At 56.3% G+C, this 56,648-nt stretch carries 58 protein-coding genes (1 of these 58 running past the window's edge); 33 read left to right on the top strand and 25 right to left on the bottom strand.

From position 1 onward, the window contains the following. Positions 1–281 (top strand): hypothetical protein (locus D9K61_RS08265; RefSeq protein ID WP_216825773.1); only part of this gene is annotated, 281 nt, incomplete at its 5' end. A 119-nt stretch (positions 282–400) separates the two neighbouring features. On the opposite strand, the gene D9K61_RS08270 is transcribed toward D9K61_RS08265, so the two are convergent. The 3 genes from D9K61_RS08270 to D9K61_RS08280 all read right to left on the bottom strand — a co-directional run bounded on the left by D9K61_RS08270 (position 401) and on the right by D9K61_RS08280 (position 6,138). Continuing rightward, the gene (locus D9K61_RS08270; RefSeq protein ID WP_162946810.1) at positions 401–937 is read right to left on the bottom strand and encodes a hypothetical protein; all 537 of its coding nucleotides are present in this window, start codon (positions 935–937) and stop codon (positions 401–403) included. A 174-nt stretch (positions 938–1,111) separates the two neighbouring features. Continuing rightward, positions 1,112–4,909 (bottom strand): efflux RND transporter permease subunit, encoded by a 3,798-nt coding sequence (locus D9K61_RS08275; protein WP_120632783.1) that lies wholly within the window; start codon positions 4,907–4,909, stop codon positions 1,112–1,114. Then, entirely contained in the window at positions 4,906–6,138 is a 1,233-nt protein-coding gene (locus D9K61_RS08280) for an efflux RND transporter periplasmic adaptor subunit (protein ID WP_120632784.1), read from the bottom strand. The genes D9K61_RS08275 and D9K61_RS08280 overlap by 4 nt, the downstream gene beginning before the upstream one ends. A gap of 225 nt (positions 6,139–6,363) precedes the next feature. Between D9K61_RS08280 and D9K61_RS08285 the strand changes: the two genes are divergently transcribed. The 5 genes from D9K61_RS08285 to D9K61_RS08305 all read left to right on the top strand — a co-directional run bounded on the left by D9K61_RS08285 (position 6,364) and on the right by D9K61_RS08305 (position 11,777). Beyond that, positions 6,364–7,035, top strand: a complete 672-nt coding sequence (locus tag D9K61_RS08285; protein WP_120632912.1) for a hypothetical protein — start codon at positions 6,364–6,366, stop codon at positions 7,033–7,035. Between the two features lie 41 nt (positions 7,036–7,076). Then, positions 7,077–8,399 (top strand): PQQ-like beta-propeller repeat protein, encoded by a 1,323-nt coding sequence (locus tag D9K61_RS08290; protein ID WP_120632785.1) that lies wholly within the window; start codon positions 7,077–7,079, stop codon positions 8,397–8,399. A gap of 48 nt (positions 8,400–8,447) precedes the next feature. Beyond that, positions 8,448–9,911 (top strand): ribosome biogenesis GTPase Der, encoded by a 1,464-nt coding sequence (gene der, locus D9K61_RS08295; protein ID WP_120632786.1) that lies wholly within the window; start codon positions 8,448–8,450, stop codon positions 9,909–9,911. 165 nt (positions 9,912–10,076) lie between these two features. Continuing rightward, complete coding sequence (locus D9K61_RS08300; protein WP_120632787.1) at positions 10,077–11,063, top strand: fatty acid desaturase; 987 nt, start codon at positions 10,077–10,079, stop codon at positions 11,061–11,063. Between the two features lie 87 nt (positions 11,064–11,150). Next, positions 11,151–11,777, top strand: a complete 627-nt coding sequence (locus D9K61_RS08305) for a helix-hairpin-helix domain-containing protein (protein ID WP_120632788.1) — start codon at positions 11,151–11,153, stop codon at positions 11,775–11,777. A gap of 56 nt (positions 11,778–11,833) precedes the next feature. Here D9K61_RS08305 and serS read toward each other — a convergent pair whose 3' ends face one another. Together serS and D9K61_RS08315 are read right to left on the bottom strand one after the other, a co-directional pair. Continuing rightward, complete coding sequence (gene serS, locus D9K61_RS08310) at positions 11,834–13,126, bottom strand: serine--tRNA ligase (protein ID WP_120632789.1); 1,293 nt, start codon at positions 13,124–13,126, stop codon at positions 11,834–11,836. Positions 13,127–13,206: 80 nt separating this feature from the next. Beyond that, positions 13,207–14,874 (bottom strand): mechanosensitive ion channel family protein, encoded by a 1,668-nt coding sequence (locus D9K61_RS08315; protein ID WP_120632790.1) that lies wholly within the window; start codon positions 14,872–14,874, stop codon positions 13,207–13,209. 201 nt (positions 14,875–15,075) lie between these two features. Between D9K61_RS08315 and yajC the strand changes: the two genes are divergently transcribed. The 10 genes from yajC (at position 15,076) to D9K61_RS08365 (ending at position 21,990) form a co-directional block, all read left to right on the top strand. Beyond that, the gene (gene yajC / locus D9K61_RS08320) at positions 15,076–15,363 is read left to right on the top strand and encodes a preprotein translocase subunit YajC (protein ID WP_120632791.1); all 288 of its coding nucleotides are present in this window, start codon (positions 15,076–15,078) and stop codon (positions 15,361–15,363) included. A 33-nt stretch (positions 15,364–15,396) separates the two neighbouring features. Continuing rightward, positions 15,397–17,058, top strand: coding sequence for a protein translocase subunit SecD (gene secD, locus D9K61_RS08325; RefSeq protein WP_120632792.1), 1,662 nt, complete (start codon positions 15,397–15,399; stop codon positions 17,056–17,058). Between the two features lies 1 nt (position 17,059). Next, positions 17,060–18,028, top strand: coding sequence for a protein translocase subunit SecF (gene secF / locus D9K61_RS08330; protein WP_120632793.1), 969 nt, complete (start codon positions 17,060–17,062; stop codon positions 18,026–18,028). Continuing rightward, positions 18,021–18,767, top strand: a complete 747-nt coding sequence (locus D9K61_RS08335) for a sulfite exporter TauE/SafE family protein (RefSeq protein ID WP_120632794.1) — start codon at positions 18,021–18,023, stop codon at positions 18,765–18,767. The genes secF and D9K61_RS08335 overlap by 8 nt, the downstream gene beginning before the upstream one ends. Before the next feature lie 9 nt (positions 18,768–18,776). Next, the gene (locus D9K61_RS08340) at positions 18,777–19,130 is read left to right on the top strand and encodes an Mth938-like domain-containing protein (protein WP_120632795.1); all 354 of its coding nucleotides are present in this window, start codon (positions 18,777–18,779) and stop codon (positions 19,128–19,130) included. 67 nt (positions 19,131–19,197) lie between these two features. Further along, on the top strand, positions 19,198–19,812 hold the full coding sequence (gene ccmA / locus D9K61_RS08345) for a heme ABC exporter ATP-binding protein CcmA (protein ID WP_120632796.1): 615 nt from the start codon (positions 19,198–19,200) through the stop codon (positions 19,810–19,812). Continuing rightward, entirely contained in the window at positions 19,809–20,465 is a 657-nt protein-coding gene (gene ccmB, locus D9K61_RS08350; protein ID WP_120632797.1) for a heme exporter protein CcmB, read from the top strand. Before ccmA ends, ccmB begins: the two co-directional genes overlap by 4 nt. A gap of 61 nt (positions 20,466–20,526) precedes the next feature. Continuing rightward, positions 20,527–21,300, top strand: a complete 774-nt coding sequence (locus tag D9K61_RS08355) for a heme ABC transporter permease (RefSeq protein WP_120632798.1) — start codon at positions 20,527–20,529, stop codon at positions 21,298–21,300. Beyond that, entirely contained in the window at positions 21,297–21,455 is a 159-nt protein-coding gene (ccmD, locus tag D9K61_RS08360; protein WP_174235085.1) for a heme exporter protein CcmD, read from the top strand. Before D9K61_RS08355 ends, ccmD begins: the two co-directional genes overlap by 4 nt. Beyond that, positions 21,448–21,990, top strand: a complete 543-nt coding sequence (locus D9K61_RS08365; RefSeq protein WP_120632799.1) for a DsbE family thiol:disulfide interchange protein — start codon at positions 21,448–21,450, stop codon at positions 21,988–21,990. Before ccmD ends, D9K61_RS08365 begins: the two co-directional genes overlap by 8 nt. 7 nt (positions 21,991–21,997) lie before the next feature. Here the strand turns inward: D9K61_RS08365 and D9K61_RS08370 are convergent, their stop codons facing one another. Both D9K61_RS08370 and acnA read right to left on the bottom strand, forming a co-directional pair. Beyond that, on the bottom strand, positions 21,998–22,699 hold the full coding sequence (locus tag D9K61_RS08370; RefSeq protein WP_120632914.1) for an SDR family NAD(P)-dependent oxidoreductase: 702 nt from the start codon (positions 22,697–22,699) through the stop codon (positions 21,998–22,000). 111 nt (positions 22,700–22,810) lie between these two features. Further along, a complete protein-coding gene (gene acnA / locus D9K61_RS08375; protein ID WP_120632800.1) occupies positions 22,811–25,501 on the bottom strand; it encodes an aconitate hydratase AcnA in 2,691 nt (896 codons plus the stop codon). Between the two features lie 225 nt (positions 25,502–25,726). On the opposite strand from acnA, the gene D9K61_RS08380 reads away from it, so the two are divergent. Next, the gene (locus tag D9K61_RS08380; protein WP_120632915.1) at positions 25,727–26,428 is read left to right on the top strand and encodes a thioredoxin family protein; all 702 of its coding nucleotides are present in this window, start codon (positions 25,727–25,729) and stop codon (positions 26,426–26,428) included. Here D9K61_RS08380 and D9K61_RS08385 read toward each other — a convergent pair whose 3' ends face one another. The 4 genes from D9K61_RS08385 to purB all read right to left on the bottom strand — a co-directional run bounded on the left by D9K61_RS08385 (position 26,429) and on the right by purB (position 30,873). After that, positions 26,429–27,352, bottom strand: coding sequence for a lysophospholipid acyltransferase family protein (locus tag D9K61_RS08385; RefSeq protein ID WP_120632801.1), 924 nt, complete (start codon positions 27,350–27,352; stop codon positions 26,429–26,431). A gap of 138 nt (positions 27,353–27,490) precedes the next feature. Next, complete coding sequence (locus D9K61_RS08390; protein ID WP_371688464.1) at positions 27,491–28,591, bottom strand: flagellar motor switch protein FliG; 1,101 nt, start codon at positions 28,589–28,591, stop codon at positions 27,491–27,493. Positions 28,592–28,658: 67 nt separating this feature from the next. Then, positions 28,659–29,198, bottom strand: coding sequence for a hypothetical protein (locus tag D9K61_RS08395; protein ID WP_120632802.1), 540 nt, complete (start codon positions 29,196–29,198; stop codon positions 28,659–28,661). Between the two features lie 370 nt (positions 29,199–29,568). Further along, on the bottom strand, positions 29,569–30,873 hold the full coding sequence (purB, locus tag D9K61_RS08400; RefSeq protein WP_120632917.1) for an adenylosuccinate lyase: 1,305 nt from the start codon (positions 30,871–30,873) through the stop codon (positions 29,569–29,571). Positions 30,874–30,962: 89 nt separating this feature from the next. Between purB and D9K61_RS08405 the strand changes: the two genes are divergently transcribed. The 3 genes from D9K61_RS08405 to D9K61_RS08415 all read left to right on the top strand — a co-directional run bounded on the left by D9K61_RS08405 (position 30,963) and on the right by D9K61_RS08415 (position 32,377). After that, on the top strand, positions 30,963–31,295 hold the full coding sequence (locus D9K61_RS08405) for a hypothetical protein (RefSeq protein ID WP_120632803.1): 333 nt from the start codon (positions 30,963–30,965) through the stop codon (positions 31,293–31,295). A gap of 2 nt (positions 31,296–31,297) precedes the next feature. Beyond that, a complete protein-coding gene (locus D9K61_RS08410) occupies positions 31,298–31,714 on the top strand; it encodes a DUF6314 family protein (RefSeq protein ID WP_120632804.1) in 417 nt (138 codons plus the stop codon). Between the two features lie 75 nt (positions 31,715–31,789). Continuing rightward, complete coding sequence (locus tag D9K61_RS08415; RefSeq protein ID WP_120632805.1) at positions 31,790–32,377, top strand: biotin transporter BioY; 588 nt, start codon at positions 31,790–31,792, stop codon at positions 32,375–32,377. 102 nt (positions 32,378–32,479) lie between these two features. On the opposite strand, the gene D9K61_RS08420 is transcribed toward D9K61_RS08415, so the two are convergent. After that, entirely contained in the window at positions 32,480–33,694 is a 1,215-nt protein-coding gene (locus D9K61_RS08420; RefSeq protein WP_120632806.1) for a bifunctional alpha/beta hydrolase/OsmC family protein, read from the bottom strand. Positions 33,695–33,978: 284 nt separating this feature from the next. On the opposite strand from D9K61_RS08420, the gene D9K61_RS26915 reads away from it, so the two are divergent. After that, entirely contained in the window at positions 33,979–34,173 is a 195-nt protein-coding gene (locus D9K61_RS26915; protein ID WP_162946811.1) for a hypothetical protein, read from the top strand. Between the two features lie 10 nt (positions 34,174–34,183). Here the strand turns inward: D9K61_RS26915 and dddP are convergent, their stop codons facing one another. Continuing rightward, positions 34,184–35,527, bottom strand: coding sequence for a dimethylsulfonioproprionate lyase DddP (gene dddP / locus D9K61_RS08425; RefSeq protein WP_120632807.1), 1,344 nt, complete (start codon positions 35,525–35,527; stop codon positions 34,184–34,186). Positions 35,528–35,650: 123 nt separating this feature from the next. Here dddP and D9K61_RS08430 point away from each other — a divergent pair, with 123 nt between their 5' ends. Beyond that, the gene (locus D9K61_RS08430) at positions 35,651–36,394 is read left to right on the top strand and encodes a DUF3445 domain-containing protein (RefSeq protein WP_120632808.1); all 744 of its coding nucleotides are present in this window, start codon (positions 35,651–35,653) and stop codon (positions 36,392–36,394) included. 36 nt (positions 36,395–36,430) lie between these two features. Here D9K61_RS08430 and D9K61_RS08435 read toward each other — a convergent pair whose 3' ends face one another. The 5 genes from D9K61_RS08435 to D9K61_RS08455 all read right to left on the bottom strand — a co-directional run bounded on the left by D9K61_RS08435 (position 36,431) and on the right by D9K61_RS08455 (position 40,625). Then, complete coding sequence (locus D9K61_RS08435) at positions 36,431–37,339, bottom strand: hypothetical protein (RefSeq protein ID WP_254055724.1); 909 nt, start codon at positions 37,337–37,339, stop codon at positions 36,431–36,433. A gap of 200 nt (positions 37,340–37,539) precedes the next feature. Then, on the bottom strand, positions 37,540–38,334 hold the full coding sequence (locus tag D9K61_RS08440; RefSeq protein ID WP_120632810.1) for a lytic transglycosylase domain-containing protein: 795 nt from the start codon (positions 38,332–38,334) through the stop codon (positions 37,540–37,542). Positions 38,335–38,418: 84 nt separating this feature from the next. Then, positions 38,419–38,697, bottom strand: a complete 279-nt coding sequence (locus D9K61_RS08445) for a hypothetical protein (protein WP_120632811.1) — start codon at positions 38,695–38,697, stop codon at positions 38,419–38,421. Between the two features lie 149 nt (positions 38,698–38,846). Further along, positions 38,847–40,253: a type I glutamate--ammonia ligase gene (gene glnA / locus D9K61_RS08450; RefSeq protein WP_120632812.1), complete on the bottom strand. Its 1,407-nt coding sequence runs from the start codon at positions 40,251–40,253 to the stop codon at positions 38,847–38,849. 33 nt (positions 40,254–40,286) lie between these two features. Next, positions 40,287–40,625, bottom strand: coding sequence for a P-II family nitrogen regulator (locus tag D9K61_RS08455; RefSeq protein ID WP_074734010.1), 339 nt, complete (start codon positions 40,623–40,625; stop codon positions 40,287–40,289). Positions 40,626–40,794: 169 nt separating this feature from the next. Between D9K61_RS08455 and D9K61_RS08460 the strand changes: the two genes are divergently transcribed. From D9K61_RS08460 to tig, 3 genes are all read left to right on the top strand, one after another. Beyond that, entirely contained in the window at positions 40,795–42,357 is a 1,563-nt protein-coding gene (locus D9K61_RS08460) for an NAD(P)H-hydrate dehydratase (protein WP_120632813.1), read from the top strand. 298 nt (positions 42,358–42,655) lie between these two features. Further along, the gene (locus tag D9K61_RS08465; protein WP_120632814.1) at positions 42,656–43,780 is read left to right on the top strand and encodes a porin; all 1,125 of its coding nucleotides are present in this window, start codon (positions 42,656–42,658) and stop codon (positions 43,778–43,780) included. A gap of 182 nt (positions 43,781–43,962) precedes the next feature. Beyond that, positions 43,963–45,294 (top strand): trigger factor, encoded by a 1,332-nt coding sequence (gene tig, locus D9K61_RS08470; RefSeq protein WP_120632815.1) that lies wholly within the window; start codon positions 43,963–43,965, stop codon positions 45,292–45,294. 96 nt (positions 45,295–45,390) lie between these two features. On the opposite strand, the gene D9K61_RS08475 is transcribed toward tig, so the two are convergent. From D9K61_RS08475 to rpsF, 6 genes are all read right to left on the bottom strand, one after another. Next, positions 45,391–46,245 carry an acyl-homoserine-lactone synthase gene (locus D9K61_RS08475; RefSeq protein WP_120632816.1) on the bottom strand — a complete coding sequence of 285 codons (855 nt, stop codon included), beginning with the start codon at positions 46,243–46,245 and terminating at the stop codon, positions 45,391–45,393. Between the two features lie 108 nt (positions 46,246–46,353). Continuing rightward, the gene (locus D9K61_RS08480; RefSeq protein ID WP_120632817.1) at positions 46,354–47,055 is read right to left on the bottom strand and encodes an autoinducer binding domain-containing protein; all 702 of its coding nucleotides are present in this window, start codon (positions 47,053–47,055) and stop codon (positions 46,354–46,356) included. A gap of 238 nt (positions 47,056–47,293) precedes the next feature. After that, entirely contained in the window at positions 47,294–47,779 is a 486-nt protein-coding gene (locus tag D9K61_RS08485; RefSeq protein ID WP_254055725.1) for a transglycosylase SLT domain-containing protein, read from the bottom strand. Positions 47,780–47,933: 154 nt separating this feature from the next. Beyond that, on the bottom strand, positions 47,934–48,554 hold the full coding sequence (gene rplI / locus D9K61_RS08490; protein WP_120632818.1) for a 50S ribosomal protein L9: 621 nt from the start codon (positions 48,552–48,554) through the stop codon (positions 47,934–47,936). Between the two features lie 12 nt (positions 48,555–48,566). Next, positions 48,567–48,794: a 30S ribosomal protein S18 gene (gene rpsR, locus D9K61_RS08495; RefSeq protein ID WP_058310770.1), complete on the bottom strand. Its 228-nt coding sequence runs from the start codon at positions 48,792–48,794 to the stop codon at positions 48,567–48,569. A gap of 28 nt (positions 48,795–48,822) precedes the next feature. Continuing rightward, positions 48,823–49,176 (bottom strand): 30S ribosomal protein S6, encoded by a 354-nt coding sequence (gene rpsF / locus D9K61_RS08500; protein ID WP_120632819.1) that lies wholly within the window; start codon positions 49,174–49,176, stop codon positions 48,823–48,825. A gap of 285 nt (positions 49,177–49,461) precedes the next feature. Between rpsF and D9K61_RS08505 the strand changes: the two genes are divergently transcribed. Then, positions 49,462–49,980, top strand: a complete 519-nt coding sequence (locus D9K61_RS08505; RefSeq protein WP_120632820.1) for a hypothetical protein — start codon at positions 49,462–49,464, stop codon at positions 49,978–49,980. Between the two features lie 125 nt (positions 49,981–50,105). Further along, complete coding sequence (locus tag D9K61_RS08510) at positions 50,106–50,678, top strand: YceI family protein (protein ID WP_120632821.1); 573 nt, start codon at positions 50,106–50,108, stop codon at positions 50,676–50,678. Positions 50,679–50,743: 65 nt separating this feature from the next. Here D9K61_RS08510 and D9K61_RS08515 read toward each other — a convergent pair whose 3' ends face one another. Then, positions 50,744–51,970, bottom strand: coding sequence for a cytochrome b/b6 domain-containing protein (locus D9K61_RS08515; RefSeq protein WP_120632919.1), 1,227 nt, complete (start codon positions 51,968–51,970; stop codon positions 50,744–50,746). A 175-nt stretch (positions 51,971–52,145) separates the two neighbouring features. Between D9K61_RS08515 and fabD the strand changes: the two genes are divergently transcribed. The 6 genes from fabD to fabF all read left to right on the top strand — a co-directional run. Then, complete coding sequence (gene fabD, locus D9K61_RS08520; RefSeq protein ID WP_120632920.1) at positions 52,146–53,084, top strand: ACP S-malonyltransferase; 939 nt, start codon at positions 52,146–52,148, stop codon at positions 53,082–53,084. Between the two features lie 42 nt (positions 53,085–53,126). After that, entirely contained in the window at positions 53,127–53,864 is a 738-nt protein-coding gene (gene fabG / locus D9K61_RS08525; protein WP_120632822.1) for a 3-oxoacyl-[acyl-carrier-protein] reductase, read from the top strand. 210 nt (positions 53,865–54,074) lie between these two features. Next, positions 54,075–54,308: an acyl carrier protein gene (locus tag D9K61_RS08530; protein WP_008756330.1), complete on the top strand. Its 234-nt coding sequence runs from the start codon at positions 54,075–54,077 to the stop codon at positions 54,306–54,308. Between the two features lie 138 nt (positions 54,309–54,446). Then, on the top strand, positions 54,447–54,986 hold the full coding sequence (locus tag D9K61_RS08535; protein ID WP_120632823.1) for a GNAT family N-acetyltransferase: 540 nt from the start codon (positions 54,447–54,449) through the stop codon (positions 54,984–54,986). A gap of 122 nt (positions 54,987–55,108) precedes the next feature. Then, entirely contained in the window at positions 55,109–55,852 is a 744-nt protein-coding gene (locus D9K61_RS08540; protein ID WP_120632824.1) for a HisA/HisF-related TIM barrel protein, read from the top strand. Between the two features lie 207 nt (positions 55,853–56,059). Then, on the top strand, positions 56,060–56,648 hold the 5' portion of the coding sequence (fabF, locus tag D9K61_RS08550; protein ID WP_120632826.1) for a beta-ketoacyl-ACP synthase II. 677 nt of this gene lie beyond the right edge of the window; only the first 589 of its 1,266 coding nucleotides appear in the window; it begins with the start codon at positions 56,060–56,062; its stop codon lies off the right edge, out of view.

A 56,648-nucleotide genomic window follows, 5' to 3' on the forward strand; every position in this document is an offset into this window, starting at 1 on the left:
ATCGAGACCTTCACCCGCGGTCAGACCCCGCGATCCCGCGCGCCACCCTGGGAGGATGCCGCATGATCCAGCCCTCACACCTGGTTCCACCATCAGCAGGCACCGGACCAGTCGTTGCGGCCACTCCACCGAAACCCACGTTGCAGCAGGCCAATGGCAACAGCAAAATGACGATCCCGCGGCATGGGCCCAGAAAGATCAGCTGGCCGGCACGGATCGGTGTCGTCAGCCTCAAGCGTCATGGCATCCGCCAACCAAGCCTCGAGCCACTATCCCCATAGCAGCGAAAGCCGCCCGCGCTTTCCTCCTTGTCAGATTTATCGCCGCTGCAGCTCACGCTGACAGCAGCCACAAACCTTAGACTTTGCTGCCGTTGCCCAAAAAGCCGTTAGGAGCTGTACTATGTCACAGTCCACTCGTAATTGCGCCATTCGGCTATCGGGTGTTCTTCTAACCAATTGATGCAACGGTTACGAATTACTTTTTCGATATTTCCTCGATGGGCGTCTGGCCAATAGTACTGAGTATCTTCTATCGCTAGGTCAACTGCGGCATAGTGAAGAAGGTAGAAGTCATAAATAGCGTCGGCATGGTCTTGTTCGATGCAGAGTTGCGATATGGCATACAGAGCGTCAGCACTATTAGTCTTACCCTGAATAAACCTTTGGACATAAGCTGTTGCTATAATTTCAAGGGCTTCGTCTTTATGACTTACCTTGGGTATTTGGAGTTCATACTGGATGCGATCCAGCAACTCGTCGATTTCAAATTTGTTGAATGGTTCGACCTCGCCCAAGAGAATGAACAGGCTGTCAGATACGAAACCCGATAGGGTCATATTTTCTGCCCAAACGACTACTGAACCATCGGGCCCGCAATCAAGAAATCGGCGAGCATATATTTCGGAAGTAAATCGTAGATCAGCTTGTTGTTTCATGACCTTTTTTGTAACGTCTACATTGCTTAGACGAAAGTACGTTTGGGCTCAAAGCGGTCATCTGACTGAATGTGTCGGATGTCAGCTTTCCGAGGCGCGAAGGATTTGGTCCAGAGAGTTCGAGCGCCCTTTCAACATTTATCGTATGGGCCGGAAAACCCGGCCCTTGTTTGATTATTCCGCAGCTTTCATCGGGGCTCTTGGTGGATGCTCCGATCTATCGCCGGGCTGATCCGCCCGATCCTGAACGGGTGCGGGAATGTCGCTCCAGACAATCTCGGTTGATTGCATTGCACGGGCGCTGCGTCCAATAGCCATATCCTGCGCGATTTGGCTGGAACGACCGGCCGTCACCCGGGCGAGGAGTCTGGCCAGCCAGACGGCATAGGTCGCGACCCACACGCGCAAGGCCAGGAACGAAGGCGTCACGATCAACGTCAGCACGGTGGCGATGCCCAGGCCGAACACAACCGCCGTCGCCAGCTGTTTCCACCACAGGGCCGTCGGGCTGTCGATGCTGTACCCGCCATTGATGAAATCCAAAGACAGGCCGAACATCATCGGGGTCAGACCAGCCATCGTTGTCAAAGTAGTCAACAGAACCGGACGAATACGAGCTTCGGCCGTGCGGACGATGGCATCGATCCGGGGCATATAGCGGCTGTATTCCTGATAGGTGTCGATCAGAACAATGTTGTTGTTCACCACGATCCCCGCCAGCGCCACGATGCCTGTTCCCGTCATGATGATCGAGAAAGGCTGCTGCATGACCAGCATCCCGATCAGCACGCCTGTGGTTGACAGAACCACGGCCAACAAAACCAGCACCGAGTTGTAGAACGAGTTGAACTGGGCCAGCAGGATGACAAACATCAATCCCAGCGCGCCGGCAAAAGCATTCACCAGAAACGCGCCGGATTCGGCCTGATCTTCCTGATCTCCGGTCCATTCCCAACTGATAGTTTTTGCGAAGGGCTCGGTGTCCAGCCATTCTGTCAGAACCGCAATCCGTTCATTTGGATTGATCAGAATCACTTGGGCGTCACCGCTTTCCATGGCTGACCGCAGGCTTTCCACGCTGTCCGCTTCTGTCAGTTGCACAAGATCGAACCGTTTCCCATCAGCGCTGTTCAAGGTTGAGCTAGTGGACGCAACGCCGTCCTCCAACTCTCGAACAACGGCCAATCGCTGCTGGGCCCCGTCGGGACCGTCAGTCACGACCTTACTCAGGCCCGGTTCGACATCCGCTTTGACGTCATAGTACCGTTCCTGATCCACACGGTTGATCTCGGCCAGCTTTGCCACTGGTTGCCGAGTCACGAAGTTGGACAACGGTACCAGCCCGTCCTGCGTCCGGACCTTAAGAACGTCCAGCGTCGACAACACGCGGTCTTCTTCCGGCAGGCGGACACGAATATCAATTTCTTCATCCGTGGTATCCGGGCGCATTTCACCCAGCAGAATGCCCCGCGTGACCAGCTGAACCATGGCGCCAACAGTTGCCACGTCTGCCCCAAAACGGCCTGCTTTTGCCACATCAACGTCGATCTGCCAGTCGATACCGGGCAGGGGCAGGGTGTCTTCGATCTTGATCAGCCCGGGTGTGTTTTCAAACGCCTCACGTGCCGTAACCGTGGCCGAGGTCAGGTCCTCCCATCCATTGCCTTTGACGCGCAGGTGGACGGGCTTGGCCGAGGCCGGGCCTTGTTCCAACGGCAGAATCTCGACCACGAAACCGGGGATTTTCGCCAGCTCGATGTTCAGTTCGTCCAGCACAAAGTCACCGTCATACTCCGGGGCCACCACGTGTTTGTCGAACAGACCGCCAGCAATAGGTTCCGAGACATTCGGGCGATCTTCCCACGGAATGATCTCGAACTGAACACGGCCAACCGTATCGGCCGGGGCAGATGCGCCGCCGGTGTTCTGGTTCAACCCGCCTTCACCGGCAAATGAAAAGACATTGATCACCGCTGGATGCGACGCAATCACTTGCTCGGCCTCGTAGACCATCGCGTCCATCTCGGTCAGCGAGATGTTACCGCGCGCGCGCACATAGGCGGTCGCCTGTTCCGGCTCGCTTTCAACAAAGAACTCGACGCCGCGATTGTTGGCGCCATAAGCGGACATGACTGTCACGACAGCGAAACCAATCGCGACGATTGATACGATCGGCATGATTGGATTACCGACCAGGAATTTAATGACATAGCCGAATGGCGTGTGTTCCTTGGCCGTATGTACACGTGTTTCCGGTGCGCGTTCGATTTTTGCAGCACCCAAAGTGACCGACCCGGCAAACGCACCCACGATCACAAGAATTGCGCCGAACACTGCGCCACCGGGCGCACCTGCTGGCAACAGGTAAGTTGGGTTCAACACCTGCATCGCCCCTAGGAACACGAGGTAGAACGAAGGGGGCACCAGGACCGCCCGCAGCCACCAGGGCGTTCGTGCCCTCAACCAGTCGGAGGAGCGGTCAAAAACACGGCTGAGCCGTCCGGACACACCGCCCATGACGGGCAGGTAGATCAGCGCGACGATCAGTGAGGCTGACAGAACAAAGATCAGCGTGACCGGAAGCATCCCCATGAACTCACCCGGAACGCCGGGCCAGAACAGCATGGGAAGGAAGGCACATAGGGTCGTTGCGGTTGACGACACGATAGGCCAGAACATCCGCTGTGCCGCCTCGACATAAGCGTGCATTGGGCCGACGCCGTCCTTGATACGTTTGTCTGCGTATTCCACCACGACGATGGCGCCATCAACCAGCATGCCTACCGCAAGGATCAAACCGAACATCACGATGTTCGAAATGCTAATACCCATGACGGCCAAAAACGCAAAACACAAAAGGAATGAGGTCGGGATCGCAAAACCCACCAGTAAAGCGGCGCGCGACCCCAAAGAGGCAAGCACCACGATCATCACCAGCGCAATCGCGGTCAGCACTGACCCTTCAAGCTGGCTGACCATCGACCCGACAATCCGACTCTGGTCGTTTGAGGTACCGACATCGACAGCAGCCTGCAATTCAGCGGGCCACTTGGTCTGAGCGTCGGCAATCGTTGCTTTGACCTGTTCAACTGTGTCGATCAGGTTGAAACCCTTGCGCTTGACCACCTGCAGCGCAACGGTTGGTGCGCCGTCGAAACGGGCTGTGCCCTCGCGATCTTCAAAGGTGTAATTGATCTCGGCCAGTTCACCCAAGGTCACGACACGGTCGCCGTTGACCTTGATGGGCAATTCGTAAACGTCTTGAGCGGTCTTGAAGGATGACGGGATCTTGACCGAGAACGTGCCTTGTTCGGTTTCGACCTCACCCGCAGCAATCAGTTGGTTGTTGTTTTGCACAACGTTGATCAGCTCCGCAGCCGTAACGTTATACGCCTCCAGCCGCAGAGGATCGATTATCACCTCCAGCAACTCATCGCGATTGCCGGCAATCCCGGCCTCCAACACAGAATCCAGCGCTTCCAAATCGTCCTGAAGGTCCTTGGCTACACGGGCCATAGTGCGTTCAGGCACCGCACCGGTCAAGTTCACGATGACGATGGGAAATTCTGAGAAGTTGATTTCATATAGGGAATACTGTTCTGCGCCCTCGGGAAATTCTGCCTGTGCCGTATTCATGGCATCACGCACATCCGCCATGATGGCCGTTTTGTCCCAGCCAAAATCAAACTCGAGCGCAACACCGCCATAACCCTCGGCGGCCGTGGACGACATTTCTTTCAGACCGTCCAGATCCGCAAGCTCGGTTTCCATCGGCTTGACCAACAGATTCTCCGAGTCTTCGGCGGAAATTCCCGGAAATTGGACCGAGACGAACAAAGCAGGGATTTCAATGTCCGGCTCACCTTCCTTCGGCAGGCTTACATAGGCAAACCCGCCAATGACCAGTGAGATCGCGATAAATGCCAGAACCATTCGGGCCCGATCGGCGGCCCAGCTTACAATACTGGTCATTTTGTAACTTCCCGATATGTCGGCGCGACCGTTACGCCACGCGTCACGAATTCCTGCCCGACAACGATGACGTCAACGGTTTCAGCCAAGCCGTCGATCCAGACACCTTTTGATGTGTCGCGCAAAATGCGAACAGGCACAAAATCAACGATATTGCCGGTTCCAACGGTGCGCACACCCAGCTGACCTTCGTTGTTCAGTGTCAGGGCAGATTGCGGCAGCAGGTGCGCCTTGGCCCCTTCGGCGGCAATCCGGATCGTAGCGGTCTGACCATCGCGGATGGTCAGGTCAGCGTTTGGCACAGTTATTTCGACTTCGAACGTGCGGGTGGTTTCGTCCGCAGACCGGCTGAGGAAAGTCACACGGCCGGTAACCTGTCGCCCCGTGACCAGTTGTGCTGCGGCTTCAGTGCCGACAATAACGCGGTTCACTTCGGTTTCAGGTACAAAGCCGACCAGTTTGATCGGGTCCAGTTGGATCACGGTCGCGCACAAGGCGCCGGGCTGCAACAAGCTGCCCAACTCGGCCGTGTCGCTTTCCAGCAGGCCTTTAAAAGGTGCCTCAATGGTCAGGCGGTCGATCTCACGTTGGGCTGCTTCAACCTCGGCCGCAGCGGCTTCGATTCCGGCCCGGGTTCCTTCAAGTCCAGCTTCGGCCGACTTGATACCAGCCTCGGCGGTGCTCATAGCAGCCTCGCTGGAGATGCGGCGGGTTTCAGACCCGAAGCCTGAATCGGACAGTTTACGGGCGGCTGTCAGATTGATGTCAGCTTCTGCCACCAGCGCATGTGCTTCTTCCAGACGTGCCTCTGCCTCGGGAACTCGGCTTGCGGCTTCAAGCTTGCCGGCCATTGCCTCTGCCAGGCTGGCGGGGCGGGTTCCGGGGTCTAGCTGACACAACAGGTCGCCAGCCTCGACAAATGCGCCGCGGCGTTTGGGTTCCGAGATGACCGTTGACGTGGTTTCAGCCAGAACTTCGACTTGTCGGTTTGCTTTGGTCTGCCCGCGCAACAGGACGGCGCTGTCAATCTCACGCGCCTCCGACCGGAAAGCGATGACACCAATGGCCGTGTCGCTGACACTCGATTCTTCAGGTGCTTCGCCACTTTCTGTGACGGGTACGTCTGCTTCGCCGCGACCAGCGAAGGCAAATAGCGTGTCGCGTTCAAAAACAAGGAAATACAGGGCGACAATAACCAAAAGGGCGTTGATGAGAGAAATCAAACGCATGCAGTGCTTCTCCTAGAACTGTGCGCCAAAATTAATTGACGGGCATGCCTCAAAATGGGGGCGGGCATGTATCTTTTCCATACTAAACTGAATAGTTCGGTTTATTTTTTTTCGCAAGACCAGACCAACGCGGCGTATTTGTACAAAATCGGGCTCTTGGCTTGGCCGTGGTGCCGGGGTATGACATGGCGCACTAAAGCAAGATACACAGCCCGGGGGGCAGGAATGAGCGACACCGACAGTTTCATTGATGAGGTCACAGAAGAGGTGCGCCGCGACCGGATGTATCTGCTTTTGCGCCGCTGGGGCTGGGTCGGTGTTGTGGCAGTCATCCTGATCGTGGGTGGAGCGGCCTATAACGAATACCAGAAAGCGCGAGATACGTCTCAGGCGCAAGAGCTGGGCGACTCGATTCTAGCGGCTTTGGATGAGAATGATTCCGCAGCGCGTGCGTCAAGTCTTGAGGGCGTTCAGGCGCAATCCCCGGGCGGTGACGCGGTATTGAATATGCTGCTATCAGCCTCGCAGATAGACGCCGGATCCGAACAAGACGCGGTCAACAGCCTAAATAGCGTTGCCACACAGGGTGACCTGCCCGAGATCTACCGCGCGATTGCGGGTTTTAAGGCGCTGCTGTTGCAGAGTGACGCTTTGCCAGCCGCGGACCGTCGCCTGCAATTTGAAGCTTTGGCCGTGCCGGGCGCGCCGTTGCGCCTGCTGGCCGAGGAACAACTGGCACTGATTGACGTCTCCGAGGGCAATATCGACGCTGCGCTCGACCGGCTGCAGGCTTTGCGTCAGGATGCCGAAGTGGGCGTCGATCTGCAGCAGCGTGCGGCCCAGTTGATTGTGGCGTTGGGCGGCGAACCTGAACCGCTTGTGGCGCAGCAGGGCTGATCTGGCGGGAAACAAACTATGACAGGCGAGTTCAGAACAATATGGTAACAAGATTTTTTTCCCGTTTGGGAGTGCCAGCAGCGGCAGTTGCGCTGACGACACTGGCCGCCTGTCAGGAACCTGAGATCATTCTGCCGGGTGCGCGGGAAGACATCCGCCCTGCATCTGACACCGAAACGGTGGAAACCCGCGGGTCACAGCCGATCAGCCTTCCGGGTCAAAATGCGAATGCTAGCTGGCCCCAAAGTCCAGGCACTGCGGCCTTCCGCACAACCAACGCAGCGTTGCGCGGCACGCCGCAGCTGGCATGGTCTACGTTGATCGGCAATGGCGACTCGCGCAAACAGCGGATCACGGCCGAACCGGTCGTCGCAGGACGGTTGATCTATACGCTTGATTCCGGTGCGACGGTTTCGGCTGTGTCGCCACAGGGACAGCTGGTTTGGAACACCAATCTTATTCCGGCCAGTGACGGAGACTCGGATGCCACGGGCGGCGGAATGGCCTACTCCAACGGTGTCCTCTATGTCTCGTCTGGTTTTGGTCGACTGACAGCTCTTGATGCCAAATCGGGCGCGATCCGCTGGCAAAAGCGCTTGAATGCCACCGGCAGCGGCGCGCCGTTGGTCAGCGACGGATTGCTGTATCTGGTTGCCGGGGATGAAACCGGTTGGACCGTGGATACCAAAGATGGCCGTATCGCATGGCAAATCGAAAGCACACCCAGCGTTGGCAACGTTCTCGGGGCGCCTGCGCCTGTCTTGACGTCGGATCTTTCGGTGTTTGCGTTTGGGTCCGGTGACATAGCTGCGACCTTCCGCAAGGGTGGCATTCGCCGTTGGAACGCGTCGGTCGCAGGTGGGCGCAGGGGGCGCGCGGCGGCACAAATCGTCGACGTGACCGGTGGCCCAATGGTCGCGGGTGACACAATTTACATCGGCAATCACTCAGGTCGCACGGTGGCCTTTGATGCCGCGTCGGGTGAGCGTCGCTGGACCGCAGACGAGGGTGCTGTCGATACCGTCTGGCCAGCGGGCAACAGTATCTTTTTGATCAGTGACCGCAGCCAGTTGGTGCGTCTGAGCGCGTCGGATGGTACCGTCATCTGGGCGCAGGATCTGCCGGGTTTCGTCAAGGATAAACCTAAGCGGCGTGGCCCGATCTTTGCGCATTACGGCCCCATTGTTGCTGGCGGGCGCATTGTTGTGGCGTCGAATGACGGATATCTGCGTTTCTTCAATCCAGTGGATGGATCGCTTGTGCATCGGGTTGATGTGCCTGGTGGCGCGACGACAGCACCCGTTGTTGCCGGTCAGACCCTTTATGTGGTTTCGACCAAGGGCCAACTGCACGCTTTCCGTTGACGACAAGATGCGCTAAAGGGCGCGTCTGAGTCTTGAAAGTTGAGTATCATGTCGCTGACCCTCGCCATCGTGGGGCGCCCCAATGTGGGCAAATCCACCCTGTTCAACCGCCTTGTGGGCAAACGTCTGGCCCTGGTCGACGACCAGCCTGGCGTGACGCGTGATCTGCGCGAAGGCGAAGCGCGGCTTGGCGACCTGCGTTTTACGGTGATCGATACGGCCGGTCTTGAAGACGCGACTGACGACAGCCTCGAGGGCCGCATGCGGCGGCTCACCGAGCGAGCCGTGGATATGGCCGATGTCTGCCTGTTCATGATTGATGCGCGAGTAGGGCTGACTCCAACCGACGAGATGTTTTCCGAAATCCTGCGCAAGCGGTCAAAACACGTGATCCTTGCAGCCAACAAAGCCGAGGGCAACGCGGCAGATGCAGGTGTGCTGGAGGCCTATAATCTGGGGCTCGGCGAACCTGTTCGTCTGTCGGGTGAGCATGGTGAAGGGATGGCTGACCTATATGATCAGTTGATGCCTCTGGCCGATGCCGCCGAAGAACAGGCCGTGGATGACACCCCGGTAACGAACATCGATCTGGATGAGGATGGCGAGGGCGAGACACCTCTGATCACAGCAGAGAAGCCATTGCAGGTGGCTGTTGTTGGTCGCCCGAATGCCGGAAAATCCACGCTGATCAACAAGATCATGGGCGAAGACCGTCTGCTGACGGGTCCTGAGGCCGGGATCACGCGCGACGCCATCAGTTTGCGTGTCGATTGGGCAGACCCGGACGGCAATAGCACTCCGATGCGTATCTTTGATACCGCAGGCATGCGCAAGAAAGCCAAGGTTCAGGAAAAGCTGGAAAAGCTTTCAGTGTCGGACGGGCTGCGTGCCGTCAAATTTGCCGAGGTTGTGGTTGTTTTGCTCGATGCGGCGATTCCGTTCGAACAGCAGGACCTGCGCATCGCAGATCTTGCCGAACGCGAAGGCCGTGCCGTGGTTGTTGCCGTCAACAAATGGGACATCGAAGAGGACAAGCAGGAAAAGCTGCGAGACCTCAAAGAATCTTTCGATCGGCTGCTGCCACAGCTACGTGGCGCGCCGCTGATCACTGTTTCGGCTAAGACGGGTCGGGGGCTCGAACGGCTCCGTGATGCCATCTTGCGCGCCCATGATGTGTGGAACCGCCGGGTGCCGACCGCCGCATTGAACCGCTGGTTGACGGCCATGCTGGAGCAACACCCACCACCAGCGCCGCAAGGTCGCCGGATCAAACTGCGCTACATGACCCAGGTCAAAACCCGGCCGCCGGGGTTTGTTGTCATGTGTTCCCACCCCGACAAGATGCCCGCAAGCTATTCCCGGTATCTGGTGAATGGTCTGCGCGAAGACTTTGATATGCCCGGCTCGCCGATCCGCCTGACACTGCGTGGGCAGGGGGACAGTAACCCTTACAAGGGACGGCGTAAGAAAAACGCCGGTGCTTTGGCCAAACATCTCAAAGGTAAGGCGTAACTACGCCAATTCTCAGCATTTTTGCTGTCAGGGCGTGACAGCCTGATTTCGGCGCGCTAGCATTTGCTTGCGCGCCATTGTTTTCGTGCGCGCTGCTTGTACACGGGTGATCCGTGCATAGCTTTGGAACAGTTTTGAACCGGGCCATCGTGGGGAGCGGGCTGGATGGATCTGAGGGAATATACACGGCAATACGCAGTTCAGGACAACACGCTTGCTGCGCTAAGCTATTTCGGCACATTCGCGGTGTATTTCACATCGCTGGCCCTGGCGATCATTTATGTTGATCGCTGGTACGTCATGGTTCCGGCGGGGATCGTCTTTGCCTTTTCTGCCGTCCGTTTATATGTGTTGCAGCATGATTGCGGGCACCATTCGTTGTTTGAAACACGCGAGCAGAATGAATGGGCCGGGCATGGCCTGTCGCCCTTCACCTTCGCGCCGTTCGAAGTGATGAAACAGAACCACAATCTGCATCACAGCGGCATTGGAAATCTGGAACATCGAGAGACCGGCGAAATTCACACGATGACCCTGCGCGAGTGGCGTGTGGCGGATTGGAAAACGCGGCTGTATTACCGGCTGTACCGCAACCCGTTCATCCTTGTGCCGCTTGGCGCACTGTTCACGTACTTCATTCGCTACCGTTGGCCCAAGAACACTGCGCGGTTTGGTATTGCTGGGGTATTGTTCCACAACGTCTCGATCGTGGTCTTCCTGGGCTTGCTTTACATGATCGCCGGGACCACCGGCATTCTTGTTTGGTTGGTCTTCTCCTTTCTGGGGGGGATGCTGGGCGTCTTTCTTGTGTATTTGCAGCATAACTTCGAAGATACCTATTGGGATCGCCGCCCGGATCTGAACCCGCAATTGGCAGCCCTCGAGGGATCATCGGCTTTGGATTTTGGCTGGTGGTTCGACAATGCCGTGGCGTGTATCACGCTGCACGACATTCACCACTTTAACGCGCGCATCCCATCTTATCGGCTGCGCGCCTGCCACTACAATCTGCCGCCCGAATTCACCCCTCGCCGGATCAAGTTTCCCGAGGCGGTGGCGGCATTGAACCTCAAGCTTTGGGATGAAGAGGCAAAGCGGCTTGTGCCGTTCCCAAAGAACGAGCCTAGTTCGGATCTGGCTCACAGCAGCTAGGACTATTGGGCGAAGTCGTGAAACGCTTGTGAATTCGTATATCCTTCGTATATACGAATGTGCAGAGAGCAAGGGAAGGGACCAATAATGACCGCAGTGACCGATGTCAAAGGTGTAGGAGAAACGCTGGGCAAGGCGTTGAATTCCAACGGACTCAAAACCGCGGAAGCGATTGCCAAGGCAAACCCCGCGGATCTGGTCAATGTTCCTCGCATTGGTGCGGCTCGTGCGCTTGTGTTGATTGCTGCGGCAAATGACGCCATCGCCTCCAAACCTGCAGCCGTGAAAAAAGCAGCTGCCAAACCGACGGCGCGTCGTGCACCGGCGCGAAAACCGGCGACCCGGAAGCCTGCTACCCGCAAGGCTGCCACCCAAAAGCCGGCAGCACGGAAAACTGTTGCTGCGGCTGCGGCCGAAAAACGGGCTGAAGACGCTGCGCGCAAAGCGGCCAAGGAAAAGGCAGAGGCCGATTTGGCCGCAGCCGAGGCCAAGAAAAAGGCCAAAGCCAAAGCCAAGGCCGAAAAAGCTGCCAAAAAACGCAAAGAGATGGAGGCCGCGTTCACCAAAGCCAAAGACAAGGTGAAAGCCAAATCCAAAAAGGACAAGAAATCCAAGAAGGATGGCAAGAAAAAGGCCGACAAAAAGGACAAAAAGAAAGACGCGAAGTCCAAGAAGGGCGGCAGGAAAAAGGATGGAAAAAAGGCGAAGAAGTAATCTTCTTCGCCTCGTTACATTTGCTGAACCGGCGTCGTGGGCGCCGGTTTTTGTTGTCAGCTCAGAGTGCCGTCCGTTTGTAGCGTCAGCTTTCCACCCAGATAGGGGGCCAGTGGCTGGGGCAGCGTTACGGTGCCGTCTTCGTTTTGACCATTTTCCAGAACCGCGATCAGGCATCGCCCGACGGCAAGGCCCGACCCGTTCAGCGTATGTACATATTCCGGCTTACCACCGCCTTCGGGGCGGAACCGGGCGTTCATCCGACGTGCCTGAAATGCGCCCGTTGTCGAGACCGAGCTGATTTCGCGATACGCATCCTGACCGGGCAACCAAGCCTCAATGTCGAACGTACGGCGCGCACCAAAGCCCATATCGCCGGTGCACAGGACCACCGTCCGATAGGGAATGCCCAATTGCTCCAGCAAGTCTTCGGCGCAGCGCAACATACGTTTCTGCTCCGCATCCGAGTTATCTGGATGCGTGATCGAGACCATCTCGACCTTTTCGAACTGGTGCTGACGCAACATGCCTGCCGTGTCTTTGCCCGCACTGCCGGCTTCGGACCGGAAACAGGCGGTATGCGCAGTCATGCGGATGGGCAGGGCGCTTTCATCCAGAATGTCGCCTGACACAGAGTAGGTCAGAGTGACCTCAGATGTCGGGATCAGCCACCAGCCATTTGTTGTCTGATAGCTGTCATCGCCAAACTTCGGCAGCTTGTCGGTGCCATACATGGCCTCGTTGCGCACCAGAACCGGGGTCTGCATCTCGGTCAGGCCGTTTTTGTCGATATGCGTGTCCAGCATGAACTGGGCCAGCGCCCGGTGGACACGGGCCACGCCCTTGGACAGGTTCACAAACCGGCTGCCGCTGGTTTTAGCGGCCGTTTCAAAATCCATTGCCGCCGCGACGGCAGGGATTTCATAATGCTCTTTGGGATCGAAATCGAAGTTGCGCGGCGCGCCCCAGCGATTGACCTCGACATTGTCGTTTTCGTCTGCACCTTGTGGGACATCGTCAGCGGGCAGGTTGGCAATGCGCGCCAGCTGATCAGTCAGCAGCGCGTCCAGATCCTTGGCCTCGGTCTGCATCCGGGCGATTTCCGCCTTTTTCTCGGCGACCAACGCGCGCAGGCGTTCGAATTCGACCTCATCGCCACGCCCTTTTGCGGCGCCAACTTCTTTGGATGCTTTGTTCTGTTCAGCCTGAGCCGTTTCAGCAGCCAAAATCTTGGCGCGACGGCTTTCATCCAGGCGCAGCAGGTCAGACGACACCGGCGCGTCCCCACGGCGCGCAAGGGCGGCGTCGAAGGCGGCAGGGTTTTCGCGAATGGCGCGGATGTCGTGCATGAGTCATGTCCTTAATGCGTGAATCACTAAAGGCGCTTATGCACTATCTCGCGGGCAGGGTGTAGCGCTGGCGTAGGAAATTACACCTCGTGAGCACCATCATGATCGTCTTCATGTGCAAGATGCCCATCCCAAGCTTCTGTCGGGATTTTAGGTTCAGGCGGATCGGCCATGTAGGACGGCGTCATGATCTGCACATTGTTCTCGTTGAACACGGCCACAATGTTTCGATGCAGGTCAGATTTGATCCGGGGAATGATGCTGCCACGCGTCGTATACCCGTTGATTTGATAGTTGATCGCGTAATCTGTCAGAGCGGTCCACAGGACAAAAGGTTCCGGCTTGGTTTTGATGCTTTTGGTCCGATGCGCGGCCTCAATCAACATGGCCTCGATCTTGGCCGGAGGCTCCTCATAGCCAATGCCAACCGTCGTGTGCAAAAGCAGACCACTGCCGTCGATCTTTTTTGAAAAGTTGATCACATCTGAGTTCATCAGTTGAGCGTTGGGGATCGAGATCAGCTCGTTCTTGATGGACTTCAGGTGCGTCTCCATCAGTTTGATCCTCACAACATCGCCGATATGTTCGCCAATCTGAATGCGATCCCCGATTGAGGTGGACCGCCGATAGATCACGAACAGCCCCGCCAGCATGTTAGAGACGACCGAATTCGCACCCAGCGACAGCATTGCCCCAATAAGAATGGTCAGGCCTTGAAAGGCGGCTGAGTCCGAACCCGGTATGTAGGGTACGGCAAAGACAAGGGCGATCAATACCACAACGACACGCGCGATGTTGAAGGTTGGCCCAATCCAGTGCTTGTCAAAATCGCGCATCTCAAACGTGCCGGCTTCGACTGCGTCAAAAAACACGCGCATTCCCTTGATGATGTACAGTGTCACCCAAGTGATCAGGGCCAGCATAATCAGGTTAGGGACGTAGGTGATGATACCCTTGACGATGACCAGCACCGGATCGGTCAGGTAAGTCAGCAGAACTTCGGCGACATATCTGGTTTCCGCAAAGGCCAGCAGGACAAAGGACAGATAGTAGTAGAACCCCAGAAAGAAGATAACCAATAGCACGAAGTTCAGACCATAGCGGATCAAACCTGCGATGGCTTCGGCCTGAACATGCTCGGCGGTCGCGGTTTCCACACCTTTAAGGTAACGCCGTACGATCTCCAACGTGCGACGTCTGATCCTGCGATACAGCCACATGATCACGGTAACAAAAAGAATAAACACAATGGTCCATGCCCCGGCCTCAATCGCGCCAGACACCCGCGCCTGTTCTGTGCGGTTCGCCCGGTAAGACGCAATGGCTTTCCCAACCACATCGCCATGCAACTGACTGAGAACGCTCAGATCAACTTGTTCCAGTTCAGCGTCCGCCGCTGTGACAACCGAAACCTGAACGCCATCAACTAGGATGGCTGTGCCCAGCTCGGTCTCTTCATAGGTGATTGTGACACTTGGCGCTTCTGACGCTTCGGCTGCGTTGATGATCTGGTTTTGAACCCGTTCCGCGCGTTCGCTGGCAGGAAGGGCACTTGTTCCGCGAAGGTGGAACAACGCCTCACCATCTACAACCACAGGAGCCTGAAAAACACCCGATTGGGTTGCGTTGGTTTCCGCGTCGTCCGACGTGTCTTCTTGTGCGTAAACCGACCCGGCCAGTTGGATGATCAAAAAAACAGCAAGCAGGAAATGAACCAGCAAGTGGAAGCGTTTGAAAAGATGGGGCATCGGTCCTCCTGCGGGCCAACTATATCCAAGTGCGCCCCGGTTCCTAGGGCATATCTGCAACGTTCGCGATCATCTTTTGTGCTTGGTGTGATCTTCGGGTGGGTTGCAACGCCGCGTTTGCTTGCAAACGTCTAAATCAAAGCATAGGTTCGCGCCAAATTTGCGGAAACACCCCGCAACCTCTGAACAAAGGAATATCCCATGGATGGTGGCACAATCGCCCAATTTCTCCCGCTGATCCTGATTTTTGCGATCATGTATTTCCTGCTGATCCGTCCGCAGCAGAAGAAAATGAAGGAACATCAGGCCATGGTCGAAGCCGTGCGCCGGGGCGATCAGGTCGTCACCCAAGGCGGTCTGATTGGCAAAGTGTCCAAGGTCAAGGAAGGCGACAACGAGATCGAAGTCGAAATCGCCGACGGTGTTAAGGTTCGTGTGGTCAAATCGACCATTGCTCAGGTGCTGAACAAGACCGAACCAGCGAAGTAACTTCGCGCCACAGTTCCTTGAAAAGGCAGGGTAATGCTGCAAATTGATACCTGGAAGCGGGTTCTGATCTGGCTGGTCTGCGTGACTGGCTTGGTGATGGCCCTGCCGAATGCGTTTTATACGCGTGTCGAACAATCGAACGATGCCAAAGCCGCTATTGAGCTGGGCATCGACACCCCCGAGATGCAGGCCGAGGCCGCGCAGTGGCCGAACTGGATGCCGTCTTCTCTGGTCAATCTGGGACTCGATCTGCGCGGGGGTGCGCATCTGCTGGCCGAAGTGCAGGTTGGTGACGTCTACGAATCCCGTATGGAGGCCATGTGGCCCGAGATCCGGGATGCGTTGCGCGATGAACGTGCGACGATTGGCACTATCCGCAAACAGCCGTCAGACCCTGATGAGATTCGTGTCCGTATCAGCGAGCCCGCAGGTATGCCCCGCGCGCTTGAAGTTGTGCGCGGTTTGGCCCGACAGGTGCAGACTCTGACCGGTGTGGGCGCCACGGATATCGAGGCGCGCGCCGAGGGTGACACGATTGTTGTGCAACTCTCTGATGCCGAAAAACTGGCCTCGGATGATCGTACTGTTCGCCAATCGTTGGAAATCGTGCGCCGCAGAATTGACGAGGTTGGCACACGTGAGCCGACAATTCAGCGCCAAGGTACGGATCGCATTCTGATTCAAGTGCCGGGTATCGGTAGCGCCGGTGAGCTGAAAGAGATCATCGGGACGACCGCTCAGCTGACATTCAATCCGGTAGTTAATCGCGGAACAGACGCGGATGCCGTGCCTGGGATCGGTGAAAGTCTTGTGCCTTCGTTGGACGAAGAGGGGCTGTTCTACATGATCGAGTCCGCCCCAGTTGTGACTGGCGAAGAATTGGTAGACGCCCAACCGGCGTTCGACCAGAACGGACGCCCGGCGGTAAGCTTCCGCTTCAACACGTCCGGTGCGCGGAAGTTCGGTGACTACACCCGTGATAATGTCGGATCACCCTTCGCCATTGTTCTGGATGACGAGGTGATTTCGGCCCCGGTCATTCAAAGCCATATTCCGGGTGGGTCTGGCATTATCACCGGAAACTTCACCGTTGAAGAAAGCACCAATCTGGCTGTCTTGTTGCGCGCTGGAGCGTTGCCTGCGGGCCTGGAGTTCCTGGAAGAACGCACCATCGGCCCCGAACTGGGTCAGGACAGCATCGATGCGGGTAAGGTGGCAACCATCGTGGCATTCGTTGCCGTGCTGGTCTTTATGGCGCTCAGCTATGGTTTGTTCGGCCTGTTCGCCAATATCGCGCTGATCATTAACGTCGGGCTGTTGTTTGGTCTCCTGTCCCTGATCGGGGCGACGCTGACGCTGCCGGGTATTGCGGGGATTGTTTTGACGGTTGGTATGGCGGTGGACGCCAACGTGCTGATTTTTGAACGTGTCCGCGAAGAGTTGAAATCCGCCAAAGGCCCGGCGCGCGCGATTGAGCTTGGTTACGAAAAGGCGTTGTCGGCCATTCTGGACGCCAACGTGACCACGTTCATCACCGCCGTCATCCTGTTCGCCATGGGCAGCGGCCCTGTGCGCGGTTTCGCCATCACTCTGGGCTTGGGCATTTTGACATCGGTCTTCACCGCGATCTTTGTGACGCGCGTGATGATCGTCATGTGGTTCGAACGCCGCCGTCCGAAAACGATCGAGGTTTGACATGAGACTGAAACTCGTACCCCAGAACACCTCGTTCGATTTCTTCAGCCGCTGGAAGCTGTGGTTGGGCATTTCCGGCCTTATGATGGTGATCGCCTTTACCTCGTTCATGCTTCAGGGGCTGAACTTTGGCATCGACTTTCGAGGTGGTACTGAAATTCGAACCAAAAGCGCTCAGACAATCGATATTGGCGTGTATCGTGATGCCATTGTTCCTCTTGAATTGGGCGATATAACGATTGTCGAGATTTTTGATCCGACGTTTGGGCCAGATGAAAACGTGGCGATGATCCGGATTCAGGCTCAAGCTGATACGGAAGCCGTAACCGCTGCTACAATAACTGCAATAGAGCAATCTTTGGAGGCTGCCGTTCCAGGTCTTCAGATCGATTCTGTCGAATCCGTCGGTCCCAAAGTGTCGGGAGAGTTGATCCAGACCGCCGTCATTGCGGTTGTCTTGGCCATCGGCGCCGTGCTTGTCTACATCTGGTTGCGGTTCGAATGGCAGTTTGCATTGGGCGCGGTGGCTGCGTTGGTGCACGACGTAATCCTGACCATCGGGATCTTCTCGGAACTGCAGATCCGGTTCGATCTGGCCATTATCGCGGCATTGTTGACCATCGTTGGTTACTCGCTGAATGATACGGTGGTTGTGTTCGACCGAGTGCGAGAAAACCTGAGGAAATACAAGAAGAAGGACCTGAAAGAGGTTCTGAACATCTCGATCAACGAAACGCTCAGCCGGACCGTGATGACCTCGGTCACCACGTTGTTGGCGCTGATCTCGCTTTATGTGCTGGGCGGGGACGTTATTCGCGGGTTTGTCTTTGCGATGATCTGGGGTGTGATCGTGGGAACCTACTCCTCGGTCTTTGTGGCGTCGACCATCCTGTTGTGGCTGGGCGTCAAGCGCGACTGGTCCAAACCGTCAAACACCTCTGGCAATCAATTTGCCAACGTTGATGCCTGATATTTTTGGCCAGTCCCCGCAAGGGCTGGCCATTATACTATTTGCTGCTTTTATTGGCGGCATTGTGCGGGGCTTTTCCGGCTTTGGCACCGCGCTTATTTTCCTTCCCCTCGCAACACCACATCTTGGTCCGTTTGGTGCATTGATCGGGCTGACGATCATGGATATCTTTGGCCCGCTGCCCAATTTGCGTCGCGCATGGTTGGTTGTGGACAAGGGCGATCTGACCCGACTTGTTCTGGGCTGCGCCTTGGTTTTGCCTTTGGGTCTGTGGGTGCTGACGCAAGTTGAACCCGAAGTGTTTCGCTATGCAGTCAGTCTGGTCGCCCTGTCCATGCTTACAGTCCTGATCCTTGGGATTCGGTATCGGGGCAGGGTCAGCCGAACCATGGTTACTGCTATCGGTGGGGCCGCAGGGTTTCTGGGTGGTGTCGCCGGTCTGCCCGGTCCCGCCGTTATTCTGTTTTACATGTCCCGCCCTTTGCAAATCGAAACGATACGGGCGACGATTTTGTTGTTTCTGTTCGGTTTTGACTTCCTGATCCTTGGGTTTCTGACGGGTATGGGGCGCGTGACGCTGGCGGCTGCCGGTCTTGGGCTGTTTCTGGCGGTTCCAAATCTCGTGGGCAATTGGCTGGGCGGCTGGCTGTTCCGCCCGGACAGAGAGCGGCTGTACCGTGCCGCAGCTTACCTTGCGATTGCATTGGCGGCCTTGTCGGGCCTGCCGCTTTGGGGCTAAAACGCATCTATGCGGTTGAATGAAATCACATACAGCAACGCAGTTCCGATTGACGGCTACGGACCGGGCTTTTTCCGCATTGGCGGCAAGGCATATGAAGGAGCTGTCATAACGGGCCCCGAAGGCACGGGCGCTTGGGGCGGGTACGCGGATCAGGACACGCTATTGGCACTGGCGGATCAGGTGGACGTAGTGTTTGTCGGCACCGGTGCCGAGCTGACGCACATTCCGCCAGAGCTGCGAAATGCGCTGGAAGCGGCTGGCATCGGCGTTGAGAACATGAATTCTCCGGCCGCATGCCGCACCTATAACGTCTTGCTGTCCGAGGGTCGTCGCGTTGCGCTGGCCCTGTTGCCGGTCTGAGACCGCGTCAGTACCCTGCGGCAAATCCCGCCTTTTGCCATCAACGGCAATGCGATAGGCGGGTCCTATGACATTGACCGTAACCGATCTGACCATCACCCGGGGTGGCATTCCCGTGCTTGAGGCACTGAGTTTTGTGCTGGAACCGGGCAGGGCGCTTATTCTGCGCGGACCAAATGGCATCGGAAAGACAACATTGTTGCGAACGCTGGCTGGATTGCAGCCACCGCTTGTCGGGAAGATCGAGGGTGCAGAGGATCAGATCGCATATGCGTCGCATTCCGACGGGTTAAAGCCGACCCTGACGGTGACAGAAAACCTGATCTTTTGGGCATTAGTTTTTGGCACGGACAGTATTCAGCCTGCGATAGATGCCTTTGCATTGAATGAGTTAACAGATCGTCACGCAGGCAACCTGTCCGCCGGGCAGAAACGCCGACTTGGGTTGGCGCGCATGTTGGTCACCGGGCGGCCGATCTGGATGTTGGATGAGCCAACAGTGTCCTTGGACAAGGATGCAGTACAGATGTTTGCCGATGCTGTCCGAGCGCATCTTGCGCAGGGCGGTTCAGCACTGATTGCCACCCATATCGATCTTGGCCTGGACGGAGACATTTTGGATGTCGGTGCCAACAAGGCCAAACCCGGCCCACTGGATGACTTCGACGGAGGCTTTTTATGATCGCTCTTTTGCTGCGTGATCTGAAACTGGCCTTTCGTGCCGGCGGCGGCTTTGGTCTGGGTCTGGCTTTTTTCCTGATTGTGACGGTTATGGTGCCGTTTGCCGTTGGCCCCCAGTCATCGCTGCTGGCCACAATCGCGGCGGGGGTGTTGTGGTTGGGGGCGCTTTTGGCGTGCCTATTGTCACTGGATCGTCTGTTGGCGCTGGATTGGGAGGACGGATCGCTGGATTTGCTGGCCACAGCACCTTTGCCGCTTGAAGCGGTCGTTACAGTCAAGGCGCTGGCCCATTGGCTGACCACCGGATTGCCCTTGGTTTTGGCCGCTCCGATTCTGGGCGTGCTGTTGAATCTGCCTGTTCCGGGGTTCTTTTGGCTGATCGTCTCACTGTTGGTAGGTACCCCAGCCCTGAGCGTGATCGGGACGTTTGGCGCGGCCCTGACCGTGGGTCTGAAACGGGGCGGTCTGTTGCTGTCACTGCTGGTGCTGCCGCTTTATGTACCAACGTTGATTTTCGGGGCCGAGGTTGCCCGCCGCGGCGCGATCGGAATGGAGACGCAAACCCCTTTGCTGATGCTGGCTGGGATCACGGCTGCGACCATTGCTTTGCTGCCATTCGCCAGTGCCGCCGTATTGCGGATCAATCTGCGGTGAACCGCCACAGCGTTGACCGATGTCAATTGAGAACACCTCCGATTTGGACTAGATAAAACCCATGTCAATCGCAGCCAAAGCCAACGCCCTATGGGAATACGCCAACCCGCGAAAATTTCTTGCAACCAGCGAGCGTGTCCTGCCGTTTTTCTGGATCACCTCCATGGTCTGTATCGGTGTTGGGCTGGTCTGGGGATTTTTCTTCACGCCGGACGACTATAAGCAAGGGTCGACGGTCAAGATCATCTACCTGCATGTCCCCGCGGCGCTGATGGCGATCAATTGCTGGTTGATGATGCTGGTGACGTCGCTGATCTGGCTGGTGCGCAGACACCATGTCAGTGCGCTTGCGGCACGGGCGGCGGCCCCGATAGGGATCGTGATGACCCTGATTGCTCTGGTCACAGGGGCGATCTGGGGACAACCGATGTGGGGCACATGGTGGGCCTGGGACCCGCGGCTGACCTCCTTCTTGATCCTGTTTTTGTTCTATCTGGGTTATGTGGCCTTGTGGGAGGCGATCGAAGACCCGGATACGGCGGCCGATCTGACCTCGGTCCTGTGTCTGGTGGGATCGGTCTTTGCAGTCCTAAGCCGCTATGCAGTGAATTTCTGGAATCAGGGTCTGCATCAGGGGGCTTCGGTCCTTCGGGCCGGAGCGGTCACCGGTACAGATACCGAAGAGAAGGTCAGCAACATCTTTTTCTACCCGCTGCTGGTCTGCATCATCGGATTTGTGCTGCTGTTTGTGGCCCTGGTTCTGTATCGCACAGGCACCGAAATCCGGGCGCGCCGGATCAAGGCGTTGCTGGCACGGGAAAGGGTAGGCGGATGATCCCTGATCTTGGAAAATACACTGATACAGTGCTGACGTCTTATGCGGCATCGATTTTGTTATTGGCGGCACTGATCGTGTTCAGCGTGCTGCGCGGGCGCAAAGTGCGGGCCGAGATGGAAAAGGTTGAACAAAGGATGACGCGCAATGGCTAAAATCTCGCCGCTGATGATTGCGCCGCCGCTGATTTTCGGTGCCTTTGCCGTTTTGGCCGGGATCGGGATGTTCCGCGACGATCCAAATGCCCTGCCGTCAGCCCGCGAGGGTCAGCCCGCGCCGCCAGTTGTTTTGACCGAGTTTCCGGGCAAATCGCTGTTTGACGACACGACCTTGCGCGACGGAGAGGTCAAGCTGGTCAACTATTGGGCCAGTTGGTGCGCGCCATGTCGGGCCGAGCACCCCAACCTAGAGGCGCTGTCGAATGAGGGCATCCCGGTCTATGGCATCAACTACAAAGATCAATTGGACAATGCCGAGGCTTTCCTGACCGAGTTGGGCGACCCTTACGAAGCCATCGGTCGGGACGAGCAGGGGCGCATGGCACTGGACTGGGGTCTGTATGGCGTTCCCGAGACATATGTGATCGACGGCGAGGGTACCATTATCCTGCGCTTTGCCGGGCCGGTTACGCAGCGCGTTATTAAGAACACGATCCGTCCTGCGTTGGAAAAGGCCGCTGGGCAAAACTGATCTGGTTCTACAACCGATAGCCTCCGGCAACGGTTAGGACCTCGCCGGTGATGAAAGCTGCCGCGTCCGAGGCCAGAAACCGCACGGTCTTGGCAATATCTTCCGGTGTTCCCGCGCGGCCCAGTGCCGTGTCCTTGACGAACAGGGCGGTCAGATCATCAGGGCGCGGGGCTTCGGGGATGTTTATCGCACCCGGAGCCACGGCATTGACACGAATGCCATCTGGCCCCAGTTCCTTTGCCATCGCGCGGGTCCATAGGTTCAGGGCCGCTTTGCTAGCACCGTAGGTGACCGCGTCGCGCGGTGGCAGGACCGCGTTCATCGATGAGATGCTGACGATTGACGCATCCCGTTTGAGATGAGGCAGAGCGGCAGCCAGCAATGCGGCTGGCACCAGCAGGTTTAAATCAAGAATGGCGCGATGATCCTCGGCGCGAAAGCTTTCCTTCGGCGTTGAACACACAAGGCCAGCATTGTTCACGATGACGTCCAACTGCCCGAATTGGTCCATCACCTTTGAAACTACCGCTTCCGGTTGGTCAGGCTTTGCCAGATCGGAGCGTATCGCCAAATTGTCGCCCCGTGTCAGGGTCTCGGCGGGTTCGGTCGAGAGGTAAGTGAAGGCCACCCGATGATCATCGCTCAGGTCTTCGACAATTGCGCGTCCGATGCCGCGCGCACCACCGGTTATCAAGGCTACTTTCTTCATCCGAACAGCAGAGCGGTAAAATGTCTGAAACACAATGCCTTTTGACATGGAAGGCGTCACAAGAAAAGGGCGCCCGACCGGACGCCCTTTCGATCTGGTACCCCAGACGTTTTAGCCAGCCTTGGCCAGGTTACGCAGTACGTAGTGAAGCACGCCGCCGTTCTCAATGTACTCGATCTCGGGTGCGGTATCGATCCGGCACTTCAGCTGGATGGTCGTCTCTGCCCCGTCGGCGTAGGTAATCGTGCACGGAACTTCCTGCAGCGGTTCGATCGAATCCAAACCATGGATCGAGACGGTTTCGTCCCCCTTCAGGCCCAGTGATTTGCGCGTATCACCGCCGGTGAATTCGAGCGGGATCACGCCCATGCCAACCAGGTTCGAACGGTGGATACGCTCAAAGCTTTCGGCGATCACGGCCTTAACGCCCAACAACGCGGTCCCCTTGGCCGCCCAGTCACGCGAGGATCCCGCGCCATACTGCTCGCCACCGAACACCACCAGAGGCGTGCCCTGATCCTGGTAGGCCATCGATGCCTCATAGACCGAGGTCTGTTCGCCATCGGGGCCCTTTGTGTAGCCACCTTCGACACCGTCCAGCATCTCGTTCTTGACGCGGATGTTGGCGAAGGTGCCGCGCATCATGATCTCGTGGTTGCCACGGCGGGACCCGTATGAGTTGAACTCGCGCGGCTGCACCTGACGGTCGATCAGATACTTGCCAGCCGGGGTTGTGGTCGCGAAGGACCCCGCGGGTGAGATGTGGTCGGTGGTGATCATGTCACCCAGCACCAACAGAACCTTGGCGCCATCGATGTTGGAGATTGTGCCGGGCTCAGGCCCCATGCCCTGAAAATAGGGTGGGTTCTGGATATAGGTCGAGGTTGGCGGCCAGTCATAGGTTTCCTGCTGGGGAACCTCAACCTCCTGCCATTTTTCATCCCCTTTGAAGACGTCGGCATATTTCGACAGGAACGCCTCGCGGGTCACGGTTTTCTGAACCAGATCAGAGATTTCCTTCTGGGTCGGCCAGATGTCTTTCATGTAGACATCATTGCCGTCTTGGTCCTGGCCGATTGGTTCGGACGTCAGGTCGATATCCATGGTTCCGGCCAGAGCATAGACAACAACCAGCGGCGGTGAGGCCAGGTAGTTGGCACGCACGTCCGGGCTGATCCGGCCTTCGAAGTTCCGGTTGCCCGACAACACCGAGGTGGCGACCAGATCGCCCTCGGCAATCGCCTCGGACAGCTCGGCTTGAATGGGGCCCGAATTACCAATGCAGGTGGTGCAGCCATAGCCGACAAGGTTGAAGCCGATCTTATCCAGATCTTCCTGCAGGCCAGCGGCTTCAAGATAAGCTGAAACGACCTGGCTTCCCGGTGCCAAGGAGGTTTTCACCCAAGGCTGGCGATTAAGCCCTAAAGCGGCAGCTTTACGCGCCACAAGACCCGCGCCGATCATCACATATGGGTTCGAGGTGTTGGTACACGACGTGATCGATGCGATCACGACCTTTCCCGATTCCATGGTGTAGTCTTCGCCTTTGACAGCAACTTCCTTGCCCATCGGGCGCTTGAACGTTTCGGCCATTTCTTTGGTGAAAGCAGCCTTGGCATCGGTCAGCGCGACATAATCCTGTGGCCGTTTCGGACCCGAGATCGCAGGGACGATGGTACCCATGTCGAGGCTCAGCGTGTCAGTATACACGGGCGCGTAGTCCGCGCCACGCCAGAAACCGTTTTCCTTGGCATAGGCTTCAACCAACGCGATGCGGTCCTCGTCGCGACCGGTATTGCGCATATAACGCAGTGTTTCACCGTCGATCGGGAAGAAGCCACAAGTCGCGCCGTATTCAGGCGCCATGTTGGCGATTGTTGCACGGTCGGCCAGCGGCAGACTGTCCAAACCGCTGCCATAGAATTCGACGAATTTACCCACAACGCCTTTTTCGCGCAGCATTTCTACGACCTTCAGAACCAGATCAGTGCCAGTTGTGCCCTCGACCAGATCACCGGTCAGTTCAAAGCCCACAACCTCGGGGATCAGCATCGAGATCGGCTGACCCAGCATTGCGGCTTCGGCCTCGATACCGCCAACACCCCAGCCAAGAACGGCCATGCCGTTGACCATTGTCGTGTGGCTGTCAGTGCCAACCAGCGTATCGGGATAGGCAACTTCATCCCCGTTCTGATCGGTGTCGGTCCAGACGGTCTGGGCCAGATACTCCAGGTTCACCTGGTGGCAGATACCGGTTCCGGGGGGTACAACGCGGAAGTTGTTAAAGGCATTCTGACCCCATTTCAGGAACTGGTAGCGCTCCATGTTGCGTTCGTATTCACGATCCACGTTCATCTGGAACGCGCGCGGGTTGCCGAATTCGTCAATCATGACCGAGTGGTCGATGACCAGATCAACCGGGTTCAGCGGGTTAATCTTCTGCGCGTCGCCACCCAGACCTTTGATCCCGTCGCGCATGGCAGCCAAGTCTACAACTGCCGGAACACCAGTGAAGTCCTGCATCAGAACTCGGGCGGGGCGGTAAGCGATTTCGCGTGGGTTCTTGCCGCCTTTGGCTCCCCATTCGGCGAAGGCCTTGATGTCATCGACCGAGACGGAAAATCCGTCATCCTCGAATCGCAGCATGTTTTCCAACACCACTTTCAGAGCGGCGGGAAGCTTCGAGAAATCTCCTAAACCCGCCTCTTGCGCGGCGGGAATTGAATAATAGGAAATGGACTTGCCATTCACGCTCAGGCTGCGGCGTGTCTTGGCGGTATCCTGTCCGACTTTGATGGGCATCTGTGGCCTCCCTCTCAAATGACTTGGATTTTGGGATTCGCTGATCGTTATCTGCATCACCAGTGCCGTTGGTTCAAGGAGGAACAGCCAAACTGCGGCAATTTTTGTATACCATTGCACACATTTCAGTTGGAGCAGATGAGGCCAGCCTCAAGAAACCTTGATTGGTTGTTGAGTGGCAAAGGGTTTATTTCTGTCACGCAACCCTTCCATTCGGGATACATCATGTTCAGAGCCGCCGCCACGACAGCCGTCCTTTCCATCCTCCTCGCCTCGTCAGCAGCGGGCGAGGACAATCCCGTCGTGATCGAGCTGTTCACGTCACAAGGATGTTCATCCTGCCCCCCGGCAGACAGGATCATGCATGATCTGGTCAAACGCGATGATGTAATCGGACTGGCGCTGCATGTGGACTATTGGGACTATATTGGGTGGAAAGACGAGTTTGCCGATCCTGATCACACCGTGCGACAACGCGCCTACGCGCGGCAGGGCGGTCGGACCATGATTTACACGCCGCAAATGGTCGTAAATGGTCAGCATGACATCGTGGGTGCCAAATTCCGCGAATTGAACCAACTGATCGATACCCATCAGAAGGCCAGATCTGAAGCGTCAGTAACCGCAGTTCGGTCAGAAAACGAAGTGATTGTCGACGTCACGCCTGCTCAATTGCCCGCGGGCGCATCTTATGACGTGCGGATTGTTCAGTACGCCCCAATGCGTCACGCGTCGATCAGGCGGGGTGAACTGGCCGGGCACGAGTTGGACTATGCCAATGTTGTTGAGAATTGGCAGATCGCCGGTCAATGGGATGGGCGCGCGGCGGAGCAATTCTCGACGGATTTGCCTTCGGACATGCCTGCGGTTGTGCTTATTCAACAGACGGGTCACGGCCCGATCGTTGCGGCGACCCGCGTGAAGTGATTACGGCATATCTTCGGGCTGTACGCCAAGACCGTTCCAGCTTTTCCAACGACGATGAACCCAGAACCATTGTCCCATATGCTGGCGGACCACTTTCTCAAGATCGTCAGTGATGAACTGCGTCATGGTTTTGGGATCGCTATGTTCAACGGGCTCATGCAGCATTATTTCGAAATCGATGCCATTGGGCTGGCGAATGGCGTAGCAGGGGAGCATCACCGCGTTGTATTTAATGGCCAGCTCCGCGTTTAGCACGGAGGTTACTGCCGGTTTCCCGAAGAACATCAGCTCTTCACCGCCCTGTGCGTGCAAGTCCGAAACGATCGCAATGATACCGTTCTTTTTGAGCGACCGGACCATTTCGACCATGCCACGGCGCCCTTGTTCGAACATTGGCGCGCCGGTTTTGAAGAAAGCCTCGACATAGGCTTCGTTGAAATAGGGGTTGGCCATCCGGCGAAACAGGCAGCCAATTGGCTGGCCGCTGTGCGCCTGCAGCGCAATGCGCGCTGCGAGATAATGTCCAAAATGCGCGGTAATCATCATTACCGGTCGTCCGTCGGCAAGGGCAGCGTCAAAGGCGGCGACACCCGGGCCCGAGATTTTGGCTGTCTTTTGGCGTTCCGTGAAATCCTCGGGCGAGAAATGTTCCATGATCGCCCGCCCGGCATTATCGGGCACTGCGCTGCAGATCCGTTTGACCTCAGATTCAGGCAAGTCCGGACAGGTCAGTTTCAGGTTTCGGCGCACACGTGTGCGAAATCCCACCACGGGGGCAAGGCCACGCATGATGGCCCCCATTGTTGTGATGCGCCGTTCATAGGGCAGCATGTGCATCGCGCCAATGACCCCCTTAAGGAACAAACTGGCGACATAGTATTTTCCAAGCTCAAACCTGCTGAGCTCCGACTTTTCGACGGGCATGGAGGCGTCTCACCGCGTGTTGCGAATTGCTGAACCAGACATATATCCCGGCGCTCGCAACCTCAAGCGTGCACTTTCGGGATGGGTTCCGACGGCATCAGGTAAGCGAAAAATACAGCTAAGTCACTGTAGTTAAAATTAACTATCCTCGTTTTCCTCATCTGTTTCAATCAAGGAGATCGCCCCATTCTCAACCATATTGCGAATGACACCTACGATCTGTGTCATCGCATCTTCCGCTTCCGATTGCTTGACACGACCACGCTCAGCAATTTCTTCCCGTATGTTGTCGGCCATGCGTGAGGACATGCTGGATAGCAAAAACTCGACCGATGTCTTGTCATCATCGGCAGCGGCGCCGGCCAAAGCGGCGACCAGAACGGGTTGATCCAGGTCCCTGAGAATCGCGGGCACGTCCCGGGCCACGATGCGGCTTGAGATATGGGCAAATGTGAAAATCGACTGCCGCACGACACTGGCGAATTCTGAATCCTCTTCATCCAATGCGGTCAGCAATCCATCCCGGGTTGTTGAGGCGGATTGATTGAGGATTGCGCCGACCCGAGCCCCCGGACCATCGGTAAACGCTTGCGCTGGACGTTGATCCAGCTGGGCTGCCAGCGACCAGCCGATGCGTTCAACCGCTTCGGGGGTCACATTGGCGGTTTTTGCGACGGCATATGTGATCCGGCGGGCGATCGGACCGGGCAGAAGGCCCAGCAACTGCGCGGCTTTCGCAGTTTCCAATTTGGACAGCATAACGGCTGCCACTTCGGTGCTTTCGGCCCGTGCCATTGCCGCCAGATCCTCGGTCGAAACCTCGCGGAGGCGCTGCCATGGGTCACCGATCTGGCGAACGCCGGCAACTTTGCGCAATCGGGCAGCCGTCGCCGGGGCAATTTTGCCGTTGATCGCGTCCAATGCGCTGGCAAGTCCATGAGGAAACGACAGCCCAACGTTGTCCAAGGCGTCGCCGAATTCTTGCGCAACCGAATCCAATGTGACGCGGTCTACAAGACCCATCTGACCTAGTTGATGTGTCAGCTTTTCCTGCAAATCGTCCGGCAGATCTTCCAATGGGATATCTGCGCCTTCGTTCAGCAAAAGGCGCACAACAATCGCTGCTTTTTGCCGGTTGTTGAGCGCCCGGGGCACGACGCGGGGCGTCGTGCCATCGCCATCGGCGACCGGAGGTCTCGCCCCCGGTGCCATCTGTATCAAAGCGTTTGTGTCCTGCATCTGCCTGCGGTGCCAATATGAGTTCCACAGGCAGAATACGGAGAGTCGGGTAAAGAAAGACTGAAGCTTAGTAGCTGTACGTCAGCCCGGTCTGGATCGCTTCACGCAAAGACGCTTCGGCCCAGGTTCCTTCGCCACCACGCGCCTTGATTTCGCGCCACTGTTCAATGGCAAGATCGGTTTTGCCTTCGGAAATAAAGCCCTGAGCCATATAGCTGCGGGCAAGGATATTGTCCGGATTGGTCGTGATCGCGTTTTCATAGAACGTGTTGGCCAGTTCCAACTCACCCATCTTTCGGTAAGTAAAACCCCAATACGTCAGGACCCGATCGTCGTCTTGGTCCATGATGCGCAGAATGCCCTGCGCGTTACCATACTGACCATCATAGGCCAGCTCGCGCACCGCATCATACAATTGATCTTCAGTGAAATTGCTTTTGTCTGGCTTGACGCACCGGCCCGCCGCTTCGTCAAAAACGCGTCCAAACAGGCACTTCTTGGTCGTATTGGTGGGCTTGGGCGGGTTGCTGTCACCACCTGCGGCGTGAACAACAGGGGCAAAGGCAAAAGCTTGCAAGGCAATCGCGGAAGCTAGTACGAGGCGCATTTTTCTACTCCGTTCTCGGGGCTGTTTTAAAAATCATAGCGTGATCTTCAGAAAAGCTAACACCGGCTCGACGGATTTTATTCACAATCAGGACAATTAATTGTCAGCTGTTGACGGTTTTCTGGCAGCTTTGGCTTTCACTGTCCCATGAAGCGCCCGGAGCGCAGGATTGGGTCTGCTTGGAATGGCCACTGCACGCAAGGCTGGCGAATGCCACGCATATAAGCGCGAATGCGCATAGGACGGTTCGGATCATGGTGGTTCTCCCTCAAGGAAAATGCCGGTCGAGGGTAACGCATTTTTGCCAACCTGGCAAAAGATCAAGGCCCGGACTGAAACCGGGCCCGACAGAACATTTTAAAAACGGTGTTTAATCGCCGAACACACGTGCGAAAATGGTATCGACATGTTTGGTGTGATAGCCGAGGTCGAATTTTTCTTCGATTTCCTCGGGGCTCAACGCGGCGACTACGTCCGCATCACCCAAAAGCTCGGTTTTGAAATCCTTGCCTTCTTCCCAAACCTTCATGGCATTGCGCTGAACCAGACGATAGGCGTCTTCGCGGCTGACACCCGCTTGGGTCAGGGCCAGCAGCACGCGCTGGCTCATGACCAGACCGCGGAACTTGTTCATGTTGGCCAACATGTTGTCGGGGTAGACCACCAGCTTGTCGATGACACTGGTCAGGCGCGACAGGGCGAAATCCAGCGTGACAGTCGAGTCGGGGCCGATGTTACGCTCGACAGACGAGTGAGAAATGTCGCGCTCATGCCAGAGCGCTACGTTTTCCATCGCAGGCACTACGGCCATGCGCACCAGACGGGCCAAGCCGGTCAGGTTCTCGGTCAGGACCGGGTTGCGCTTATGCGGCATGGCCGACGACCCCTTTTGACCCTTCGAGAAAAACTCTTCGGCCTCCAGAACCTCGGTCCGCTGCATGTGGCGGATTTCGGTGGCGACGTTTTCGATGCTGCTGGCAATGACGCCTAGCGTCGCAAAGAACGCTGCATGACGGTCGCGCGGGATCACTTGCGTGCTGATTGGCTCGGGGACGAGACCCAGCTGGTCACAGACATGTTCTTCGACGCGCGGGTCGATATTGGCGAATGTGCCGACGGCGCCGGAAATGGCGCCAGTTGCAATCTCGGCACGGGCATCGCGCATGCGGGACAGGTTGCGATCCATCTCGGCATAGAAACGTGCGAAAGTCAGACCCATGGTGGTGGGTTCCGCATGGATGCCATGGCTGCGGCCGATACGGACAGTTTCTTTGTGTTCAATCGCGCGACGTTTCAGAGCAGCCAGCAGACCTTCGAGATCGGCGATCAGAATGTCAGCGGCGCGGGTCAGTTGAACGTTAAAACATGTGTCCAGCACGTCGGAGCTGGTCATGCCCTGATGAACAAACCGCGCCTCGTCACTGCCCACATGCTCGGCCAGATGCGTCAGGAACGCGATGACATCGTGTTTGGTGACAGCTTCGATCTCGTCGATGCGGGCAACGTCAAACTCCACATCCTTGGCCTTCCACACCGCCTCGGCGTTCTCGCGCGGGATTACGCCCAGATCCGCCATGGCGTCGCAGGCATGCGCCTCAATCTCGTACCAGATGCGGAACTTGGTCTTCGGCGACCAGATGGCGACCATGTCGGGGCGGGAATAACGTGGAATCATTGGCAGCGGCACCTTTTTGTGATTTGGCATGAGGCGATGGCGCGGGGTTTAAACCCACGCGCACAAGGGAACAAGGCACGAGTTCACGAATGAGACGGTTTGCCCTGATTTTAGCGATCTGGCCAGGGCTTCTGGCAGCGGAAGAGTTTCGCAAACTGTCTGGCGACGAAATCCTTGAGGCGCTATCCGGGCGCAAGCTTACCTATGGCGAGGGTATATGGCAGACCTTCGACGACACGATGCTGACGCAGTATTATTCGGGGCGTCCCAGCTCGGGCCGCTGGGCAGTGCGGGAGGATCGCTATTGCTCGCTCTGGCCACCTTCCGATCTTTGGTCCTGCTACGACGTTCAGAAAAGCGGCGATACCCTTCGTTTCATTGATGATGCTGGTGGGTCAACTGACGGAATGTACGACAAGTGAGCATGCCAAGCCGATTGTCCGATTTTGAAGGGCGCTGGAGCCTGACACGTACCATCCGTGACGCAAGGGCTGGGCAGATCGTGCAGGCAACAGGTCAGGCCGACCTGCGCCAGACAGATGGCGGTTTGATCTATGAGGAAGAGGTGAAGCTGCGCATTCCGGGACAGCCGGAAATGACCGGCACACGCCGATACCTATGGCGTGACGCGGGCGATCTCATCGCAATTCACTTTGACGACGACCGGTACTTTCATGCGCTGAAACTGGGCGTGACAAAGGCCCGAGATCACCATGATTGCCCGCCTGACAGTTACGACGCAGCCTATGATTTTCGAACATGGCCGCGTTGGAATGTGCGTTGGGTCGTGTCCGGACCGCGAAAATCCTATGAAATGCACACGGAATATATGCTGCGATAGCGTAATCATCTTGCAGATGCGGCGCCAGCAGGGCATTCCTATGCCAGAATCTCGGTCCGCTTAGGGAGAAACAAGATGAATGCAAATGTACTGGCCAACGCATTTGGTCCGCGTGAAGGAACGGCGCTGCGCGTCAAACAGGTGGTTTTGGTTGCGCTGGGCATTGTCGCTCTGGCCGTCGCCGCCAAAATCAAAGTGCCGATGTGGCCGGTTCCGATCACAATGGGCACCCTTGCCGTTTTGACCATTGGTACCGCCTATGGTGCACGTCTGGGTCTGGTCACCATGATGGGTTACCTGCTGATCGGCGCGCTGGGCTTTGACGTCTTCGCAGGCTCATCAGCTGAGAAGTTTGGTCTGACATACATGATGGGTGGAACTGGCGGCTATCTGGTTGGCTACGTTCTTGCAACCATTGCGCTGGGCGCATTGGCGGCACGTGGCTGGGACCGCTCGGTCGGTAAGATGGCACTGGCGCTGTTGCTGGCGAACGTATTGATCTACGTACCTGGCCTGCTGTGGCTGGGTCAGCTCTATGGTTGGGACCAGCCCATCCTGCAATGGGGCCTGACGCCGTTCCTGCTGGGTGATGCGATCAAACTGGGCCTTGCGGCACTGCTGATCCCGGGCCTATGGAAACTGGTGGGTAACGCCCGCACGTAAGCATCAAGCTTTACGGACTAAGAACCCGCGCCCCGAGATATTCGGGCGCGGGTTTTTTTTGTCTCCAATGGGCCGGTTTGTTCCAGGATGTGGGGCGTGGCATCAGGGAAGAAGTTCGGTTGTGATATGCGCGGACCCTTCCAAGGTTCGGTGTACGGGACACTTGTCCGCAATTTCCAAAAGACGTGCGCGCTGTTCCTGATCCAGTGGCCCGGTCAGTCGAATTTTGCGACGGAATTGGTCCACTTTACCCTCATCTGCCAGACCGGCATCCTGTGCATGAACTTTGTCATGACAGACATCAACACTGACGCTGATCAGAGGCCAGCGCTTGCGACGGGCATACATGCGGATGGTCATCGAAGTGCAAGCCCCCAGCCCGGCCGAAACAAATCCATAGGGTGACATGCCCCGGTCCGTTCCGCCATATGAGGCAGGCTCATCCGCGACTGCGTGATGGCGAGGGCCCGCCTGAATATCCTGCAAGAAGCCAGCCGGGTCTGCTTCTGTGACCCGCACAACGCCTTCCGGTGCGCCAGGTGGCGGGGCAGGTGGCGACAGGCTTACATAGCGCGAAACCCATGCGGTGATGACGTCTGCCGCATATTCCGCGTCAGCCGCTCGGGTAATCAGGTGATCGGCGTCATCGAGGGTGACAAAGCTTTTGGGGTGCTTGGCAGCCATAAAGATTGCAGCGGCATTGTCGATACTTACGGTTTCGTCACGGGATGCGTGTAAGACCAGCAACGCGGCTTTGAGATCTTCGATGGCAGGTGTCAGTGCCGCCTCGGAGATATCGTCGACAAATGCCTTGCCGATCCGGAAGGGGCGCCCGCCCAGGGCGACTTCAGCGCTACCTTCCTTCTGAATTTGCGGCAACGCTGCTTCGAAATGGTGGGATACGTGACCGGGATCGGCGGGTGCCCCCAAGGTCACGACGGCCTTGATTGACGGTATGCCCGCACGGGCACGCAAGACGGCAGCGCCGCCCAGCGAATGGCCAATCAACAGGGCAGGGGCCATGTTTCGCCCCGCCAGAAACTGAGCCGCCGAGATAAGATCCTCGACGTTTGAGGTGAAGGTGGTGTTCGCAAACTCGCCTCCGGAATGGCCGAGACCAGTGAAATCGAACCGCAAAACAGCGATGCCCATGGCCGCCAGCCGTGCAGAGATACGCCGCGCGGCGGGGATGTCTTTGGAACAGGTGAAGCAATGTGCAAACAAAGCCGTGGCCAGCACGGGTCCGTCGGGCAGGTCAAGGCGCGCGGCCAGCTGGCTGCCGTCATGTCCGGCAAAAGTTATGCGTTCCGTGGGCATATCGGCTCCTTGGTTTGCTGGGGGAAGCACGCTCAATACTGTGGGCTACCCCGGCGCGTCACAACCCTTATGTCAAAGGCGTAACGGGAAGGTGAGGAGTGTGAAGATAATTTTGGCTTGGACTTGGAAACTGCCTACCAGTGAAGCTTAGCCTCGTCCGGTGCCAAAAGTCGCTTCGTAATAGCCATCATGAATTGTGATGTTTTACCCAACAAACATTCGTTTCACTAATTTAACACCTGAACCCATCTTGGCATCGTAGTCGATTTGCTAAGGAGGCTCAGATGACACATACAGCTTTGACACCCCAAGCGTCTGGGATACGTCTTGGAACACTGATCATAGTAACAATGACTGGCATCCTGGGGTTTGCCCTTGGTCAGGCTTGGCCCACTGCTGATATTGGCGCGACGGGCCAGATAAGTTCAGAGATCGAAGATTGGCATGGTAATGTTCGGCGGTCTAACTGGCGGAACTGAGGCTGTCGGCTTACTCAAGACCCATTAGTTGGGCGTCAAAAGGATATTTCGACAGGTTCTCATAGCCATCCTCGGTGATGAGAACCTGATCTTCCAATTTGATCGAAAAATCCCCTCCGACCTCGCCGACAGCGGCCTCGACGCATAACACCATGCCCGGCACCAGCGGATAGTCATAGGCACCGGCAACAGCCTTGTCAGGGTAGGCGACCAACGGCCATTCATCGCACAGGCCCACACCGTGCATCAGGCAACCGTATTTCTGTGCCTGAAACTTGTCGTCAAGTACGTGTGTGTTCGCCGTCAATTCAGGGATCATCACGCCGGGTTTCAACATTTCCATATTGGTCATGATGTGTTCGTGCGCGTGCTGCATGGCATAGATCATGTCCGGGCGGGGCCTTCGGTCTCCGATCCACCATGTGCGAGAAATGTCGACACAAATGCCATAGGAACCGATCAAGTCCGTATCAAAGGCAATGATTTCATTTTGCTGGGTGATCCGTGGGCCGCATTCCTGAAACCACGGGTTTGTGCGCTGGCCCGAGGATAGCAACCGGGTTTCAATCCATTCACCTCCGCGACGGATGTTTTCGGAATGTAAAATCGCCCAAATATCGTCTTCGGAAGTTTTGCCATCGCCGACATTGGCACGCGCAAATTTTTCCATTTCGGCCACGGCGGTTTCGCATGCATGGTTGGCGCAGCGCATTGCCAGAATTTCGTCCTGGCCTTTCACGGCGCGGGTCTTCTCGGTGACCTCTTCACCTTCCATGATTTCAAAGCCTTGCGACTCGAGCGCGCGCAACCCGTGCAGCATGATCTTGTCCACCGCCAACCGTTTATTGCCTCCGCCATGCGTATCGATCAGTGCGCGCACCTCGTTCGCGAATACATCGGCTGCGACATCCGTTTTATCGCCCCGGTCGAAATAGAACAGATCGGCGCCAGAGCGTTGTTCGCGCACCAGCGGGTTGAAGGTGGACAGGAACGGAGACTTTTTGTAGTCCCAGATCACCATATAGCCATCGGCGCACAGCAGTACCGCCCGGAATGGGTTATGGGTGTTCCATAGCTGCATATTGGTACTGTCGGTGGCATACCGGATGTTCAACGGATCGAACATCAGCAACCCACCATAGCCGCGGTCAACAACGGCCTGCGTCAGCCGCCTCCAACGATAGTCCCGCATCCGTTCAAGATTGGGCAGGGCCAATCCAGCGGCGGCCCATTCATCAAAGGCCAGTTGAGGTGGCCCGATTTCGATCCGGTTATTGTCGTTGGGTGTGCCATCACCCAAAGTCGCGCCTCGGGTTGGATCAATCTTGCGGGTATCCCGATAGTGATGGTTCACAGCTAGCCTCCCTGCTTGCTGGTCAAGCCTGCGGGCTGGTTGGACGTCCGTCTCAGAAAATAGCGACGGTTCTGTTGTCGCTTTTTGACCGACACGGTTTGTGAGGCATGTTAAAGCAGGTCTATGAGTATAATTTTGCAGGATAAAATTCCTTACGACCCTTTGATCCCTCGTGCTTTGCCGGGCATCCAACCGGCCAAAATAGAGACTTGGCTGCATCGGGATGATGCCTTTGATGCTCAGATGCAGCGGCGAGAGACGTTGCTGTATGAACGGCGCGATGACGTCTTGGCGTTGAGTCCTGAAGCCGAACCAGCAGCACAGGAGCTTTTGGATCTGGTTCTAACCCAAGCCTATTCTGGGCCCACCGATCACGTGGAGCGACCCGATGGGGTGTCAGTTCGGATCGATCGGGGTAAGCCTTTGGAAACGCTCTGCAGATTGGTGCAGGAAGATTTCTGTATTCTACAAAAACAAGGTGACGAACATGTTCTGACAGGAGCAATCCTGTGCTTTCCGGCGAGCTGGCGCTTGTCCGAAAAATTTATGCGGCCGCTTGTCGATATTCACGTGCCCGTTGCCAGCTATGATGACGATATCGCGCGACGAGTACAGCGACTGTTTGACGGAATTCGGCCAGATCGGCCGCTCTGGCGATTCAATGTTTTGTGGTATGAGGATCCTGAACTTTTCCAGCCTCGTAGTGCCAGTGAGCCGCGCAAAACTCGCGACCGCGCCATCACGTCTTACCTGCGCAGCGAACGGCAAACGTTGTTGCGCCTGCCCGAAACGGGCGCGGTTGTGTTTTCGATCCATACTTACGTTCTGGCGGCAAACAGCCTGCCAGAAATGGAAAACCCCGCCTGACGGCGGGGCCTCCTAGGAGGGCCTTGGGTAATTTGCTTACATGCCCAGCACGACCGCAACATCCGCAAACGCGTTACTGGCGTTCAATGCGACAATTGCGATCGTAAAGACCAGAACCTGGGTGTTGAGACGGAAATCTTCGCCGCGGATCAAATTGACAGCGGCCATGGACATTGCGATCGGGGTCGACACGCTGGCGACAACGCCTGTCACGCACCAGCTGCTCAGCCGCAACGCGTCGCTTGGCCGCTCAGGGTCGTCTTCCTCGGCCGCGGCAGGGGTGTCGATTGCGGCAGGCTCTTGTTCTTCCGTCCGGAAGGCGATGCTCAGCAGTTGCTCATCGGACAATTGGATGGGCCGGGCCGTTGTTTTCGGCGCATCGGGATCTTCGATGTCGGGGTCAACGATCTCCAACCCGGCAAACTGGCCTGTCACGGACTTGAAAATTTGCTTTCTGTCGCGCTGCCTGCTTGGGGTCAGGGTGTCAAACGCGCTCATGAATTGCTCGATTGTCAAAACGGTATGAGGTGACAGCCACTCGACGCGCCGGGTCGAACAGATATCAACCATACGGTAGAGGATGACCACGAGCATCAGTTCGGACACTTCGTTGTCGTCCAGAAGGGGAGATACCGGAGTAACCGTGATGGCCAGCCTGTTTCTGGGGCTTGAGACATAAGGTCTTACCATTGTCTTCAAACCTGCGGCTCGATCCATCCGCTCATAACGGTCTTCTTCGTCACCGGAATCAGTATCCAGGGACAAACGCACCATATACTGGCTGGATACGATGCTGGCTTCTGTTTCGCTCAGCAACGCCTTACGTTCGACCAGATGGCCGTAATCTTCCAGCGTTGCTGCGACGATTGTGCCGAACCGCTCGATTGCGCCTTCGGTGTCGCCGTCGAATTGCAGGCCGCCATGGTAGCTGTTTTTCCGAGCCACTGCTTTGTCCCTTATCGCATTTCGTCTGGAGGATCATTCTAACGGTCGATCTTGAGGAGAATTTGGCATTAAATGCAAAAAAAATCAAAAAATACAAAGATTGATTACGCTTTGGAAACCATGAAACTAAGGACTTTATTCACCACTATGGCGAAAATGTGGCTGAATTGAGTTTTTGGGGATGCTGAACCATGGCGCGTTCACCCGTCGATTCGGGCCGCCATTATCGCGATGGATTGCTGATAAACCGTTGCCGCATTCCACTGCTGAATCACCGCGAAGTTCGGCTGCCCCTGCTGATAGCCTCGACCGGGTTTCCAGCCCTTCTTACGCAGAAAATTCGCAGTTGAGGCCAGCGCGTCGGTCATGTTGTAGAAGTCCACCTGACGGTCGCCGGTGGCATCTACCCCATACGTCAGCGCGTTGCCGGGCAGGAATTGTGTATGGCCCAGCTCGCCATGTTTTGCCCCCTTTGTTGCCATTGTGATGCTGCCCTGATCGACCAGCTTTAGAGCACCAATCGCGTGCGGAACAAAGAACTCGGATCGGCGACAATCATAGGCCAGAGTGGTTATTGCTGACACAACCTGACTATCCCCCATGAAATTCCCAAAGCCCGTTTCCATGCCGTGAATGGCAATCAGGACACCCGCAGGGACCCCATATTGCCGTTCCAGCGCCGCGTAGAATTGCGGGTTCCGAGCTTTGCGTTTGCGACCTTGAGCCACGATCGTGTTTGCCCCACGCACTTGCATGAACTTGTCCAGCGAGTACCTGAAGCTTTTTTGATTGCGGTCAGCCGCGATCGTGCGTGTTGCATATTGGGTTTGAGAGAGCGCCTGCAACCCCTTCTTTTTTACCCCCGATCTGCGCGCCTGTTTGGCGAAATCTGCTTTCCAAGCCTCGAAACCGGCACTGGTGTTCCCGCACGGGGCGGCCATCGTGCCAATTGGCAGCACAAATACAAAAGCAATCAGATAGGCGAAACGTAGCATCAGTATCTTCCTTTTGAGCAATTCAACCCAGATAAATCGGCCGGTTTGCTTCCAATCGCGGTGGCCTGGGACTGATTGAAACTCTTACAATCCGCGCTGCAGGTCGTCTGCGGTTAGAACGGGTTGAATTTCGATCGAAGCGTTAAGGGCAGCAAATAACGGTTCATTGATCATTGGCATGCGGGCCTGGTCGGTTTCCTCGAAGATTACGATTCCCATCCGTTTGCCGTCTTCTAGCGCAAAGTAAGCCGCTTCAGCTTTGACATCTTTCACCAATGCGGTAATCGCCCGCCCAAGGGTTCCGTCCATTTCGGCCTGGTTGCCTTTTTCAACAGGGATTGTGAATTTTAACATCAGGCGCATTGAAATCTCCCAGAGTTGCAGTCTCGGTTTCTTGGAAAAGGCTCTGATGTTCCGACGTGTCAGTCAAGGTGATTGGCTTGACTTGCTATCAAACGGAAAAAGGGCGCCGAACAACCGGCGCCCTTTCAAGTCTGCGAAAAACCTATGACTTAGCAGCTGTAGTACATGCCGTACTCAACCGGGTGCGGCGTGTGTTCGTAGGTTTCGACTTCTTCCATCTTCAGCGCGATGTAGCCGTCGATCTGATCTTTGGTGAACACGTCGCCGTGTAGCAGGAAGTCATGATCCGATGCCAGCGCTTCCAGCGCTTCGCGCAGGCTGCCGCAGACGGTGGGGATGTCGGCCAGTTCTTCGGCGGGCAGATCGTACAGGTTCTTGTCCATGGCTTCACCCGGATCGATCTTGTTCTTGATGCCGTCCAGGCCGGCCATCAGCAGGGCGGCAAAGCACAGGTAGGGGTTCGCTGCCGGGTCGGGGAAGCGGGCCTCGACGCGCTTGGCTTTCGGGCTTTCTGTCCACGGAATACGTACACAACCCGAACGGTTACGGGCCGAATAGGCGCGCAGAACGGGGGCCTCAAAGCCCGGGATCAGGCGCTTGTAGCTGTTAGTCGCCGGGTTGGTGAAGGCATTCAGGGTCTTGGCGTGCTTCAGAACACCGCCGATGAACCACAGGGCTTCGTCCGACAGATCAGCATATTTGTCACCAGCAAACAGCGGCTTGCCATCTTTCCAGATCGACATGTTCACATGCATTCCGGTACCGTTGTCGCCCGCGATCGGTTTCGGCATGAAAGTGGCCGATTTGCCGTAGGCGTGGGCGACATTGTGGATGATGTACTTGTACTTCTGCAGCTCGTCCGCCTGTTTGGTCAGGCTGTCAAAGATCAGGCCCAGCTCGTGCTGGCACGAGGCAACCTCGTGGTGATGCTTGTCGACCTTCATGCCCAGACGCTTCATGGTCGATAGCATTTCAGAGCGCAGGTCCTGTGCTTCGTCGATCGGGTTGACGGGGAAGTATCCGCCCTTGACGCCCGGACGGTGGCCCATATTACCCATCTCGTATTCGGTGTCGGTATTCCAGGATGCGTCAGTTGCATCAACTTCGTAGGATACCTTGTTGATACTGTTCGAGAAACGGACGTCGTCAAACAAGAAAAACTCAGCCTCGGGACCCATATAAGCCACATCGCCGATGCCCGAAGACTTCAGGTATGCTTCGGCCTTCTGGGCGGTGCCGCGCGGATCCCGCTCATACGCTTCGCCGGTGTCGGGTTCGACGACCGAGCAATGCACACAGATGGTTTTTTCCGCGTAGAACGGATCGACATACGCGCTGTCGGTGTCGACCATCAGTTTCATGTCCGATGCTTCGATCGACTTCCAGCCCGCGATGGACGAGCCGTCGAACATGAAGCCTTCTTCCAGAAAGTCTTCGTCGACCTGATCTGCTATCAGGGTCACGTGCTGTAGCTTGCCGCGCGGGTCGGTGAAGCGAACATCGACGTATTCTGCGCCTTCGTCCTTGATCAGCTGAAGAACTGCGTCCTTGCTCATTCTCTTGATTCCTCTGACTTGAAGATTGGTGTGTTACAGTGCGTCCGAACCGGTCTCGCCGGTACGAATGCGAATGGCTTGTTCAACGGGTGAGACAAAGATCTTACCATCGCCGATCTTGTCTGTCTTGGCGGCGCCAACAATCGCCTCGATGGCGGCATCTACCTGATCGTCGTCCAAAACGACTTCGACTTTTACCTTGGGCAGGAAATCGACCACATATTCAGCACCGCGATACAGTTCGGTGTGACCTTTTTGGCGGCCGAAGCCCTTAACTTCGATCACGCTGAGGCCCTGGACCCCAACGTCCTGCAATGCCTCTTTCACTTCGTCCAGTTTGAACGGCTTGATGATCGCTTCGATCTTTTTCATCCCGGCTCACCTCGCATGGTTGTCAGAATGGCAGTGATCACGTCTAAGATTGTGCAGCAATGCGATTGCGGAATTGGCCGGCTGCGGATGCGTTGAAATCAATGTGTAGGTGAAATTTTAGTCGGTTTGCACAAAAAGTAATCGAAATTGAATCGCATGAGGGTTTGGGATGACGGAATTGCTGACAGCGGTGCAGATGCGGGCAATCGAACAGGCCGCAATCGAGTCCGGTCAGGTAACGGGGCTGGAGTTGATGGAGCGCGCCGGGCAGGGCGTAGTAGAGGCGATTTTCGAGGAGTGGCCTGAGTTTGCAGAAACCTCGGGGCGGGCAGTGGTGTTTTGTGGACCGGGGAACAATGGTGGCGATGGTTTTGTCGTCGCGCGATTGCTTAAGCAGTGGGGCTGGGAGGTCGAGGTGTTTCTGTATGGAGACCCCGAGAGTCTGCCGCCGGATGCGCGGACCAACTACGAGCGTTGGGTGGGCAAGAACGATGTCAAGATTCGAAAGCTCAACCCGCCTACACTTGTGGATGAATGCCTGCCGCATTCGCCCGAAATAAACTTGGTTATTGATGGATTGTTTGGAACCGGTCTAATGCGCCCGTTCCAGGGAGTTTCCTCACTTTTGGCGACTGAGAAGGTGAGAAGCTTGCTGCGAGAAGGCGACGTGCGGGTCGTTTCAATCGACATTCCGAGCGGTTTGTGTGCTGACAGTGGTAGGGTGCTTGGGAATGTGATCACGGCCGATTTGACGGTCACGTTTCACGGCAAAAAGATCGGTCATATGATTGCAGATGGCCCCGCAAATTGCAGAATAATCAGGGTTAAGCCGATCGGACTGAAGCGTGAAGATTCAGATCAGTTCGTTCAATTGGTTTCTGAGGAGAGGCCTTCGGCAGCAAAGGATGCGCCGGGTCACAAGTACACCTACGGCCACGCCCTGATCCTATCTGGTGGTTCAGGCAAAACCGGCGCGGCGCGGCTGGCGGCACGGGGGGCTTTGCGGATTGGAGCAGGGCTCGTGACGATCGGTGTGCCTCCTGCAGCACCGATGGAGGTCGCGGCGCAAGTGACGGCCATCATGTTGCAGCGGGTCGACCGGGCTGATGTGTTGTCTGATGTCCTGAAGGATGAACGGCTGAACGCCCTCTGTCTTGGTCCGGGATTGGGTCTGGAGCGGGCGCGCGATCTGGTGCCGGGTGCTCTGGCAGTTGGGCGGTCAACGGTGTTGGATGCGGACGCGTTAACGGCGTTTTCTGATGATCCGGCTGCACTGTTCGACCTTTTGCATGAGAAGTGCGTGCTGACACCGCACGGCGGTGAATTCGCGCGATTGTTCCCCGATATCTCAGAGAGGCTGAATGCAGTTCCGACCAAGGGCCCGGCCTATTCCAAGGTTGATGCCACACGAGAGGCTGCCGCGCGGGCAGGGTGCGTTGTCCTGTTCAAAGGCCCGGATACTGTCATTTCCGCACCGGACGGGCGATGCTTGGTCAATTCTGCACATTATGACCGGGCTGCTCCATGGCTGGCGACGGCGGGGTCGGGCGACGTATTGGCAGGGTTCATCACGGGGTTGCTGGCGCGCGGGTTCGCACCGATGCAGGCCGCCGAAACGGCCGCCTGGCTGCATGTCGAATGCGCTCGACTTTTTGGTCCGGGCCTGATTGCCGAAGATCTGCCAGAGCAACTTCCAGAGGTTTTCAGGCAGTTAGGTATTGGAGCGCGTTGAGCGACGAATGCTTGGGCTTCGACCGTTTGAACAGAAGGCGACCTCGGTATGTGCGTTACTGCATAGCGCGTGTTCGCCAGTTATCTCGAACCGCGCTAAAATTTGTTTGCGGAACTCTGCGCCGACTCGTGTACAATGTTATAAGTACCTGCAACTGAATTTATTTTTTCAAATCTCGCGTGTTCTTTTGTTGCGGAAATACAATGTTCGCTCAGAACGGATCAGGGACGACTGGAAAGCTCGCGATCTGAAATCATCTGAGTAGTACCGGAAACCGGAATCTTTCAAGGTGAGTGAAATGACCTTCAATTTAAAACTCTCGTCTATAGCCGCAGTTTTGGCCGCTACCACAGCACTCCCCGCTGCGGCTGAACTAAAATATGAAAACAATAGTGGCGGCTACGTCCTGTTATACGGCCAGCTTAACCCCGCCATCATCTCGGTCGACGACGGGCAGCAGACAGAAACCCGCTTGCTGGACAATGATATTTCGAACAGCCGCGTGGGATTGCGCCTGTTGCAACCGTTTGGCAGCAATGAGTTCACATTCCGCTTTGAAACTGCGCTTGGATTACCGAACTCGAGCGAGTGGAACCAATTGGGAACCGATTTCAGCGGATGGACACGTGCGGATCTGCGGCATGTGGATTTCGGCCTGAAAGGCAGTTGGGGTAAAGTTTCGGCGGGCCAGGGCAGCATGGTGTCGGATGGGGCGTCCCAGACCGATCTATCTTATGTCGGAACGGCGCTGTATTCATTTACTAATGATGAAAACTCGGGCTTTTTCTATCGCGGGACAGATGGCGTTCTGAGCGACATTACAATAGGCGATTCCAGCAGTGACTTTGACGGCTCGCGCCGTGGTCGCGTTCGCTATGACACGCCCAGCTTCAACGGGTTTTCAGCTGGCATAGCCTATGGACAGAATATTCTGTCCAGCAGTGATGACGATGATTACTACGACATTGGCGTCGGCTATGAGACCACTTTTGCCGGTGGTATTGAATTCGCCGCATCGCTTGCATACGCCGTTCGCTCGCGTGACGACAACTCGGGAGATCGCAAAGACACGATCGGGTCAGCATCGGTACTGATGCCCAGCGGGCTAAGCTTTACTTTTGCGGCAGGCACGCGTGATGAAGAAGAAGTGGGCGTTTCTGATCCAAGCTTCTGGTATGGCAAGATCGCCTACGAAGGTGACTGGGTGTCCTGGGGCAAAACCGGGGTTGGTATCGACTATTATGATGGGTCAGACTTTGAAAGCGATGGCTCCAGCACTGAAGCCTGGGGGATTGCGGTTGTTCAGCGGATCGACAGCATCAACACCGATGCCTATCTGAAGTACCGCAATCATGATTTCAACAACGGCACATCCTTCGACAATAACGAGGCTTGGGTTTTGGGCGCGCGCTGGAAGTTCTGAACCCTGATTGGAATTCAAGGAAACGCCCCGGTTGGTTCCGGGGCGTTTTTTCGTCTGGCACCCCATAAAACAGGGCTGATTGGGCAGTTGCCCCTTGCACGCGGGCGGCTGGGCAAATAGAAGGCGTCAAATTTGCCTGGCGCGCCGTTTTGCGCGCCCCGAATCCTATGGGGACTACGATAATGCAGGTTACCGAGACGCTGAACGAAGGTCTGAAACGCGGCTATAACATCACCGTATCTGCGGCCGAGCTGGACAATAAGGTCAATGAAAAACTGACCGAAGCACAGCCCGAAGTCGAGATGAAAGGTTTTCGCAAGGGCAAGGTGCCGATGGCGCTGCTGAAAAAGCAGTTTGGCCAGCGTCTTATGGGCGAGGCGATGCAGGAAACCATCGATGGTGCCATGAACCAGCATTTTGAGGACAGCGGTGAACGTCCAGCACTGCAGCCCGAAGTCAAGATGACCAATGAGGACTGGAAAGAGGGCGATGACGTCGAGGTCGCGATGTCCTACGAGGCGCTGCCTGAGATCCCCGAAGTTGACCTGAAATCAGTTGAGCTGCAAAAACTGGTGGTCAAAGCTGACGACGCAGCCGTTGAAGAAGCGCTGAACAATCTGGCCGAAACCGCTCAGGACTTCAAAGCGCGCCGCAAGGGCTCGAAAGCCAAAGACGGCGACCAGATTGTGTTCGACTTTGTTGGTAAGGTCGATGGCGAGGAATTCGAGGGTGGATCGGCTGAAGATTACCCACTGGTTCTGGGTTCGAACAGCTTTATCCCCGGTTTCGAAGAGCAGTTGGTTGGTGCGAAGGCAGAAGAAGAAAAAGACGTCAACGTATCCTTCCCCGAGGATTATCAGGCCGAGCATCTTGCTGGTAAAGATGCGGTATTCACCTGCACTATCAAAGAAGTAAAAGAGCCCGTCGCGGCAGAGTTGAATGACGAATTGGCCAAGAAGTTTGGCGCTGAGGATCTTGATGGTCTGAAGGGGCAAATCTCGGAGCGTCTTGAAGCGGAATACGCAGGTGCGTCGCGGGCAGTCATGAAGCGTGCCTTGTTGGACGCGCTGGACACCAAAGTGTCCTTCGATCTGCCACCGTCATTGGTCGAGGCTGAAGCCAAGCAGATCGCACATCAGCTGTGGCACGAGGAAAACCCTGAGGTCGAAGGCCACGACCACGATCCGATCGAGCCGACAGATGAGCACAACAAACTGGCAGAACGTCGTGTACGTCTGGGCCTGCTGCTGGCCGAGTTGGGTCAGAAAGCAGAAGTTGAAGTGACCGACGCCGAGATGACCCAAGCGATCATGAATCAGGCCCGCCAATACCCGGGTCAGGAACGTCAGTTCTTTGAGTTCGTGCAGCAGAACGCCCAAATGCAGCAGCAGCTGCGTGCGCCGATCTTTGAAGACAAAGTTGTCGACTATGTCTTCGAGCTGGCTCAGGTGGCCGACAAAGAGGTCAGCAAGGACGATCTGCAAAAAGCTGTTGAGGATCTGGAAGAGGAATAATCCTCTTCCTTCCGCATTGAGGGGCGCAAATAGAAGCGGAGCCGCCTGAAATTAGGCGACTCCGCATGGGTGGCTTTGTACTATGAGGTGAGGGGGTCAGGCCTCATGAGCAAAAGCACGGGGGGTCTTTAGCAGAGCGGTCTTTTGCTCTGGCGTGAATGTGTGAGACAGCGCCTCGATCAGCTTCAGAACATCTTGTCTTTCAGCTTCGTTTTTCGCGGCGCTCATCTGCTCAACGAAGTACTTCTCAAGGTCTGTTCGCGGTTTTTGGTCGTGGTTGGCTGGGCTAAGCTCCGCATCTTTCCTGCTTTCGAAAAGCTCCAGCGCCTGTTCGTCTTCCAGGAAGACATTGTGGCGAATGTCGGCAAAGTTTCTGACCCGTGAGATGCGTTCGTCAGAGCAATCCAGCAAAGCGGCAAGCGCCGGGACCTTGCCCATCTGAACTTTTTTCCCAACATAGTCGTAGGGCGCGTTGTCTGATCTTTTCAGAACGCGATCCATTACTGGGTCAATCACGGTGATGATGTCCTGAATGCCAGCATTCTTGGCATATTCCAGAGATCCAACCATCAGTTCGGATGTCGCATAGGCGACGGAGTTCTTGTCCTTCCCGCGGTTCAGACGCTGGGTATCTACGCAGAAGCGCGTCGACTCCCAGACGGTTGCACTGCGCAATGGTGCCTCTCCGTCCAAAATGGCGGAAAACACGTCGGACAACATGTGAGGTCCAGTGGTCTGTAGGGCACGCACGGCTGCGACGACATTCCCCCCGTCGTCGAGTCCGATTACATATGCCGGGTCCAGATGATCGAATTCGTCGATCTCTTTACCATCTTCGATATTGACGTCCCATCCCAGGCGTCCGCCAAATACTCTTGCTCTCAACTCAAACATTTCGTCAAGAACCTCGCCAAACAAGTGTCTGTTCAGCCCATCAACTACGATGATCATTTCTTTCCCCCTTCGAGTGGTTGTTCGGTAAACTAGACGTTACCGTTTTGAAGGGGTATTTCTATTGGGGTTTTCCCGTATCTAGGCGGAATTTAGAACTTTTAATGATTAACCTGGGGTGATCAGGCCAATCGCTATCGCCCGGCCAACCGCTTGCGGGGTCGTCAAGGCACTTAGTTTCTCTCTGCTCGAACGCAGATGAACCTCTACAGTGCGGTGCGAAATCGACAGTATATCGCCGATATCCTGTTGCGACTTGCCAGCGGCGACCCATTGTAAAATCTCGGCTTCACGGGTGGAAAGCGTCGGATGATAGAGCGCGCTCGTGAATTCGTCAGATGTGACGACGTTGTCGTGAATGTGCACGGCCATGGACTGAAGATCGCCGATGACATGCGTGTAAAGCTTGCGCCATTCTTCTTTGCTGCAATCACGTGTGGCGCTGAGTAGACCGATATCACCGTAAGGACCGCGCACCGGGATTGTGACACCTTGGCTTGGAAGGCCGAAATCATGCGCGTCCCTGAAAACACGTTGAAAATCGGGGTTGCGGTCCAGACGACTCCAATCCACAGGGGCGATGCTGCGACGGCTCATGTGAATGGTCGGGTCGATCATAATCAGACCCTGAGACTGGTAGTGATCTTTCCACTCATCCCCATAGGTCACATACCCAGCCACGGTACCCGCGGTTGGATTCATGCCAGCATAGGCCGCATGGTCCATGTCATGCTTTTCACAAATCTGGCGCAGGAACTCAGTGTATCGAGTTTCTGAATCCGGTAGGGTGCTTAGATCGACAATTTCCATATGTTGCCTACCAGCTGCGGCCCATCCAGCAACCCGATGGTGTCGTCGAGCGTGCCATTACCTTAGAGTGGAACCCATTTACCTCACGCCGATTAGAACACCACACTTTTCAAAACATGACAAGACGATGCACGAATTGTCTATGCATTTTGCCAAACTGGATCAGGCAATTAGAGCATTTTTATCACTGTCCGGCCTTGGCTGCTTATCAAATCTCGTGATTTTCAGCCTATAAACACTACGGTGCAGACCTTAAACCGGTCTCTACAAGCATACCTCGGGCCTTAGCCTCGGGGTAGAACCCTTTTGCATATAGGAATATCGCCCGTTGCTGATTTCCGTCTGACAAAAGCCATGCGCCGCGCAGGTATTTACCGGCAAATTCCAGGTTTGTATCCGCATTTAGCAGACCTTCTGCATTCCCCGAATAACCCATCGAGCGCGCCGTTGCGGGCAATATCTGCAGCAGGCCATAATACGGGCGATTGACGGCCCAGGGGCGATGTGTGCTTTCGCGGATCGCCAGTTTGTGAATCAATTCACGCGGCAGCTCGTAATGATCGGCCCATTTATTGATCGAGGCGCGCAATTCCGGAGTTTCATTTGGGTAGAGTGGAGGATCAAATGACTGCGGGTCCCCACGAGATACTTCTGCACCGCCACAGGCGGTCAAAGGGGCCACAAGCAAAAGTGCCATAAGGTGGCGACGCGAGAATATTGCCATGTTGATCTCCAAGCTGCGCGAGATAATGATATGGATCGAGTGTCAAACCGCAAGCTTGTGGTTGAAATCTGGCCAAATGTTGCTTGTTCCGAACACTCGAAAAAAAAGGCCGCGCAAGACCTGCGCGACCCTCAAATTTTAGAAGTCAGCCAGATCAGGCTTTAGCTTCGTCTTCTTCAGCCGGAGCATCTTCGGGCGCCAGATCTTCGTCTTCTGATGCGGCCGAACCGATATCATCAAACAGTTCAGCGATCTCGAATTCAGCAGCGGCTTCTTCTTCAGCGGCCAGTTCCTGAATCGATTTGCCGGACGCTTGCAGTTCGGCTTCTTCTTCCGAACGGGCAACGTTCATGCTGATTTCGGCGACAACTTCGGGGTGCAGGCGAACCGCGACGGTGTGCAGACCCAGATCCTTGATCGGAGCGATCAGGGCGACCTGTTTCTTGTCAACGGTGAATCCTGCTTCGGTGGCGGCGTCGGCTGCATCACGCGGGGTGACGGAGCCGTACAGAGCGCCGGAATCCGAGGCTGAGCGAATCACAATGAACTGCTGACCGTCCAGCTTTTCAGCCAGCGCTTCAGCTTCTTTTTTGGTTTCCAGATTGCGGGCCTCAAGCTGCGCTTTCTGGGCTTCGAACGAGGCAATATTGGCCTCGGACGCGCTCAGCGCTTTGCCTTGGGGCAGCAGGAAGTTGCGGGCAAAGCCAGGCTTGACGTCAACGACGTCGCCCATCTGACCCAGTTTCGCAACACGTTCGAGAAGGATAACTTGCATGTCAGTCTCTCCTTACTTCACGGCGTAGGGCAGCAGGGCGAGGAAGCGGGCGCGCTTGATAGCACGGGCCAGTTCACGCTGCTTTTTTGCCGAAACGGCGGTGATACGCGAGGGAACGATCTTGCCACGCTCAGAAACGTAGCGCTGCAACAGACGAGTGTCTTTGTAATCGATCTTCGGCGCGTTGTCGCCCGAGAACGGGCAGACCTTGCGGCGGCGGAAAAATGGTTTTGCGGCCATGGTTTAGTGTCCTTTCTTCAGGCGTTGATCAACGGCGCTCGCGGCGACCTTCGCGCTCATCGCGCTTCTGCATCTGGACCGAGGGGCCCTCGTTATGCTCGTCGACCTTGATGGTCAGAACGCGCATGACATCATCATGCAGGCGCATCAGGCGCTCCATTTCCTGAACGGCGCCGGCGGGGGCGTCGGTCTTCAGGAAGGAATAGTGACCCTTGCGGTTTTTGTTGATCTTGTAGGCCATCGTCTTGACACCCCAGTACTCGCTGTCGACGACGTTGCCGCCGTTGTCAGCCAGAACGGTGCCGAAGTGTTCTACAAGGCTTTCTGCCTGCGTGTTGGACAAGTCCTGACGCGCAATCATTACATGCTCATACAGTGGCATGTTCACTCCTGTTTATATCGAGGCGCATTTCAAAGGCGGGGCCGGTTCGTCCTTCGCGACCCTGCCACGAGAGGCTGCGCGATTCATAAGTACTGCGAAGGATGGCCCCGTATACACTTTTGTACGTCCGTAGCAAGCCCCGCCACAGATGCCTTTGAGACGCCGCCCAATTTCCTTTAGGCCGCCCAATTCCTGACGCTTTTCGGCTCAAAGTTGTTTCGCATACCGGGCACGACCCGGACGGACAAAAACCTGAGATGGTATGGTTACATAGGGCGAAGTGTTATGACCGCGATGAACACTAATACATTCCAAGAACAAGCGTCTGGCACGCGTTTCGATCACTCTGTGCCCCTGATGATTTCATTTGCGCCAAACTGGAAAGCTCGCTTGATCCTGTCACGCGTTTTCGGGGCAATCCTGATCCTGTCAGCATTTTCCATGTGGTTGATGCCGGGATCGGTGGTCGGCGCAGATGTCTGGCCTCTGAAGCTTGCAGCGTCGATGCTGTTTCTGATCATCGGTGTCAGCCTTCTGACCATCGAAATTCTGGACCCTCGTCCTGACGCGTACTTCGATCCCATCAGACAAGAAGTTCGGGTGCTGCAAAAGAACGAAGAAGGGCGCCCTCAAACTGTACTGCGCCGCAGCTATGACACGCTGGGCGGTGCACGTTTCGACGATGATGAGGTGCAACTCTACGACGTCGATGGCAGTCTTCTGATGAAACTGCCGCTGCAATCGGCGGATGTCAGCCGAGCGCTGAAGGGACAACTTAGCCAGAGCGTAACAATTTTCGCCTAGATTCTATTCTGTTCAAAAAGGAACAGACTTTGTGAATCGAAAACACTTGTGTGCCGCCCTTAGGCGGCACATTTTGTTTTTGAGCAACCCAAACGGTTTGCAAACACAAAAACGCGGAGATTGTCATGAAATCCACCCTTCTTGCTGCTGTACTGGCCGTATCGGCGACGTCGGCATTCGCTAGCGCCGACAAATACGTTTTGGACCCCAGCCACAGCCAAGTCGTTTTCAGCTATGACCACCTTGGTTTTTCGACCACCACAGGCATGTTCTCGGGCTTTGAGGGCGAGATCATGTTTGATCAGGAAGACCCTACGGCGTCCTCTGTGAACGTATCCATGCCGGTCCTTGAGATGTTCACCGGTTGGAAACCGCGCGAAGATCATTTCATGACCGAAGATTTCTTCGGCGCGACCGAGGGTGACATGATTACGTTCGCTTCGACGGGTATCGAAGTAACCGGTGAAGGCACAGCCAACATCACTGGCGATTTGACCATGAACGGTGTGACGAAATCGGTCGTTCTGGACGCCAAGCTCAACAAAGTTGATGAGCACCCGATGGCCAACAAGCCGTGGGCTGGTTTCAATGCCACCACCACCGTTACCCGCAGTGAGTTTGATCTGGGACAGTTCGCCCCCTTTGTCAGCGACGATGTGCAGATCCAGATCTCGGTTGAGGCGCAAAAAGCCGAGTAATCTTGCGCTACTGAGACAAAAAAACCGCCGGTGCCTTGGCCCCGGCGGTTCTTTCATGTTTGGAATTATTCGCCCCGGGTTGCTGTCAGCTCGACCGTGACATTCACGGCGAAGGCAAGCGAATCCTCTGCCGGCATCTGGGCACCGATGTCGAAATCCAGACGGTTGAGTTCGAGTTCTCCGAGCATTGTCGCGCTGTTGTCCTGCAGATCAAGGGCGAAGGGCAACACTACGTCGAGTGTTTTGTCGCGGATGGTCAGAGGGCCGCGCGCTTCGTAGCCGGTATCAGTCTTGAACAAGCCGGCGGTAAATTGCGCGGTTGGAAATTGGCCGCTATCGAAAAAATCCGCACCCATCGCCTGATCCGTGACTGTGCCCAGTTTAAGCGATCCGATGGCTACCGTCACCTCGACTGAGCCCGCGAGCCCGGGATCAGATGGATCGTCAAATGTGATGGCGGCGGTCCAGTCGGAAAACGCGCCAGTCACGGGACTGCCCAACTGTGTGATGGAGATCGAAAGGGTGCCGTTCTGGACCCGCCAGTCTGATTGCACCTCTTCCAATTCTGCGGTTTCGGTGCCTGCGGCCACGTGATCTGAGAAGATACCGATGCTCCAACCGCCTGCCAGAACTGCCAACCAAACGGTCAAAGCGGCAATGGCTGGGGCAATGGAGTGACTCTGCTTGGGTGGTTCCGGTGCGTCGGGCTGGCCAGGCAGCATCCGGCGCAATGTGCTATCCTTATCCACGATGTGGTGTTTGAGTGCGCCCATAATATGTAGCGCCAAGGAGCCGACCAGGACCCAAATGAACAACCAGTGCAGGCCTGCCGTTATCTCGGCCAAGTATGGGGATTTGGGAACAAGGGGCAGGTTTTGTCCGAAAGGCCACAAGATTGGCGCAAAACCTTCGGCAGCGGCGTGGTGGATCCAGCCAGTCAGCGGCACGAGAACCAATGACGCGTACAGCATCCAATGTACGGTCTCAGCGGCGAAAGCCTCGGGTTTGTTTTCTGCGTTCAAAAGACCTGGTTTGGTTTGCGTAATCGCCCACACTATTCTGGCAAGAGCGACAAAGAACACCGTGACACCAACCGTTTTGTGCAGTGAAAACAACCGAGAAGCCACTGCAATGTCTGCTTCGGTTGTGGGAATCGTCGGATCATAAATGGCGTGCGCCAAGTTGTCGGCGATCCAGCCAAGGGGAATGGCGGTGAAGATCAATAATGCCGTAAGCCAATGGAAGGCTTTGGTTACGCTGCCGTAGCTGGAGAACGTATTGGTCGAGGACATTGTTTGACTGCTCCGGGGTTGGTTGGCTGAGCCTACCCTAATGCCAACCAGTCGAGGCACAAGCCCGAGGGAATGCACAGCCAGAGTGCCAAAATGCAGGTCAAACGCAATGCTTGTGCCGCGACCCATGTCAGTTTACACCCCGCCGCAACCTAACGTCATCCATGAGGTTGCAATGACACTTGCGTTCGTTTTTCCAGGGCAGGGCGCCCAAACCATCGGAATGGGCAAAGCTTTGGCTGAGGTATATCCCGCCGCTCAGGCTGTGTTCGATGAGGTGGACGAAGCGCTGGGTGAAAAGTTGAGTAACCTGATCTGGGAAGGCGATATTGCCGAGCTGACGCTAACCCAAAACGCACAACCTGCGCTGATGGCCACTTCGATGGCCGCGATGCGCGCGTTGGAGGCTGAGGGTGTTTTGGTTTCCAAGGCATCCTTTGTGGCCGGTCATTCACTGGGCGAATACTCGGCACTGGCGGCCGCTGGAGCGTTGACCGTCGCTGACACAGCGCGGCTGCTGCGCACGCGTGGTCAGGCGATGCAAAGTGCGGTGCCGGTTGGAGAGGGTGCCATGGCAGCCATTCTGGGGCTGGACCTGGAGGCCGTTCGGGCCGTTGCGGGTGAAGCGGCGCAGGGCGAGGTCTGTCAGGCGGCCAATGACAATGATCCGACGCAAGTTGTGGTTTCTGGATCCAAAGCCGCTGTTGAACGCGCCGCTGAGATTGCCAAGGAAAAGGGCGCAAAACGCGCTGTGATGCTGCCGGTGAGCGCGCCTTTCCATTGTGCGCTGATGCAGCCTGCCGCAGATGTGATGGCCGAAGCTTTGGCCAGCGTTGAAATCAAGGCGCCCGCGGTGCCGCTGATTGCAAATGTGCGTGCCGAAGCGATCAGTGACCCGGACCTGATCCGGCAATTGCTGGTCGAGCAGGTCACAGGGTCGGTTCGTTGGCGCGAAAGCGTGCAGTTTATGGCGGCCCAAGGCGTGACCGAAACATGGGAAATCGGTGCCGGAAAAGCGCTATCAGGCATGATCCGCAAAATTGACCGTGCCATCGCGGGTAAGGCCGTTGGCACTCCGGAAGACATCCAAAAGGCCATCGCGGCCGAATCGTAAGCTCAAAACTCGTCGCAAAGGACGAACCAAGAGGGAAACCGAATGTTTGATTTGACAGGTAAAAACGCGCTGATCACCGGTGCGTCGGGCGGGATTGGAGGCAACATCGCGCGTGCCCTGCATGATGCAGGCGCGACTGTCGGGTTGTCCGGCACGCGCGTTGAACCTCTGCAGGCTTTGGCGGATGAGCTAGGTGAACGCGCCCATGTTCTGCCCTGCAACCTGAGTGACTCTGAGGCGGTTGCGGCTTTGCCAAAGCAAGCGATCGAGGCCATGGGATCTGTCGACATTCTTGTAAACAACGCCGGTATCACGCGGGACAACCTGTTCATGCGTATGTCAGACGACGAATGGCAGAGCGTCATTGACGTGAACATGACGGCCACAATGAAACTGTGCAAAGGCGTAATTCGCGGGATGATGAAATCGCGCTGGGGTCGGATTGTGAATATCTCGTCCGTTGTGGGGGCGATTGGCAATCCGGGTCAGGCCAACTATGCAGCGTCCAAGGCCGGAATGGTCGGCTTTTCAAAAGCACTGGCGCATGAAGTGGCCACACGGGGCATTACTGTGAACGCAGTATCCCCGGGCTTTATCACCACTGCGATGACCGAAAAGCTGACAGAAGAACAAAAAGCGGGCCTGCTACAGCAGGTGCCCGCCGGACGTATGGGCGAGCCTCTCGAAATCGCAGCTGCCGTCGTGTACCTGGCCAGTCCCGAAGCGGCTTATGTTACCGGAAGCACCTTGCATGTGAATGGCGGTATGGCCATGTTGTGAGCGCAGTAGGGGGCAAGTGCGAAAGCGTTTGCCTCTTGCGTCGACTGTGCTATAGGCGGCGCATCTATGCAGGGGTCGGTCGTCAAGGTCGGCCTTCTACTTTCCCGGAAAGCCGGGACCCTAACCGCCCGGAATGGGCAAACCAACGCCACCCCGAGCGGGCAAGGGCAGAACCGGGCTAACCGCCCTGAAATAGAATGAGGAATAGACATGAGCGACGTCGCAGATCGCGTTAAAAAGATCGTTGTTGAGCACTTGGGTGTTGAAGAAGACAAAGTAGCTGAAAATGCTTCCTTCATCGACGATCTGGGCGCAGACAGCCTGGACACCGTAGAGCTGGTTATGGCCTTCGAAGAAGAGTTCGGCATCGAGATTCCCGATGACGCCGCTGAGACCATCCAGACCTTTGGCGACGCCGTCAAATTCATCAGCGAAGCGTCCTAAGCGTTTCGAAGTCAAAGAAAACGGCGTTTCCGGGCAACGGGAGCGCCGTTTTTTTGTGTCTGCTTTGAATTCATGCTTGCGCATTGCTTTGTCGCTTTGCACTGTTTCCCCTGAGGCATAATTCCAGGCGGGCCGGGCATGATAAGATCCACCCCGATGATAAACACGGCCCGCTTGACGCTATGCGCGATGCGGCCAGAAGATTTCGACAGGTTCGCCGAGATTTGGCGCGACCCTTGTGTGGTGCGCCATATCGGCGGGTTGCCACGATCGCGGGGAGAAGCCTGGGATTCCTTTTTGCGAAATGCCGGCCATTGGCAGATGGCGGGATTCGGACAATGGGGTGTTCTGCAGCAATCGAATCGCAAGCTGATCGGGCAGGCCGGTTTCTTTTACGGCAACCGCGGCATGGGCGAGGATTTCGATGGGTTCCCCGAAGCCGGATGGGTCCTGGCACCCGAGGTGCAAGGCCAGGGTTTAGGGTATGAGGCAGCACAGGCTGCGCATGACTGGTTCGACCGGATTATGCCTGGGCCTTTGGTTGCGATGGTCGACGCCACCAACGGGGCATCGCAAAAGCTTGCCAAAAAGCTGGGATATGTGCTGTTGCGTGAAGCGGAGTACAAAAATACGGCCGTGCTTCTATTGCGACGGAACGGACCACCGGCCCGGGCGTAATTTCGCCGTTCCTCTGACATGCCGCAAAATGTCCAAACTGTGCCGATCTTGTAGAATCGGGATGATCTTACACGTGTATGGTATGCTGGATTTTCAGAGCGATTGAGCGGAGGAACAAGCTCATGAGGATTTACCCCACGATGGAACTGCAGAACGGCCGGTGTGTCACGCTGGACAAAGGTCGTCTGGAACAGGCGATGATCTGGCATGTGAATCCAACCGAAACGGCGCGCAGCTGGTCTGCGGCCGGGGCCGAATGGATGCACCTAACGGATTTCGATGCGATTGAAGGCCGAGACACCAATGTCGAGTTGGTCGAAGAGATCATCCGCACATCGGAAATGCCCGTGCAACTGGCTGGTGGCATGCGCACCCGCGAACAGGTGGAGCATTGGATCGACAAGGGAGCCGGGCGGGTCGTTATTGGCACGCTTGCAGCCTGGGATCCGAACCTGGTCAAAGAACTCGCAAAGCTGTACCCGGATCAGATCGTGCTGGCCGTGGATGTCTGGCGGGGTTTCGTCATGACCGAAGGGTGGCGCAGCCAAAGCGCGTTTTCGCCCGAGGCTTTCATTGATGCGTTCGCGGACACCCCGTTTGCGGCCATTCTGGTCACCGATATCGATAGCGATATGGAAGACATCGAGGCGCAGCTGGGCTTGATCTCGGGTCTGGCACAGCATTCTCGCACACCTGTGATCGCCAGCGGTGTGGTGCGCACGGTCGACGATATTTCGAGGCTGGCCTATATCCCGAATATTGCAGGTGCTTTGGTGGGACGGTCCTTGTTCCGCAAAGCCGTTGACCTGTCCGAAGCGCTGGAAGTTGCTACAGCTGCACATGAGCCAGTGGCACAGTTTCAGTAACACCTGAACGGGTCAGTGATCCGCCTCTCCCGTTTCACGGAGAGGCGGTTTTTTCGTTCTATCGGCATGAGCAGACCGGCATTAACCATTTTGTGCGCCATCATCGGCGACAGGATGCCGGTGCGGAACATGCCGTTGCTCTTGCCCCCGGACCCCGGGCCGGGGTATGAGCGGTTCTCATAACAGGAAGCAGGCAAGAGGCACTTCATGCGCAGAGTCGTTGTAACCGGTCTTGGATTGGTCACTCCTTTGGCCAGTGGGGTCGAGGAAACCTGGTCGCGGCTGCTGGACGGAGAATCCGGCGCGGGACCAATCACGCAGTTCGATGCCGAGGCAAGCGGGGTCACCACGACCTATGCCTGCGAAGTCCCTCGTGGCGATGGCACAAACGGCACGTTCAATCCGGATGACTGGATGCCACCGAAAGAGCAGCGCAAAATCGAGGATTTTATTCTCTATTCCATCGCCGCTGCTGAAATGGCTTGTAAGGACGCGGATTGGTTGCCCGAGGGGGAAGAAGATCGCCTGCGCACGGGCGTTCTGATCGGTTCAGGTATTGGCGGGCTAGGATCGATTGCAAACACCGCGAACCTGATCCGCGACAAGGGCCCACGCCGTGTGTCCCCATTCTTTATCCCGGGTGCGTTGATCAACCTGGCCTCAGGTCAGGTGTCGATCCGTCACGGGTTCAAGGGACCGAACCATTCAGTCGTCACCGCCTGTTCGACGGGCGCGCATGCCATTGGCGACGCGAGCCGTATCATTCGGGCAGGCGATGCTGATGTGATGATTGCAG

It is taken from the genome of Ruegeria sp. EL01 (assembly GCF_900313035.1).
Classification (GTDB): Bacteria; Pseudomonadota; Alphaproteobacteria; order Rhodobacterales; family Rhodobacteraceae; genus Ruegeria.

Coding starts and splice junctions, on each gene's coding strand:
- D9K61_RS08480 (WP_120632817.1), bottom strand. CDS start 47,055: ATGGAAATTGTCGATCTAAGCACCCTACCGGATTCAGAAACTCGATAC.
- D9K61_RS08430 (WP_120632808.1), top strand. CDS start 35,651: ATGAGTATAATTTTGCAGGATAAAATTCCTTACGACCCTTTGATCCCT.
- fabD (WP_120632920.1), top strand. CDS start 52,146: ATGACACTTGCGTTCGTTTTTCCAGGGCAGGGCGCCCAAACCATCGGA.
- D9K61_RS08395 (WP_120632802.1), bottom strand. CDS start 29,198: ATGCGCCTCGTACTAGCTTCCGCGATTGCCTTGCAAGCTTTTGCCTTT.
- D9K61_RS08410 (WP_120632804.1), top strand. CDS start 31,298: ATGCCAAGCCGATTGTCCGATTTTGAAGGGCGCTGGAGCCTGACACGT.
- D9K61_RS08475 (WP_120632816.1), bottom strand. CDS start 46,245: ATGATCATCGTAGTTGATGGGCTGAACAGACACTTGTTTGGCGAGGTT.
- secF (WP_120632793.1), top strand. CDS start 17,060: ATGAGACTGAAACTCGTACCCCAGAACACCTCGTTCGATTTCTTCAGC.
- glnA (WP_120632812.1), bottom strand. CDS start 40,253: ATGAGCAAGGACGCAGTTCTTCAGCTGATCAAGGACGAAGGCGCAGAA.
- D9K61_RS08540 (WP_120632824.1), top strand. CDS start 55,109: ATGAGGATTTACCCCACGATGGAACTGCAGAACGGCCGGTGTGTCACG.
- fabG (WP_120632822.1), top strand. CDS start 53,127: ATGTTTGATTTGACAGGTAAAAACGCGCTGATCACCGGTGCGTCGGGC.
- D9K61_RS08340 (WP_120632795.1), top strand. CDS start 18,777: ATGCGGTTGAATGAAATCACATACAGCAACGCAGTTCCGATTGACGGC.
- D9K61_RS08280 (WP_120632784.1), bottom strand. CDS start 6,138: ATGCGTTTGATTTCTCTCATCAACGCCCTTTTGGTTATTGTCGCCCTG.
- D9K61_RS08335 (WP_120632794.1), top strand. CDS start 18,021: ATGCCTGATATTTTTGGCCAGTCCCCGCAAGGGCTGGCCATTATACTA.
- D9K61_RS08485 (WP_254055725.1), bottom strand. CDS start 47,779: ATGGCAATATTCTCGCGTCGCCACCTTATGGCACTTTTGCTTGTGGCC.
- yajC (WP_120632791.1), top strand. CDS start 15,076: ATGGATGGTGGCACAATCGCCCAATTTCTCCCGCTGATCCTGATTTTT.
- der (WP_120632786.1), top strand. CDS start 8,448: ATGTCGCTGACCCTCGCCATCGTGGGGCGCCCCAATGTGGGCAAATCC.
- D9K61_RS08505 (WP_120632820.1), top strand. CDS start 49,462: ATGACCGCGATGAACACTAATACATTCCAAGAACAAGCGTCTGGCACG.
- D9K61_RS08530 (WP_008756330.1), top strand. CDS start 54,075: ATGAGCGACGTCGCAGATCGCGTTAAAAAGATCGTTGTTGAGCACTTG.
- D9K61_RS08420 (WP_120632806.1), bottom strand. CDS start 33,694: ATGCCCACGGAACGCATAACTTTTGCCGGACATGACGGCAGCCAGCTG.
- D9K61_RS08290 (WP_120632785.1), top strand. CDS start 7,077: ATGGTAACAAGATTTTTTTCCCGTTTGGGAGTGCCAGCAGCGGCAGTT.
- D9K61_RS08370 (WP_120632914.1), bottom strand. CDS start 22,699: ATGAAGAAAGTAGCCTTGATAACCGGTGGTGCGCGCGGCATCGGACGC.
- D9K61_RS08515 (WP_120632919.1), bottom strand. CDS start 51,970: ATGTCCTCGACCAATACGTTCTCCAGCTACGGCAGCGTAACCAAAGCC.
- D9K61_RS08380 (WP_120632915.1), top strand. CDS start 25,727: ATGTTCAGAGCCGCCGCCACGACAGCCGTCCTTTCCATCCTCCTCGCC.
- purB (WP_120632917.1), bottom strand. CDS start 30,873: ATGATTCCACGTTATTCCCGCCCCGACATGGTCGCCATCTGGTCGCCG.
- D9K61_RS08270 (WP_162946810.1), bottom strand. CDS start 937: ATGAAACAACAAGCTGATCTACGATTTACTTCCGAAATATATGCTCGC.
- D9K61_RS08415 (WP_120632805.1), top strand. CDS start 31,790: ATGAATGCAAATGTACTGGCCAACGCATTTGGTCCGCGTGAAGGAACG.
- D9K61_RS08315 (WP_120632790.1), bottom strand. CDS start 14,874: ATGCCCCATCTTTTCAAACGCTTCCACTTGCTGGTTCATTTCCTGCTT.
- secD (WP_120632792.1), top strand. CDS start 15,397: ATGCTGCAAATTGATACCTGGAAGCGGGTTCTGATCTGGCTGGTCTGC.
- D9K61_RS08445 (WP_120632811.1), bottom strand. CDS start 38,697: ATGCGCCTGATGTTAAAATTCACAATCCCTGTTGAAAAAGGCAACCAG.
- rplI (WP_120632818.1), bottom strand. CDS start 48,554: ATGCAAGTTATCCTTCTCGAACGTGTTGCGAAACTGGGTCAGATGGGC.
- D9K61_RS08365 (WP_120632799.1), top strand. CDS start 21,448: ATGGCTAAAATCTCGCCGCTGATGATTGCGCCGCCGCTGATTTTCGGT.
- D9K61_RS08465 (WP_120632814.1), top strand. CDS start 42,656: ATGACCTTCAATTTAAAACTCTCGTCTATAGCCGCAGTTTTGGCCGCT.
- D9K61_RS08405 (WP_120632803.1), top strand. CDS start 30,963: ATGAGACGGTTTGCCCTGATTTTAGCGATCTGGCCAGGGCTTCTGGCA.
- serS (WP_120632789.1), bottom strand. CDS start 13,126: ATGCACGACATCCGCGCCATTCGCGAAAACCCTGCCGCCTTCGACGCC.
- rpsF (WP_120632819.1), bottom strand. CDS start 49,176: ATGCCACTGTATGAGCATGTAATGATTGCGCGTCAGGACTTGTCCAAC.
- D9K61_RS08455 (WP_074734010.1), bottom strand. CDS start 40,625: ATGAAAAAGATCGAAGCGATCATCAAGCCGTTCAAACTGGACGAAGTG.
- ccmB (WP_120632797.1), top strand. CDS start 19,809: ATGATCGCTCTTTTGCTGCGTGATCTGAAACTGGCCTTTCGTGCCGGC.
- acnA (WP_120632800.1), bottom strand. CDS start 25,501: ATGCCCATCAAAGTCGGACAGGATACCGCCAAGACACGCCGCAGCCTG.
- D9K61_RS08300 (WP_120632787.1), top strand. CDS start 10,077: ATGGATCTGAGGGAATATACACGGCAATACGCAGTTCAGGACAACACG.
- D9K61_RS08355 (WP_120632798.1), top strand. CDS start 20,527: ATGTCAATCGCAGCCAAAGCCAACGCCCTATGGGAATACGCCAACCCG.
- rpsR (WP_058310770.1), bottom strand. CDS start 48,794: ATGGCCGCAAAACCATTTTTCCGCCGCCGCAAGGTCTGCCCGTTCTCG.
- tig (WP_120632815.1), top strand. CDS start 43,963: ATGCAGGTTACCGAGACGCTGAACGAAGGTCTGAAACGCGGCTATAAC.
- D9K61_RS08510 (WP_120632821.1), top strand. CDS start 50,106: ATGAAATCCACCCTTCTTGCTGCTGTACTGGCCGTATCGGCGACGTCG.
- D9K61_RS08535 (WP_120632823.1), top strand. CDS start 54,447: ATGATAAGATCCACCCCGATGATAAACACGGCCCGCTTGACGCTATGC.
- D9K61_RS26915 (WP_162946811.1), top strand. CDS start 33,979: ATGACACATACAGCTTTGACACCCCAAGCGTCTGGGATACGTCTTGGA.
- ccmD (WP_174235085.1), top strand. CDS start 21,297: ATGATCCCTGATCTTGGAAAATACACTGATACAGTGCTGACGTCTTAT.
- D9K61_RS08285 (WP_120632912.1), top strand. CDS start 6,364: ATGAGCGACACCGACAGTTTCATTGATGAGGTCACAGAAGAGGTGCGC.
- D9K61_RS08460 (WP_120632813.1), top strand. CDS start 40,795: ATGACGGAATTGCTGACAGCGGTGCAGATGCGGGCAATCGAACAGGCC.
- D9K61_RS08305 (WP_120632788.1), top strand. CDS start 11,151: ATGACCGCAGTGACCGATGTCAAAGGTGTAGGAGAAACGCTGGGCAAG.
- D9K61_RS08275 (WP_120632783.1), bottom strand. CDS start 4,909: ATGACCAGTATTGTAAGCTGGGCCGCCGATCGGGCCCGAATGGTTCTG.
- ccmA (WP_120632796.1), top strand. CDS start 19,198: ATGACATTGACCGTAACCGATCTGACCATCACCCGGGGTGGCATTCCC.
- D9K61_RS08390 (WP_371688464.1), bottom strand. CDS start 28,591: ATGCAGGACACAAACGCTTTGATACAGATGGCACCGGGGGCGAGACCT.
- D9K61_RS08440 (WP_120632810.1), bottom strand. CDS start 38,334: ATGCTACGTTTCGCCTATCTGATTGCTTTTGTATTTGTGCTGCCAATT.
- D9K61_RS08385 (WP_120632801.1), bottom strand. CDS start 27,352: ATGCCCGTCGAAAAGTCGGAGCTCAGCAGGTTTGAGCTTGGAAAATAC.